The organism is Vibrio sp. 10N.247.310.17, from assembly GCF_041466605.1.
In the GTDB taxonomy this organism is placed as follows: domain Bacteria; phylum Pseudomonadota; class Gammaproteobacteria; order Enterobacterales; family Vibrionaceae; genus Vibrio; species Vibrio tasmaniensis_A.
This window is the reverse complement of the sequence record NZ_JBFSTC010000003.1, coordinates 1-57,671: the sequence shown is the minus strand read 5'-3', so window position 1 is coordinate 57,671 and position 57,671 is coordinate 1. Positions and strand designations below refer to the sequence as shown.

Genomic DNA, 57,671 nt, shown 5'->3' with positions numbered 1-57,671 from the left:
TGCCCAATAACTTGGCCTTCTGGTGTCTCGATGTTTCCCGGTTGAGCGGGTAGGTATTTGCCTAAGAACTCAGTGAACTTGCGCTCACCAATAAAGCAGATGCCTGTTGAATCTTTCTTTTTCGCAGTGATCAAGTCTTGCTCTTCAGCAATACGTCGTACTTCTGGCTTCTCTAATTCACCCACAGGGAATAGGCTGCGTGCCACTTGATCTGAGCTTAGCGTATAAAGGAAATAACTTTGGTCTTTATTGCCGTCTAGGCCGCGTAGCATTTCTGGCTTCGCACCAGCGTTTAGCTCTTCTTGTGTTGGGAAAGTACGACGAACATAGTGACCCATCGCGATGTAGTCTGCGTCTAATACTTCATCCGCAAACTCTAAGAATGCTTTGAATTTGATTTCTTTGTTACATAGGATATCTGGGTTCGGTGTACGACCCGCTTTGTATTCTTCCAGAAAGTACTCGAATACATTATCCCAGTACTCTGCTGCAAAGTTGATAGTGTGAAGGTGGATACCTAACTTGTCACATACCGCTTGAGCATCAGCAAGGTCTTCAGCTGCCGTGCAGTATTCTTCGTTATCGTCTTCTTCCCAGTTTTTCATGAAAAGGCCTTCTACCTGATAGCCTTGTTGCTGAAGAAGATACGCCGATACTGACGAATCTACACCGCCGGACATACCGACAATTACTTTCTTTTCGCTGTTTCCAGAGCTGATATCTGACATGTCTAAACACCGTTACTATTACTTGGTCGCAGATTCTAACAGAAAGAGAAACACCGTGACAGATCCGAGACCGGAATCACAGTTTCATTTGCACAAATAATGCGCTGACTTCGTTAGAGAATCGCATGAACGCGAGGAGACTCGCTAGGATGTCAGATCTATATGTGGCATAGTCGCTCAAAATCCAAGAGCTGAGATAAAAAATGTCTGAACAAAATGAGTTTATGCAAGAAGAACAGTTGATCGAGATTATCGAGAACCAACTTGAAGATGGGCAACCAGTAAAAGTTAAAGAGACGCTAATGCGTTTAATGATGACAGGTACACCTCGTGAAGAGGCAATTGCAGCGATGGCATGTGCACTGGCAATTGAAGTATTTGATGTAATGAAAAACGGCGCAGAGTTTAATCAAAAACGTTACGCCGAGCATTTGGGCATGCTGCCTGATCTTAGCTTTATGGAAGGCGAATAAAAAAATAGCCTAGCAAACGTTTGCTATAGTTTGAAAGATTGCCGCGTTAAATATAGCGCGGTAGAATCCGCCACCTATTTCCCCTTGACTTAGACTAGCCCTATGAAATTCCCTGGACAACGTAAATCAAAGCACTATTTTCCGGTTCACGCTCGTGACCCTTTAGTAAGCCAAGCTCAAACGAGCAAAAGAATGTCACGTACCCATATTATCGGTATTGACCAAACTTTGGTGGATATTGAAGCAAAGGTGAGTTCTGAGCTAATCGAAAAATATGGCTTAAGTAAGGGACACTCTTTGGTTATTGGTGATGAAGCTGCTGAATCTTTGTATCAAGAATTAAAAGAACAGTGCCTGATCACTAATGAATACGCAGGTGGCACAATTGGTAATACATTACACAACTACTCAGTATTGGCGGATGACCGTTCAACACTATTGGGTGTAATGAGCCAAGATATTAAAATTGGTAGCTACGGTTACCGCTATTTATGTAATACATCAAGCAGAATGGATCTGAACCATTTACAAGGGGTAGATGGCGCAATTGGTCGCTGCTTTGCATTAATTACAGAAGATGGTGAACGTACTTTCGCAATTAGCGAAGGACAAATGAACCAATTAAAACCAGAAAGCATTCCTGAGAAAATTTTCAAAAGTGCTTCTGCTTTAGTATTAACGGCGTATTTAGTTCGTTGTAAACCAGGTGACCCTATGCCTGAAGCAACAATGAAAGCTATTGAGTACGCGAAGAAATACGATGTACCTGTTGTTTTAACGCTTGGTACTAAATTCGTTATTCAAGATGATCCAGAGTTTTGGAAAGATTTCCTTGAACAACATGTAACCGTTGTTGCAATGAACGAAGATGAAGCTGAAGCATTAACGGGTGAAAGCGATCCTCTAGCTGCTTCAGACAAAGCACTAGATTGGGTAGACTTAGTTCTATGTACAGCAGGCCCTGTGGGCTTGTTTATGGCGGGTTACACAGAAGATGCAGTGAAGCGTGAAACATCATTACCGTTGTTACCAGGCTCGATTGCTGAATTTAACCGTTATGAGTTTAGTCGTCCCGCACATAAAGATTTATGCGAAAATCCAACGAAAATCTATTCGCATATCGCACCTTACATGGGCGGCCCAGAAAAGATTAAGAATACTAATGGTGCCGGTGATGCTGCGTTGTCTGCTCTATTACATGATATGGCCGCTAATAAGTACCATAAAGAAAATGTGCCTAACTCAAGTAAGCATCAGCATTCATTCTTGACGTATTCTTCTTTCTCACAAGTTTGTAAATATTCAAACCGCGCAAGTTATGAAGTATTAGTTCAGCACTCGCCACGATTATCTCGAGGCCTTCCTGAAAGAGAAGATAGTCTAGAAGAAGCGTACTGGGAAAGATAAGGCATTTTTTTGATTTATATTTCACTATTAGAAATATAAAAAAGGCTCCGAAAGGAGCCTTTTTTGTTTCTGAATATATTGAAGCCGTAAATAATACTTTAGTCGACTTAAATATTAATTCTATTGCTTAGTGGGTTATTGATTATTCACTTAGCAAACTCGATGCCTTAAAGAGCAAACTCTTCTAGAGATTTACCAGCATCTAGTTGTTCTTGGATAGCTGAAGGCGTACGGCCTTGACCTGTCCAAGTTTTCTCGTCGCCATTCGCGTCTACGTATTTGTATTTCGCAGGGCGAGGAGCACGTTTAGATTTTGTTGTTTTAGATTTTGCTTCACCAGAAAGTGCAGCAATAAGATCGGCAACATCGATTCCGTCTTTTGCAATTTGTTCTGCGATAGCAGAAAGCTTAGCTTCTTGCTCTGCTTTTGCTGCGCGTTCTTCAGCTTCAGACTCTTGACGTTCTTGTACAACAATAGTCAGCTTGTCTAGCGCTTCTTCAAGTTGCTCAAGAGTTAATTCACGTGAGAACGCACGAAGGCTACGGATATTTAATAGAGTTTTTGTTAATTCAGACATGATATTTCCCATCAAGGTAAACTAAATAATCCTCCTAATAATAAACAGAGGCTAAGAATAAAACAAATAGTATTTCTTCTATTAGTTATTTAAATAAAAGAATGAGACGAGTGCTTTAAGATGAAAAGATAGACCTCTAATGAACTTATAATAACTATTAAGAATATCTTAAAAAAAACAGGTGATATCTGATATGTGTTAAGTGGAGTAATCCGTAAAAGTTGACTATTCTTCTATTGATTACTTCATTAACAAAAAGATATTTTTCTCGGAATGATATGTTGCATTGTTGCTCTTGATGGGTACAATTGCGGCTACCTGATGCGGTGCTTTGGTTAATCTGTTGTTAAACTCTGGTTTACACGGTTAATAATGTTACCGCACGTAGAGGTGCAATTATAAAGAGTAGTTTTCGTTGGGGTGATGCCAATGAACGGGAATGAAAGGTGTAATTGCCGAAGTAAATTGTATATCTAAGCAATTTGCTGGGGTTGTGCTCAATAGGTACAACACTGCCATAGTCTTAATTTTAAACTATGGAGCGCTACTGTAGGGTTGGGTGAAGTGTTCACTTCCCTTTCGCTTAGTTCAACATGAGCTTGATAAGCCGTATCAAGTTTATCTGCAGTAGATCTCTAGCCAAATAAAAAACTGGTTTTTGAAGATCATGAATTTAATAGATTTTGCAACATCGCCTTTATCGCTGCTTCCTCCCTTGGTTGCCTTGACTCTTGCTATTGTTACCCGCCGTGTATTAGTTTCCTTGGGTGTCGGTATCGTCATGGGTGCGATTCTACTTGCTGACTACTCAGTAGGTAACGCAGCTAGCTACGTCTTTACTAAAGTATCTGGTGTTTTCATCGAAGATGGTGGTATTAACACTTGGAACATGAGCATCGTTGCTTTCCTAATTATCCTTGGAATGACAACGGCATTATTAACACTGTCTGGCGGTACTCGCGCATTCGCTGAGTGGGCACAGTCTCGTGTTAAGAGCAAACGTGGTTCAAAACTACTTGCTGCCTTTTTAGGTGTATTCATCTTTGTTGATGATTACTTCAACAGCTTAGCGGTAGGTGCCATCTCTCGCCCTGTAACTGACCGCTTCTACGTATCTCGCGCTAAGCTAGCTTATATTCTAGATTCAACTGCTGCTCCTATGTGTGTGATCATGCCGGCTTCTAGCTGGGGTGCTTACATCATCACTATCATTGGTGGCATCTTAGTGACACACGGTGTGACAGAGTATTCTGCACTGGGTGCTTACGTTCGCCTTATCCCAATGAACTTCTACGCAGTGTTCGCATTATTAATGGTGTTTGCTGTTGCGTGGTTTGGTTTAGATGTTGGCAAAATGCGCGAGCATGAGATTGAAGCCTCTCAAGGTCGCGGTTTTGAAGGCGATAATGATCAAAAGCAAGCGCACGATCTAAACGAAGAGCTAGATATTCAAGAGAGCGAAAACGGTTCTGTTTCTGATCTCGTTATGCCAATCGTAGCGTTAATCGTCGCGACGGTTGCAGCAATGCTTTACACCGGTGGCCAAGCGCTTACTGCTGATGGTCAAGCATTCAACTTACTTGGTGCATTTGAAAATACAGATGTAGGTAAGTCTCTGGTTTACGGTGGTGTGATTGGTTTACTCGTTGCGCTAGCAACGGTATTCAAACAGAAACTACCTATGGCTGATATCACAAGAACAATGTGGATTGGTGCAAGCTCAATGTTTGGCGCTATCCTTATCCTTGTATTTGCATGGACGATTGGTTCTGTTATTGGCGACATGAAAACAGGTTCGTACCTATCCTCTCTAGCAACAGGTAACATCGATTACCACTGGCTACCGGTTATCTTGTTCCTTCTTGCTGGCCTAATGGCGTTCTCGACAGGTACATCTTGGGGTACGTTCGGTATCATGTTACCGATTGCGGGTGACATGGCTGCAGCCTCTGACATCGCGCTAATTCTTCCTATGCTAAGTGCGGTTCTTGCGGGTTCTGTATTTGGTGACCACTGTTCTCCAATCTCAGATACAACGATTCTGTCTTCTACAGGTGCGCGTTGTAACCACATTGACCACGTATCGACTCAGCTCCCTTACGCGCTGTCTGTGGCGTTCGTATCGTGTATTGGTTTTATCACCCTAGGAATGACATCATCAACTGGCATTGCATTTGGCGCAGCGTCTCTAACGTTTGTTGCGGTATGTTTTGCATTGGCTTATTTCTCTCGTTGCAAGATAGCAACGTGTAAAAGCTAATCATCATTTGATTGAATAATGAGAAGGGAGGCGTTTGCCTCCCTTTTTTTGTGTTCGTTAATTTAATTTTAAATTTCGTGAAAAAAGTTCGAATAAATGGTTGAAAAAGGGTGTCAGCTTAGTTAGTGTGGAGACAAGACAGCAAACAACCTAAGAGCTGATAAGTATGCGTAAATTAGTAATGAACATTCATCACCATCATCACCCTATCTAGTCTTTCGGGGAGATTTACGTATACCCGGGAGCAAGAATTCTCCCGGAGGTTAAGTCAAAGAATTTAGATTTAAACCCTCGGGACGACAAAGTCTTCCGAGGGTTTTTTAGTTTTAGCACTTTTAAATAATCAATAAATTCAAATATTTGCACAGGGATACAGCAATGCAGACACAACGCCTAAGAATCGCAATTCAAAAGAAAGGTCGCTTAAGTAAAGAGTGCCAAGATCTACTTAAAAAATGTGGTGTGAAATTTAACATCATGGGTGAGCGCTTAGTTGTTCATTCACTAAATATGCCAATCGACTTGTTACTCGTTCGTGATGACGACATCCCAGGCCTTATCATGGATGGTGTGGTTGACCTTGGTTTTATCGGTGAGAATGAACTAGAAGAAGTTCGCCTAGACCGTGTCGCTCTAAAGGAGCCTTCAGAGTTTCGTACACTACGTCGTTTAGACTTCGGTGGTTGCCGCCTTTCTATCGCAATCAACAAAGATGAAGAATACAACGGCCCACAAGACCTAGCGGGTAAACGTATTGCGACAACTTACCCACAATTACTAAAAGCCTACATGGACGAGCAGGGTGTTGAATTCAGCGCTTGTATGCTAACTGGCTCAGTTGAAGTTGCCCCTCGCGCAGGTCTAGCAGACGCTATCGCAGATTTAGTTTCTACAGGTGCAACGCTAGAAGCAAACGGTCTAAAGGAAGCAGAGGCTATCTTCCAATCTAAAGCAACACTGATTCAACGTGTTGGTGATTTCGATGCAGACAAAACGGCATTGATTGAAAAACTACTGACTCGTATGCAGGGTGTTCAACAAGCGAAAGAGTCGAAGTACATCATGCTTCACGCACCAACGTCTCAGCTGGAGCAAATCAAAGCTCTACTACCTGGGGCTGAAGATCCTACGGTTCTTCCTCTATCTACAGACAAAGACAAAGTTGCCGTTCACCTCGTAAGTACAGAGAACTTGTTCTGGGAAACTATGGAACAGCTGAAAGAGTTGGGTGCAAGCTCGATTCTAGTATTACCAATCGAAAAAATGATGGGGTAGTGACGATGAGAACCGTTGTTTGGCAATCTTTAAGTGAATCACAGCAAGACTCGGTATTAGAGCGTCCAGCTATTACTGAAGGTGCAAACATCACAGCGACTGTTTCTGATGTTATTGCAAAAGTACGAAATGAAGGCGATGCCGCACTTAAGGAACTGACTGAAAAGTTCGATGGTGTGACTCCAGAATCTATCCGAGTTAGTTCGGGTGAGATCGAAGAGGCATGTGCTCGTCTAACACCAGAGATGAAGCAAGCGTTGGAGCAAGCTTACAGCAACATTGCTAAGTTTCATGAAGCTCAAAAGCCACAGCCAATTAAGGTTGAAACACAGCCTGGTGTTGTGTGTGAGCAGGTGACGCGCGCGATTAATACTGTTGGACTTTATATTCCGGGGGGCAGCGCGCCACTTCCGTCAACGGTTCTTATGTTAGGTGTACCTGCTCAAATTGCGGGTTGTCGTAAGGTTGTGCTTTGCTCACCTCCGCCCATCGCGGATGAAATCTTGTATGTCGCTAATCTTTGTAAAATCGATGAGGTTTACAATGTTGGTGGTGGTCAAGCCGTTGCTGCCATGGCTTACGGGACCGAGAGCGTGGCTAAGGTTGATAAGATCTTCGGCCCAGGTAACGCTTACGTAACGGAAGCTAAACGCCAAGTAAGTAACGACTTCCGTGGCGCTGCGATTGATATGCCTGCTGGCCCGTCTGAAGTGTTAGTGATTGCAGACGAAACTGCGGATGCTGACTTCATTGCTGCTGATCTACTGAGCCAAGCTGAACACGGGCCAGATTCACAGGTTGTATTAGTAACACCATCACCAGTTATTGCCGACCAAGTAACCGATGCAGTTCAGAAGCAACTGAAAGAGCTGTCTCGTGCGAACATCGCTCAGCAAGCATTGGCTTCAAGTCTAATCATCATTGCTGAATCGATCACTCAAGCGATTGCGATTTCGAATTTCTATGGCCCGGAACACTTGATTGTTCAGACCAAGAGTCCACGTGAACTGCTGCCATTACTAGATAATGCAGGTTCAATCTTCTTGGGTGACTGGTCTCCAGAATCTGCAGGTGACTACGCATCAGGCACAAACCACGTTCTTCCGACTTACGGCTATACCAAGACTTATTCAAGCCTAGGTTTGGCGGATTTCTCTAAGCGTATGACGGTACAAGAGTTAACAGCTGATGGCTTACAAGGCCTAGCGCCAACGGTAGTCACAATGGCGGAAGCCGAAGGTTTGGACGCACACAAACGTGCGGTGACCATCCGAGTTGAAAAATTAAATCGATTTGAACAGCTAAATAAAGCGAAATAAGGGTAGGGCATGGAAAAGTTAGCAAGAAAACAAGTTCAGGCTCTAACACCTTACTTGTCTGCAAGACGCATTGGTGGCAGCGGAGATGTATGGTTGAACGCCAACGAATCTCCGTTTGATAACGAGTACACCTTAAATCTGACTCGACTTAATCGCTACAGCGAGTGTCAGCCTAAAGAGCTAATCGATGCTTACGCTCAATATGCGAGTGTTGCACCAGAGCAAACGTTGACTACTCGTGGTGCTGACGAAGGCATTGAACTACTGATTCGTGCTTTCTGTGAGCCGAACGAAGACGCTATTCTTTACTGCCCACCCACTTACGGTATGTACGCAATCAGTGCAGAGACGATTGGTGTTGAGCGTAAAGTGGTGCCTCTGACTTCTGAATGGCAATTGGATCTTCCTGCTATTGAAGCTCAACTTGACAACGTAAAAGTGGTCTTTGTTTGTAGTCCAAATAACCCAACCGGTAATTTGGTTGATCGCAAAGACATCATCAAGCTGCTTGAAATGACACAAGACAAAGCGATTGTTGTGATGGATGAAGCGTATATCGATTTCTGCCCTGAAGCATCAACGGTGGATTTGCTTGCTCAGTATCCGAATCTAGCGATTCTTCGAACTCTCTCGAAAGCATTTGCTTTAGCGGGTTTACGTTGTGGCTTTACGCTAGCGAACAAAGAGCTTATCGATGTATTGTTAAAAGTGATTGCTCCTTATCCTGTGCCAATCCCTGTTGCTGACATTGCCGTTCAAGCACTTTCAGAGCAAGGACTAGCGCGTGCTAAGTTCCAAGTTCTGGATTTAAGTGCTAACCGAGCGTATTTACAAGCAGGTCTATTAGGCATGCCTCAAGTGACGGTATTTGATGGTTGGGGTAACTACCTACTGGTTAAATTCCCGAACGGCGATGAGTTATTTAAAGCGGCTTGGGATACGGGCATCATTTTGCGTAATTCACCAATTGAAGACTGTGTTCGTATTAGTATTGGTAATCGCGAAGAGTGCGAAAAGACACTTGGATTCATTCGTAACTTTTATCAGTAACGAAAGGCTTACCAGTAATAACATTTGCCAGTTTGAGTGGATTAATTGCAGGCTGGCAAGTGAAACCAATATTTTGGGTTAGCGTTGATTTTAGCTAGGCCAGCAGATTTAAAATTAAAAGGAAGTTCAAGTGAGTAAACAACAGAAAATACTTTTTATAGACCGTGACGGCACCTTAATTGTTGAGCCGCCAGTTGACTTTCAAGTAGACCGTTTAGACAAACTAAAATTCGAACCGTTAGTGATTCCTAGCCTACTTGCACTGCAAGATGCGGGTTATCGCTTAGTGATGGTGACTAACCAAGATGGTCTAGGTACAGATAGCTACCCGCAAGAAGAGTTCGATGCTCCACACAATATGATGATGGAGTTCTTTGAGTCTCAGGGCGTTAAGTTTGATGATGTTCTAATCTGCCCTCATTTTGATGAAGACAATTGCTCTTGCCGCAAGCCTAAGCTGGGTATGGTTAAAGAATACCTACAGGGCGGTAAAGTTGACTTCCAAAAGTCAGTCGTGATTGGCGATCGAATGACGGATCTTCAACTTGCTGAGAACATGGCAATTCGTGGTATCCAATACGGACCAGATGCGCAAACTGAAGGCACGCTTAACTGGCCACAGATCGTTAAAGATCTGACGGTTAATGCTCGTGTTGCTGAAGTGGTTCGTACCACTAAAGAAACGGACATCAAGGTGGCCGTAAACCTTGATGAAACCGGTGGCAACAAGATCGATACTGGCATGGGTTTCTTCGATCACATGCTTGATCAAATCGCGACACACGGCGGTTTCCAAATGAACCTGACTGTGAAAGGCGATCTACACATTGATGATCACCACACAGTAGAAGATACCGCACTTGCTTTAGGCCAAGCATTGAAAGATGCATTAGGCGACAAACGTGGTATTGGCCGCTTTGGTTTCAGCCTACCAATGGATGAGTGTTTGGCTCAGTGTGCGCTAGACCTTTCTGGCCGTCCATACTTGAAGTTCGATGCTAAATTCAGCCGCGAGCAAGTGGGTGACCTTTCAACAGAGATGGTGGTTCACTTCTTCCGTTCTCTAACCGATACATTGGCTTGTACGCTACACCTTTCTTCTGACGGTAATAATGATCACCACATCATTGAGAGCCTATTCAAAGCGTTTGGCCGTACTCTTCGCCAAGCAATCAAAGTTGAAGGTAACGAGTTACCAAGCAGCAAAGGCGTTCTGTAAGGCTAACGTTAGCAAGGAAAAACAATGAAAGATCAAAAAGTCGTTATTATTGATACTGGTTGTGCCAATGTTTCCTCGGTGAAGTTTGCGATTGAACGTCTAGGCTACGCAGTTGAAATTTCAAAAGAACCAGAAGTTGTTCTTGCTGCCGATAAGCTATTCCTACCCGGTGTAGGCACAGCAAGTGAGGCAATGAAGAACTTGCAAGAGCGCGACCTTGTTTCTCTTGTGAAGCAAGTAGAGAAGCCTCTGCTAGGTATTTGTTTAGGTATGCAGTTGTTAGGCAAATTGTCTCAAGAGAAAGGCCAAAAAGCTGACGAGTTAGTTGAATGCCTAGGATTGTGTGATGGCGAAGTTCGTTTACTTGAAACGGGTGATTTGCCATTACCACACATGGGTTGGAACACAGTAACCGCGACACCTAACCACCCTCTATTCAAAGACATTGAAGAGGGCGAGTACTTCTACTTTGTACACAGCTTCGCAATGCCAGTGGGTGACTACACAATCGCACAATGTGATTACGGCAATCCGTTTACTGCCGCAGTGCAAAGTGGCAACTATTATGGTGTTCAGTTCCACCCAGAACGTTCGTCAAAAGCTGGCTCTAAGCTGATTCAGAACTTCTTGGAATTGTAATAAGGATTTGGCAGCGGCTAACGTTGCCCTATAAGGAATGTAAATGATTATTCCCGCGTTAGATTTAATTGAAGGCCAAGTAGTTCGCTTATTCCAAGGGGACTACGGGCAAGTAACAGAATACAAAGTAGACCCAGCAGAGCAGTTTAATCTGTATCACCAAGCTGGCGCTGGCTGGCTGCACCTTGTTGACTTAACGGGCGCAAAAGACACAACGGCTCGTCAGTTAGACTTGATTGCTAAGCTCCTTGCTAGCACGCCTGCGAACATCCAGATTGGTGGTGGCGTGCGTAACGAGCAAGATGTTGTTGATCTACTAGAAGCTGGCGCGCAGCGCGTTGTAGTTGGTTCTACAGCAGTTAAGCAACCTGAGTTGGTGAAAGGTTGGATGGAGAAGTACGGCGCTGAAAAAATAGTGCTGGCTCTGGATATTAACATCGACGAAAGCGGCACACGTAAAGTGGCGATTTCAGGTTGGCAAGAAGATTCAGGCGTGACCATTGAAGCCCTGATTGAAGACTACCTCACGGTTGGTCTTAAACACGTTCTGTGTACCGATATTTCACGTGATGGCACGCTAGAAGGATCAAACGTAGAGCTCTACGTTGATCTTTGTAAGCAGTACCCACAAGTGCAATTCCAATCATCGGGCGGCATTGGTAGCCTAGCTGATATCGAAGCACTTAAAGGCAGCGGTGTTGCTGGTGTGATTGTGGGTCGTGCGCTACTTGATGGTAAGTTTACCGCAGAGGAGGCATTTGCATGTTGGCAAAGCGAATAATCCCTTGTTTGGATGTCCGTGACGGACAGGTGGTTAAGGGCGTTCAGTTCCGTAACCACGAAATTATTGGTGACATCGTTCCGTTAGCGCAACGTTATGCGGAAGAGGGCGCTGATGAATTAGTATTTTACGATATCACGGCATCAAGCGATGGGCGTGTAGTCGACAAGAGCTGGGTGAAACGTGTAGCAGAAGTGATTGATATTCCTTTCTGTGTCGCTGGTGGTATTAAATCAGCGGAAGATGCAGCGCGTATTCTTGAGTTTGGTGCGGATAAAGTATCAATCAACTCACCGGCATTGGCTAATCCGCAACTGATCACTGACCTTGCTGATAAGTTCGGCGTGCAGTGTATCGTTGTTGGTATCGATTCATACTTCGATAAAGAAACCGGTAAATATCAGGTTTACCAATTCACAGGCGATGAAGCGCGTACCAAAGCAACCAAGTGGGAAACCAAAGATTGGGTGCAGGAAGTACAGAAGCGTGGCGCCGGTGAGATCGTGTTAAACATGATGAACCAAGATGGCGTTCGCAACGGCTATGATATCGACCAGTTAAATATGGTACGTTCAGTGTGTAATGTACCCCTGATTGCATCAGGTGGCGCAGGTGCGATGGAGCACTTTGCTGAAGCCTATAAAAAAACCAACGTGGACGGAGCACTTGCGGCTTCGGTATTCCACAAGCAAGTCATCAATATTGGTGAACTTAAACAGTATTTGAAACAACAAGATGTAGAGGTGCGACTATGAGTTTTGAACCCGTAAGCTTATCAAAAACAGAAGTAGGCGCATTGTCAGAGCGTATTGATTGGGAAAAAGTCGATGGCTTAGTGCCAGCGATTGTTCAAGATTACCAATCGAGCCAAGTGCTGATGATGGGATACATGAACCCAGCAGCGCTCGAGAAAACAGGTGAAACTGGCCAAGTGACGTTTTTCTCTCGCACCAAAGAGCGCCTTTGGACCAAAGGTGAAACGTCGGGTAACGTATTGCAACTGCAAAACATGTCATTGGATTGTGACAACGACACCTTGCTGGTTAAGGTTAATCCCATTGGCCCAACGTGCCACACAGGAACAACAACGTGTTGGGATGGAGACAAGCAAGAAGAGTCTCAGATGGTGTGGCTTCATCAGCTTGAGCAGCTATTGGCTGCCCGCAAGGACGCCGATCCTGAATCTTCTTATACTGCCAGTCTATATGCCCGTGGCACCAAGCGTATTTCGCAAAAAGTGGGCGAAGAAGGCGTTGAAGTCGCGCTTGCGGCGACGTCGGGCGATAAGGCGGAGTTAGTGTGTGAATCAGCAGATTTGATTTACCACCTAATGGTTCTTCTTCAAGATCAAGGCTTATCGATGGATGATGTGGTAAACAAGCTGAAAGAGCGTCATAAGTAAGCTCTCTTTAGATTAATAGAACCGCGTAAAAGACAGGCAAAAGCCCCGCAAACAAACATGTTTACGGGGCTTTTTAGTTTTTTAATTTTCAAGATTTCAAGATTTCAAGATTTCAAGATTTCAAGATTTCAAGATTTCTAAGCCCTACGTCACTTTTCTAACCTCTGACTTTGCGTCATTCCGAGGAGCCTAAGCGACATCAGGAATCTCTTCTCTTAATCTGACTTCTTAGTCGAACGAGTTACCCGCAGCACTTCTTGTATTTCTTACCACTGCCACAAATACACGGATCATTACGGCCGATTTTAAAGCTCTCAACGGTTTGATTTAAGCGTGGGTCAATTTCTAGTTGTGTAGTTTGTTCCTGCTCTGGGAAGGTACCATCAATGTAGTACCAAAGGCCGTCTTCACGTATAAAGCGAGAGCGTTCTTGCATGCAGTATTGTGCGCCTTCTTCATTGAAGTAAGCTTTAAACTCAACAAAGCCTTCGTCTTGGTGCGAGCCTACCGTAGTATCGATGACTTCTAGTCCTGCCCAATCACTGTTGATAGATTCGGCAATACCTTCTCTTTGCGCTTCTGCGTTGCAGCTAGGGTGGTAAGTCGCAACAACATAGTCAACCAAACCCAACTCGTGCGCTGAATAACGAGAGCGCATCAACTGTTCAGGCGTTTCAACAGCACTGTGGTGAAGGTGCGCTGATTCACAGCACTGTTGGTAAGAATTTTTGCTACCGCATGGGCATAAAGACATGGTCAAATCCTGTAAAAATGGCCTCTGTAAGAGGCCATAAATGAATGTGTTGGAGTTTATCAAGAAACGACTGCTCACCAAAGCTGAGTTTCGATTGAAGTTGCTGTGTGACGTGAACTATTTCAAAGTAGGAGACAGCAGGTCTTGGGCCCAAGAAGTTGCTTCGTCATAAGCTTGACCTAGCTCTGCTTCGTTGAGTTTGAGCAGTTTACGAATGCGCGTTGCTTCATCCCAGCGAGCTTGTTCATAAGCTATGACCATCGCCAAAATGGCACCTAATACGCCTTTACGTTGAATCAAGGCTTGTTTAATCTCATCATCGATCGGCACCGAGTCCAGTACTTTTACTAACGGCAGATCGAATAGGGAGTCGAGCAGCGAGAACATGCCAGTTAAAAAGGCTTGCCCGGGCTCAACCTTAACGTTCATTTTCTCGACCAACAGTTCACATTGGCGCGCGCGTATCACGGCTAAACCATAGAGTGAGTCTGGTTTATCTTCTTTCGCGGATGCGATAGCAACCAGTGACACTAGCTTACGTAGTTTTTGTTCACCAAGATAAACAAGCGCTTGGTGGAATGAACGAATCGGTGTTGATGAGCCACCAGCGGAGTTTACGTAAGAGAGCAGCTTATACGACATAGTCATATCAAGGGTAATCAAACGCTCTACTTCGGCAAAGTTGATAGGATCGTTGGCAATCTCTTTCAACAGTTGAACAATGGTTAAAAAAGCAGGGTTTAATGCGCGAGTTTGGATCATCTCCGGCTTACTGAAAAAGTAGCCTTGAAAATAGTTAAACCCGGCTTGGATTGCTTCTTGGTATTCTTCGTGAGTTTCTACTTTCTCCGCTAGAAACTCGATATTCAAGTCTTTCAGAGTGTTCATGAACATCGCAGCTTTAGCGATTGAGATCAAACGTATGTCGAATTTGATAATTGATACGTAAGGTAAGAAGCGTTTCCATGCTTTGCTAGGCACAAAGTCATCTAACGCGATCGTGTAACCCGCATCATAAATTGTGATGATGGCTTCTAGCAGTTCGTCTGTTGGCTCACAGTCTTCCAGTACCTCGACAACTAAGCTCTCTTTCGGAAATAGAGTCGGGACTAGGTTAACCAAGCTTGCATATGGAAAATTAACGAATCCAAGCTTATCGCCCAATGTATTATAGTGGGTAGATAAGAAGTGGTCGGAAAGCAAACGGCTAGTAGCGAGCTCCGGCTCTACTTCAGGGAAAGTGTTCTTAGGACCATCCCTAAATAGCAACTCGTAACCTATGGTCTTCTTGTCTGCATCGAGTATTGGTTGACGCGCTACGTATGAATATTTCAACTTGGTACTGTGTTCGGTTTATTTTTGATAGACAAATAATAGCTAATTCAGGAGAAATTACCATATACAAGTGAAGAAAATCTGACCGATGATAATAATAAAAGTGAAAGTTTAAGCGTGATGCTAAAAGCGATTGCTAAACTCGCGATTCTGTAGTTCAAAACTTTGCGGAGTGAACACCAGAACTGATCCTTGGGTATACCAATCACCCAGTACGATACGGGTTTTAGTGCAATTGTTAGCACTGAAGGAGTGTATGTCTGGACGGTGAGTATGACCGTGGATCATCAAATCGACGTTGTGTTGTTTCATCACATTGTCGACTTCTTGCTGTGTTACATCCATGATGTCGAGTGACTTTGTCTGCTTATCATCTTTGATATCAGACTGAACCTTGGAGACAATTTTCTTTTTGATAAAAAATGGAATTCTATTAAAGACCCATTGTAACCAGGGCTGATGAACTTTTTCACGAAAGGCGAGGTACTTTATATCTTCGGTACACAGAGTATCACCATGCAATACCACTGCTTTTTGTCCGTAGATATCGATAGTAGAAACTTCATCTAGAAGCTGTACGCCTGTTTGTTTCGCAAATTTTTTGCCAACTAAAAAGTCCCGATTGCCTTGTGTGAAATAACAAGGTACGCCAGTGTTAACTAAGTCTATAAACGTTTGGCGAATTGAATTCGCGAACTCGCTTGTATCGTCGTCACCAATCCAGAATTCGAAAAGATCACCCAACACGTAGAGTGCATCCGCTTCTACGGCCTCGTTCTTCATGAAGGTTAAGAAGCAGTCTGTGATGTCTTGTCGCGACGGAGCAAGGTGTAGATCTGATATAAAATATGTTTTCATAGGTCTAAAAAAAGGGAGCGATTCGCTCCCTATATCCTGATTTTATCGGCTCATCAATTATTAATACTAGGGCGTGTTGACCTTTGGCGGTTAAATTTTGTTCGAGATAAAAGCGTTTTAATCGAGGCGAGGGATAGGAAGCCTAGTCATTCTAAGCAAATTTCCCTCAACAAAGAGTAAAACGCTTTTAGCCGAACCCTTTGGGCAGCGTTTGCTGGTTATTTCTACTGCGTTATAGGCTTCTTATGTAGGCTAGCTACACATCAAAGCCTCTGCCTTGTATAAATCCCCAGCAACTCGCTGCAAAAATCAGCTCAAAAGGTCAATACGCCCTAATCGAAAGCAAGTGATTAAGCTTCGATTGTAGTACCAGTGATGATCACTTCTTCTAGAGGTACGTCTTGGTGCATACCCATAGAACCAGTGCTAACACCTTTGATCTTGTTTACGATGTCCATGCCTTCAACAACTTCTGCGAATACACAGTAGCCCCAACCGTCTAGGCTTTCGCTACGGAAGTTTAGGAAAGAGTTGTCGTTAACGTTGATGAAGAACTGAGAGCTCGCTGAATGCGGTTCCATAGTACGAGCCATTGCTAGCGTACCCACTTTGTTCGCTAGGCCGTTGTTTGCTTCGTTCTTGATAGTCGCGCGAGTTGTTTTTTCTTTAAGGCCAGAAGTCATGCCGCCGCCTTGAACCATGAAACCATCGATAACACGGTGGAATAGCGTGTTGTCGTAAAAACCGTCACGGCAATACTGTAGGAAGTTTGCGCTTGTTTCTGGTGCTTTTTCTTCGTTAAGTTGGACTTTGATGTCACCAAAATTTGTGTGAAGGATGATCATGATTGTTACCTTACTGTCTTTTTAATATGAAGTTCGAATTCTAGCGCATGTTGGCGGACTTTCAAATCACCAAATCATTAACTTAACTCGGATGTTTGAGGTAATTCCTGCTTTGGGGGATTACCTATTAAGGTATGACTTGTTATACTGCGATCTTATTTTTGATTAATCCATAAAATAGATAGAGATCATGCTGAAGATATATAACACGCTCACAAGACAGAAAGAGGAATTCAAACCAATTACAGCTGGCAAAGTCGGTATGTATGTCTGTGGGGTAACCATATACGATCTCTGTCATATTGGTCATGGCCGTACGTTCGTTTCATTTGACGTGGTAACTCGTTACCTGCGTTACCTTGGTTACGATTTGAATTTCGTTCGTAATATCACTGATATCGATGACAAAATCATCAAGCGCGCTAATGAAAACGGCGAGTCTTGTGACTCTCTGACTGAGCGTCTGATCGGTGAAATGCACGCGGACTTCGATACATTGAACATGAAACGCCCAGATGTCGAGCCTCGTGCGACTGAATTCATCACAGAGATCATTGAGTTAGTAGAAAAGCTAATTCAACGTGGCTTTGCTTACGTTGCAAGCAACGGTGACGTGATGTTCGAAGTTAAGAAGTTTGACGAATACGGTAAGCTTTCTAAGCAAGATCTTGAGCAGCTTCAAGCTGGCGCCCGTGTTGACATCGATTCTGCAAAACGTAGCCCGTTAGACTTTGTTCTTTGGAAGATGTCTAAGCCTGGTGAGCCGACGTGGGAATCGCCATGGGGGCCAGGTCGTCCAGGTTGGCACATCGAATGTTCAGCAATGAACTCGTCTATTCTTGGCAATCACTTCGATATTCATGGTGGTGGTTCGGATCTACAGTTCCCGCACCACGAGAACGAAATCGCACAATCTTGCTGCGCACATGGCACCCAGTATGTGAATACTTGGATGCACAGTGGCATGGTGATGGTAGACAGAGAAAAAATGTCTAAGTCACTGGGTAACTTTTTCACTATCCGTGACGTACTTCAGCATTACGATGCAGAGACAGTTCGTTACTTCCTAATGTCTGGTCACTACCGTAGCCAACTAAACTACAGCGAAGATAACCTAAATCAGGCTCGTGCATCACTTGAACGTCTCTATACATCACTTCGTGGTCTAGACGTTACCGCAGCCCCTGCTGGTGGTGAAGAGTATGTGACTCGTTTCTCTACAGCGATGAACGATGATTTCAACACACCTGAAGCTTATTCAGTGCTGTTTGAAATGGCTCGTGAAATCAACCGTATCAAGACTGAAAGCATAGAAAAAGCAAGTGCACTAGGTGCGTTGATGCGTGAACTGGCAGACATCATCGGTATTCTTCACCAAGATCCAGAAGCTTTCTTGCAAGGCGATGCAGCCGGTAACGATGACGAAGTCGCTGAAATCGAAGGCCTAATTAAGCTACGTAATGACTCTCGCGCTTCGAAGGATTGGGCAAATGCCGATCTTGCACGTGATAAGCTGAACGAGCTAGGTATTGTTCTGGAAGATGGTCCAGAAGGTACGACTTGGCGTCGTAAGTAAATCTTATAAAAAGGGCTGATTTTCAGCCCTTTTTTCTAGCAAAAATTCTCTAATTTCACCTTTTTATCTTCACCTTTTAATTAACAGGAATATTTCTGTGGCTCAGATGTATTTTTATTACTCGGCAATGAACGCGGGTAAATCAACAACGCTTCTTCAATCTTCATTCAACTACCAAGAACGTGGTATGACACCAGTGATCTTTACGGCTGCATTAGATGATCGCTATGGTATCGGTAAAGTGAGTTCACGAATTGGTCTTCAATCTGAAGCTCAATTGTTTAAAAACGACACCAATATGTTTGAGGCAATTCAAAAACTCAACGAAGAAGAAAAGCGTCATTGTGTATTGATCGATGAGTGTCAGTTCTTATCGAAAGAGCAGGTTTACCAACTAACAGAAGTGGTTGATAAGCTGCACATCCCTGTACTTTGTTACGGTTTGCGCACTGACTTCTTGGGTGAACTGTTTGAAGGTAGCCGCTACTTGTTGTCTTGGGCTGACAAATTAGTAGAACTTAAAACAATTTGCCACTGTGGCCGTAAGGCCAATATGGTAATTCGTACAGATGAGCACGGTGTGGCAATTGCTGAAGGTGACCAAGTCGCTATTGGTGGCAATGACCAATATGTTTCGGCTTGCCGTTTACATTATAAAGAAGCGTTAGGTAAATAAGCAGCCTACAAGTCGGCATTGCTAAAACCAATAGCGTTCAAATTAGAAAACGGTGACCTAGTGTCACCGTTTTTGTTTATTGAGCCGAGCTTTTGTTTTATTCCAAGCCGAGCTTCTATTTTATTCTTAGTCGATCTTTTGCTTTATTCGAAACCGAGCCTCTTTAATGCTTGATAGGCATGGTCAACGTCGTCAGGGATGGGCATCTCTATTTGAAAGCCCTGAGCGGGGTAGGATTTGATTCGCTCATAATCAGCAATCAATGCACCTAACACCATGTCTAATGGTAACTCTTCGTTAAAGTAATCAATCCAGTCTTGCCATTGTGAAGTGACTTGAATCTCGGTAACTTCGTCAGGCCACTGTTTAGCAAACGTGGCGTAAGTGCGTTTCTCCATAAAGGGTTTCTGTACTAAGGTCAGGCGTTTCGGGGATAGTCCACGCTCAGTCAACAATTTGTGGGTGAATCGTACGTTCTCCCCAGTATTAGTTGCGTGCTTCTCAATGATAATGTCAGAGTCAGGCACGCCAGCGTCTCGTGCGATAGCCGCGAATGTTTCAGCCTCTGAACGCTCAAAGCTTCCTTCTGTAAAACGTCCCACACCACCAGAAAAAACGATGTAAGGCGCTATCTTTTGGTGATAAAGCTCGGCTGCATATTCAGCGACGCGAGTATCGTTGCTACACAATACAAAAATACAGTCTGAAGGCGTAACCTTGTGACCCATAGACATAAAGTTCCAAAGGGTGTCGATCGAGTGATATAGCTTACCCTTTGAGTTCTTTGTTACAGGTTGCTTAGCTATGGATTGCTTAGTCATAAAGAGCGTCCAATGTGGAATCGAATTTAAACGAGTAACCTAAACCGAGGATCTTTTTAGAAGAGATCAGCTTGTCTGGGGTATCGACAATAGGAGGGAGTGGCTCGCTGCTATTGGCACTTTTTAGTGCTGCGGCATAGAACTCTGCTTTGCTCACAGTATTCGGAGTGGTGACGTTGACCACTTCGTTGTGCAGTTGACTGATAGCGAAATCGACTGCGCCAATCGCGTCGTTAAGGTGAAGCATGTTGGCAGGAGCTTGAGTGCTCACTTGCTTCAATTTACTTGCAAACCTCGATGGGTGACGGTTCGGACCAATCAATCCACTAAAGCGAAGAATGGTGTAGTCGATGCCAGAATCAATCACTGACTGTTCCGCTTGCAGCATGACACGCGCGTTATCGGAAAATGAAGACGCGAGCTCGTTGCCTGAGGTTGAAAGGGGGAGTGAAGCATCCAGTTCGTTCAAAACGCCAGGTTTATTTGGGTATACGGTTGTTGAACTGACCATGATAAGCTTCTTAACGTTGGCCTTTTGACATGCATTGGTGAGTTGCTGCCAGTGGTTGGCGTACTCTTGTCCTGCTCCCTTTCTAAAGCCTGGAGGGAAGCTACCAATCACTATCTCAGTGTTGTTTTCGAGTAACAACGAATAGAGTTCACCGATAGTCTCATCTGACTTTGATGAGTCAAAACTAAACACTTCACATGGAACTCGTTTGTTCCCAACAGCGTCTGCACCTGCTTGGGTCGTTTTCGTGACCACAACTTGGTTACCATGTTTTTCTAAATGTTCAGATAAAGGTGCACCGACCCATCCTGCACCAACAATAAATATAGAAGCCATGTGTTCCTCACAACTGAAAGCTATGGATTTATAGTAAGCCTAACAAACCTTTGCCCAAAAATGAAAAAACTCCACGGCCGAAGCGAGTGGAGTTTTTACTAGAACCGTGGAGTTTTAGTTCAGTACGCGAAGTAACTTGTCTGCGCGCTCTGCCATCTGGATACCTTCGTCTGTTAGGTAACCACCGTCTGGCTGAGTGCAAAGATTCTTTTCGAATAGGCGCTTAACAGCGTCTTGAGTTTCTTGAGCAGCCTCTTGATGAACTTTAATTCCAGTAGCGGCGCTACTTACATCAAATTGAAGAAGGAGGTTTAAATCAGCAATATGTTCAGCGTTGTACTTCATAATTAACCTATATATTCATAACGTTCTCTACCTTCACCTTAGTGCGCATTCACGGCTCAAGCAATAGCAAATAAATAGAATTGATAAGTGATACCAAATTGAATGATTAATCGTCGTATGGTGGGTTTATTTTAGTTAGATTGCGTGATTTGCAGCCACTTAAATTCTGAACGATGTTTATTGGGAAGTGGTTGTAATATATTGTGTTACTAGAAATATATTGCATCCAGCTAATATTGTATAAAAAGGAAACGCATCAGTGAGAGTGAACAAAGTAGCATTAACGATCAGTATGCTATTTGCTATCTCAGGTTGTCAAAGTACACCCTCAGAGCAGACAGGCGCGAACCAAACCACAAATGACAATGAATCAACAGTAGAGGTCCGTTCATTTCAGTCTGTCCAAAGTGTTTACTCCGAGTGGGAGACTAAGCTTGAAGAACACGCTCAATTGTCTCTCTATGCTCCAGAGAATTACAATGAACTATTAGACGCTTGGAATGATGCTGAAAGCATTTATGCGGACTTACTGAAAGATCAAACACGGTTAACCAAGAGTTACTCGATTTTTTCGACATTAACTTACGCCGAAGCCTTTGATGAAAAAATTGCGTTGATTCGATCAAATTATGACTCGATCTTAGTGCTAAAGGAAAAGGCTGACAGAGTATTAGCCGACTCGATAGTGCAAATGGATTACTTAAAGTTTCTTGGTGCCGACACTATGTTTGCATCGAGCTACAAGCGCTTGTATTCAGAATACAGCGAACTGTTTGAGTATGTGCTGGTCGACGAACTTGAAGATGCTCAGGAAGCACAGGTAGAGTTTCTTAATAACGCGAGTTTGTTAGAAGTTAAAGTGGCCCACAAGAAGTACATCGAACCTTTGAAGGATGAGTTGGAGTTCTTGGAAGATGAAGATTTCGATGACGTTGTTCCACTGACGTTTGCTAAAGCGGCATCTCAAATTGCTTTGGCAGAAAGCCAAGTGAAAGCCAGTCCCCGTGAAAAGTCGATCATTGAAGACGCAGTTCACGCTGCGGAGTTCGAATTAAACCACGTACGCAGTGTTGCTCATGAAGTCAAAGTGCTGGCGAGCGTAAAAGGTGACCAGTTCGAACAGTCGGTTTTGAATGCAGAGAACCAGTTATTGAGCATTTCACGAGTGGTTAATGATGAAGATCACCGTGATGTTGTATTGCGTCTTCAGTCTCAAAAAATTGTAGCGAGTGTTAAAGCGTTAAAAAGCTCTGATATGACAGGGCTTTTAAAGTCAGAGATTGAAATTTTGACTGAGCAATTGGCTAAGCTGGAGTCTGAAAACCAGAAGCAAGCGCAGCAATTGTCTGAAGCAACCAAGCACAGTGAGTTGCTCGGTGAGCAGATTACCAAGAGTGATGCTCACATAAAGAGCCTAGAAGAGTTAGTGGATAGTTTGAAAAGTTTAGGTGGTAAAGTTGCCACCGAAAGTGACTCTGATGTGATTCTTCCTAGTATTGAATCTAGCCTAGAGGATGCATCTCTCGAACAATCATTAGAAGAAGTGATTGAACCTTCGGTTTAGCATCACTAATTTCTTTATTTGTGATTGAGTTAAAAGCGCCTAAGGGCGCTTTTTTACGTTCTGTTGATCTATGTCAAAATCTGAAAACAAAAGTGTCCATTGAGTCATTATAGTGTACGCTATTCTTTGAACTTTAACGTAACTTGTTGATATTTATAGATGTGTTGTTTTCTATGCTGATAACTAATCATTCAGCAGAGTTTTATTTTTACTACTAAAGTCGTATGAATTTGGAATAACTTGGACTAATTTCTTTCAACAGGATTGTGAGAGGCATTTCGAGCTTAAAATAGCTCTTGAATTCAGAAATGAAAGAGAGGATTATCGCGCTCCCGACGACATGTTTCAAAATGTAAATCATCATGAATCTAAACCAATTCGACTCATTATTACCGCCACAAATGGCTGAGCGCGCTGCAGATATTGGCGTAGGTAAAGCAACCAAAGATCCAATCAAATCTTTTCTCCTAGCGATTTCTGCTGGCATACATATTGGTATCGCGTTTGTGTTCTACACAATCGTGACTACCGGTGCTGGTGATTTACCGTGGGGTATTACTCGCTTATTGGGTGGTCTAGCTTTTAGCTTAGGATTAATCCTTGTTGTTGTTACTGGTGGTGAACTGTTTACCAGCTCGGTGTTGACGCTTGTTGCTCGCGCAAGTGGCAAGATTACCTGGCGTACATTAGTTAAGAACTGGACCACGGTTTATGTCGGTAACTTAATTGGTGCATTGCTGCTGGTGGCCTGTATGCTTCTGACTAAACAGTACATGTTCGATCATGGACAAGTGGGTTTGAATGCCATGGCGATTTCCCAACACAAAATGCACCATGATTTTATCCAAGCTATCGCGCTTGGCATCATGTGTAATGTGTTGGTTTGTATCGCGGTATGGATGACGTTTAGTGGACGTACACTGACTGACAAAATCGCAGTTATGATTTTACCTGTTGCGATGTTCGTATCAGCCGGTTTTGAGCACTGTATTGCCAACATGTTCCAAGTCCCTTTAGCTATCGGTATCAAAACATTTGCTCCCGCAGAATTTTGGACAATGACAGGCGCTAACCCTGCGGACTATGTTGATCTGAACATGATGGACTTTTTGATGAACAACTTGCTGCCCGTTACCATTGGTAACATCATTGGCGGTGGTATCTTTGTTGGTATGTGGTACTGGTTGATCTACCTACGTGACTAATAAGGGTGGCGTGATCCACCAAGCAAAGGTTTCGTGATTAATTCCGATTACGCGGTTAATCCAGTTTACGAGTTAACTGGGTAACTTGGACTCAGTGAAAACACTGAACTGACTTATGACATTTACAAGACGGCCTGCATTGCAGGCCGTTTTTATTTGTGGAAAACCTACTTATTCATTTCTTAAATTATCATGTGAACGCTCAATAGCGATGATCACCATGTGTGTATATGTCTTTGAAAACACCCAAAGATCAAAGGTAATGATCTTTCCCTAGGTGGGAATGGACAAAAAAGGATCTATATTGATTTGGTTATCCACAATTTCTGTGGATAACCTGTCTCAAATTCAGTGAGTAACCAGATCTAAGTGGAGTAGGGAGGCTATTTCGAAGGCTGTATTTGCGCGAGAACTCGGCCTTCTTTAGTAAGAGATGTCTTCAATGAGAGCTGAAGTGCAAGTGCTAAAGAGCAGCTCATCATCACGAAGATAGCTAACATGATCATCAACTGATACTTAATCGCGATCATTGGTGATGCACCACCTAAGATCTGTCCTGTCATCATTCCCGGTAGCGTGACTAAGCCTGTAGTTGCCATAGAGGCCATAATTGGTGACATCGCTTTCTGTATCGCATTACGAACAAAAGGCGCGGCTGCATAGGAAGGAGACGCGCCCAAAGCGATAGCCGCTTCGTACTCTGATTTCTGCGTTTCAAAAGCCCCAAACAAATTCTGCAATGCCACGATATTACTGCTTAAGCTATTACCTAACAGCATCCCTGCAATAGGGATAAGGTACTGTGCGTTAAAAACCGGTGTCGGTTTAATGATGAAAAAGCAGATAAACAAGACAATAGGTACACAAGTTACAGCAAGGCTAACGGCTATAGGAACTAAAAGTAGATTTTTTGGGAGCCTAGATTTTTCAACAATTGAGCTTGCCCCAACGATGATCATTGCAAATAGCCACAGCAAATTGACCCATAAGCTATTCAAGGTGAACAAGTATTCTAGGTAAAGTCCCACTAGAAATAGCTGAATAACCATACGAATGATGCTGACAGAAGCCTCTTTTCCAAGGCCGAGTTTTAACTTGTGGTTGATGGTAATAGGTAGCAAGAGAAGTGAGCTGAAGAACAATAACTGCCACCAAGATATATCAATAACGTCTTGCATAATGATTCCTTTTAAGTGGTCTCCATCATATCTGAAAGTGCCAAATGATGCATTTCAACTGTAAAGTCACCAATTCTAAAAATGATCAATCATTTAACAAACAAAACACAAAATAGTGGTTGTTTGAGGCTTTTTTAGCTACTACTTAGTAGGTAAAAAGTTAAAATTGGTTGTCATATGGTTGCGTATATGTTGGTTTTTAACATTTGTGAAATATGCTTAATTCTTCACATTTGTTAATACTTTTTAATAACTTTGTTTAACTGAAAACAAGTTTGGATGACCTCAAAAAAGTATTGATTAGCAAGGGTTATAACGGGGGATTTGATTGAACCCTACTTTGTGTATGGTCTAAAATTTGTTGTTAGATACTCAAGAACTTTAGCCCCATAGAATGGGTTACTCGAAATTACTAAATACAAAATAGGCAAAATGTATGAGTGATGTTAATAAAATTGAAACTGGCGAAAAACGCTCGTTGGAGTGGAAGTCTTTCCTCTTCATCGCGGTGGTTCTCTTTCCAATATTAAGTGTGGCTTTTGTAGGCGGTTACGGCTTCCTAGTTTGGGCACTGCAAGTGTTTGTATTCGGACCTCCTGGTGCTCACGGCGGCATGTAATGCCCTCTAGTAACAACATTTTTTAAAATCAATATTTAAGAGAGCTAAACATGAAATCATTTTTAGTTAAATTATGGCGCACAATGACTCGCCCTGCAGTACACATCAGTCTTGGTGTACTAACTATGGGTGGCTTTATCGCCGGTGTTATTTTCTGGGGCGGTTTTAACACAGCTCTAGAGCACACAAATACAGAAGAGTTCTGTGTAAGTTGTCACACCATGCGTGACAACGTGTACGTAGAACTACAAGAAACGGTTCACTGGAAAAACACTTCTGGTGTACGTGCTACTTGTCCTGACTGTCACGTTCCACATGAATGGACAGCAAAAATCGCTCGTAAGATGCAAGCATCTAAAGAAGTATTCGCTCAAGTATTTGGTGACTTAGATACATCTGAGAAATTCGAAGCTCGTCGTATCGAACTGGCTAAACACGAATGGGATCGTTTCTCTTCGAACAAATCTCTAGAGTGTAAAAACTGTCACAACTACGATTCAATGGACTTCGAGAACATGCGCCCAACAGCGCGTATCCAGATGAAGAATGCAGCAGAACGTGATCAAAGCTGTGTTGACTGTCATAAAGGTATTGCTCACAACCTTCCAATGGATATGGCATCAGCAAGCGGTATTGTTGGCGAGCTAGAAAATGTAGCAAGCAGCACATCTTACGCAAATGGTTCTGACGTGATCTCTATTCGTCACCTACCAATGTACACAGATGAAACAGCAACGGTTGAAGCGGGTCTACTAAGTCCTGCAAGTAAAGTTGCGGTTATCGACGAAAAAGGCGACATGATCAAGATTCAAATCGATGGTTGGCGTAAAGCGAAAGGCTTCGGACGTGTAATCCAAGAAGACTTCGGTATGAACATCTCAACTGCAATCTTGACCAAAGAAGTATCTCAAAGTGACGTTATCACTGTTGGTGAGAAGAAAGAAGATGAGCTTACTGGCCTTCCATGGGAAGAAGTTAACCTAGCACTTTGGATGAAGAAAGAGTCTATGGTTGATAACTTCGATCCTATCTGGAACGCAGCGGGTCAAGCGTACCAATCTAACTGTTCAACGTGTCACTCACAGCCAGATGAAGCTCACTTCAGCGCTAACGGTTGGGTAGGCATGTTAGATGGTATGATTGCATTCGTTAACTTCGATACAGATACAGAAGCACTTGTTCTTAAGTATCTACAGAAGCACTCATCAGATTTTTCTGAAGGCCATCACTAATAAGACGTCAATTGGAGTAACACAATGGCAATTACAAGAAGAAGTTTTCTGAAAGGTGTCGCTACTACAAGTGCGGCATCGGTTATCGGTCCAAGCTTATTGGCGTCGGCATCAGCGTCTGCAGCAGAAACAGACGGCGCGTGGAAAGTCTCTGGTTCTCACTGGGGTGCATTCCGAGCTCGCGTTTATGCGGGTAAAGTACAAGAGATTAAACCTCTAGAAATCGATCAACACCCAACTGAGATGTTGAAAGGTATTAAAGGTATTATCTACAGCTCATCACGTGTGCGTTACCCAATGGTTCGCCTAGATTGGTTGAAGAAGCATAAATACAGCGCAGACACGCGTGGTAACAACCGTTTTATTCGTGTGACTTGGGATGAGGCACTAGACCTTGTTTACCGCGAACTAGAGCGCGTGCAGAAAGATTACGGTCCATGGGCGCTTCACACAGGTCAAACTGGTTGGAGACAAACGGGTCAGTTCCACAGCTGTACTAACCATATGCAACGTGCAATGGCACTTCACGGTTACTCTGTGAAGAAAATCGGTGACTACTCAACAGGTGCTGGTCAAACGATCATGCCTTACGTGCTAGGTTCTACTGAAGTTTACGCACAAGGTACATCTTGGGAACTTATCCTAGAAAACAGTGACAACATTGTTCTTTGGGGTAACGATCCAGTTAAAAACCTGCAAGTAGGTTGGACATGTGAGACTCACGAGTCATTCGCATACTTAGAACAGCTGAAAGAAAAAGTTGCTAAGAAAGAGATCAACGTTGTTTCTGTTGACCCTGTTAAAAACAAAACAGGCCGTTACCTAGAAAACGAGCAAATGTACATCAACCCACAAACTGATGTGGCGTTCATGCTTGGTGTTGCTCACGTTCTTTACAACGAAGATCTATACGACAAGAAGTTCATCGAAACTTACTGTCTAGGTTTTGAAGACTTTATCAAGTACGTTCAAGGTGAAACGAAAGATAAAGTTGAGAAGACACCTGAGTGGGCTTCGGCTATCTGTGGTGCAAGCGCGGACTCTATCCGTGAATTCGCTAAGATGCTGGTTAACGGTCGTACGCAGATTCTTGTCGGTTGGAGTATCCAACGTCAACAACACGGTGAGCAGCCTTACTGGATGTGTGCCGTTATCGCAGCAATGGTTGGCCAAATCGGTCTACCTGGCGGTGGTATCTCTTACGGTCACCATTACTCTGGTATCGGTGTTTCTTCAACTGGCTTCGCAGCTCCGGGTTCATTCCCGTTGAACATCGACCAAGGTCAATCGCCTAAGCACACTAACACTGATTACAACGGTTACAGCCGTGTAATCCCTGTTGCTCGTTGGGTAGATAGCTTGCTAGAGCCAGGTAAGAAGATCAAAGCGAACGGTTCAACGGTTACACTACCGGATATCAAGATGATGGTATTCAGTGGTAATAACCCGTGGCACCACCACCAAGATCGCAACAAGATGCGTAAAGCATTCAAGAGCCTACAAACTGTAGTGGCTGTTGATTTCGCTTGGACTGCAACTTGTCGTCACTCTGATATCGTGCTTCCTGCATGTACTCAGTGGGAACGTAACGATATTGATGGTTACGGCGCGTACTCTGGTCGTGGTTTGATCGCGATGCACAAACTAGTCGATCCTCTGTTCCAGTCTAAAACTGACTTCGAGATTATGTCTAGCCTAACTAAGCGTTGGGGTCGTTACGACGATTATACGCGTGGTATGGACGAAATGCAGTGGGTTAAATCTCTGTATGACGAATGTCGTGCATCAAACGAAGGCAGCTTCGAAATGCCTGAGTTTGCTGAGTTCTGGGAGAAAGGTTTCCTAGACTTCGGTAAAGGTAAGCCATGGACTCGTCACGCTTCATTCCGTGAAGATCCAGAGATCAACGCACTAGGTACGCCTTCTGGTTTCATCGAAATCACAAGCCGTACTGTTGGCAACATGGGTTACGAGCACTGTCAAGAACACCCAATGTGGTTTGAGAAATCTGAACGTTCACACGGTGGTCCAGGCTCTGACAAACATCCGTACTGGCTACAATCTTGTCACCCAGACAAGCGTCTTCACTCTCAGATGTGTGAATCTGAAGAGTGGCGTGCGACTTACGCGGTACAAGGCCGTGAGCCAATCTACATCAACCCAATCGATGCTAAGAAGAAAGGCATCAAAGATGGCGACGTAGTACGTGTGTTCAATGACCGTGGTCAACTACTAGCAGGTGCTGTTCTAATGGATAGCTACGCACCTGGTGTTGTTCGTATCGAAGAAGGCGCTTGGTACGGCCCGATCAACGAGAAAGTGGGGGCGCTAGATACATACGGCGATCCAAACACACTAACTCAAGACATCGGTACGTCTGAACTTGCTCAAGCAACGTCAGCAAACACATGTTTGGTTAACTTCGAGAAGTTCCAAGGCAAACTGCCTCCAGTAACTTCATTCGGTGGTCCAATCGAAGTTTCTTAAGTCTTGTACTTAAGAACCAAGATTAAAGCTTGAATTAAAGCCCCTGTAAGCACTCTTACAGGGGCTTTTTGTTTTTCTAACCTGTGTGTGGGATTTGTAATTAAGTATTGTCATAGCGCCAACAGGGGGCGTTTTTGAGACGGGCTATAACGACGTGCCGTTTGAGATAGGCTGTAGAACAATGAACAATGAACAATGAACAATGAACAATGAACAATGAACAATGAAGGGAGTGTAAAAAGAATCTGTTGTAAGGACTTAGGCAGACGGAAACAAAAAGGCCGATACAAAGTATCGACCTAATAGAGACCTATGGAATTGAATCAGCTTGAGTTAAATTTCGAACATAAACCAATAACCGTATGCACAGATTAATGCGGGTATGCCTGAATATAATGTGGCTACAAGAGCCGCTTTCGGTGCCATTGCGATAGCAGGGAATAAAGCATCACCATCATTTGAAATTGCGTTACCGACCTGAGCTGAAAGTGGCAGTGCACCTGAAAGGTAAAGGCTAGTGACCAACAATTGCGGACCACACCCCGGCAGTAAACCCATCAACACACCCGCCAGGGGGAGCATCATACCCCAGCTTGAGAATAGCGTCGCAAAATCGACATTTGCAAGCACAGAGCCAAACTCGAAGAAAAGAAAAGCGACCACCACCCATGCAGTGACAAAGTTTGTATCTTGAGCTGTTTTTTGTAGTGGGTGAGAACCTATACATTTTTCATCTTCACTTACGGCCGATTTGTAATCCTCAATTTCACGAGTAAGCCCCCACAAAAACATCGAGCTGATCAGTAAAATCGTTCCCGTCCATTCCATAGACATGTCAGGCAGTGTGAGCAACTGGTTTACATCGATTTGAAAAGAGCCAAGCAGGGCAACAGCGGCTCCCGGAATAATAAGCACAGACCATAGGTAACCCTGAAGGTTTATCGCTTTTTTAGAGACAGGGCTTTGATCTTGAGGTTGTGAGGCACAGCTGTTTTCCGCTTCATTTCTCTCTGCCTGTTTCGGGCGTAAAAAGTCGTCTGCGTGAAACAAGTTTATGATTCGTCCTGAGGCGGTGCCCACGATTACACCCATCGCCATCATGGCTAAACCTGTTTTGGGTTCGCTAGCAATTAACAGGAAGGCCGCGTCACCCATGGTTGAGACGAGTACAGCCACAACCGCACCAAATCCGAGTTTGCCTGAAATAAATTGTGTGGTGACCACAATTGCTCCCCCACAGCCTGGCAATGCCCCCATTAGCGCGGCGAATACAACTTGGTTTGAACGAGATTGATGGACGAGCTTATTGAAGACGTTATCTTTGTTGATGTATAGACTTAAACAGTGGTAAATCGCTAGGGTTAGCGCAACGTAACATGACACTGCCCAGAAGGCGTCAGACAAGGTAGTGACCGTTAATTCTCGCGTAGCAGGAGCTGCAACTAACGCCGCAAGTGAAATAGGTAAAAGCAGGCGCTTAAAAGACAGTGAAAACTGAGTTGTTTTCGCAGCGCTGCTGCTTGGCAAAAAAGAGATTAGTCGATCCATAAGTGTCACTCAAAATTTGTATATTAAGATAATCATATACGAATGATAATAATTATCAATTGCATTCGTTGTTTTTTTATCTTTTGTTACCATTGGCCAAACCCACGAAACATGACCAATCTAAAAAAATGAGGTAAAGTATGCCTAATAAAGAGAGACTCTAAAGGTAGAGTCATAATTGTTAGTGTAATAGGAAGAAACATGATTTTAGTTGTTGGTCACAAAAACCCTGATAGTGACAGTATTTGTAGTGCGTTAGTTGCAACTGAGCTTCTTAAAGCTCGTGGCGAGGAAGCGACACCAATTCGCCAAGGCGAGATCAACCGCGAAACTCAACACATTCTAGAAGTCGCTGGTGCTGAAAAGCCAGAACTTCGTACTTCTGTTGCTGGTGAGAAAATCTGGCTAGTAGACTACTCAGATCTTGCACAAGCACCAGACGATGTAGCTGATGCTGAGATCGTAGGTATTGTCGATCACCACCGTCTAGGTGACGTGATGACAGTTAACCCTATGGAAGCTTGGATCTGGCCTGTTGGCTGTACAAATACAGTACTTTTCAACATGTTTAAGATTGAAGGTCACGCTATCTCTCAACAAATCGCTAAACTGATGATGTCTGCAATTCTTTCAGACACAGTTGGTTTTGCTTCTCCAACATGTACTCAAAAAGACAAAGACGCGGTTGCTGAGCTTGCTGAAATCGCTGGCGTAACAGACGTTGATGCATTTATCAAAGCGCTTCTAATTGCTAAGACAAACATCGAAGGCCTATCTGCTGCACAGTTAGTAGAAAAAGACCTTAAAGGCTACCCATTCAACGGTCGTGATGTTGTCGTTGGTCAAGTTGAGCTTGCGACTCTTGAGCAAGTAGACGGCATGATCGAAGCTCTAGAAGCTGATCTTGAAGCGCGTTGTGAGAAAGATGGTCTAGCGTTCGCGGCAGTAATGCTGACAGATATCACTACAGCTCAAACTCGTCTTCTATACAAAGGTGAGTGGGCTGATAAGCTGGTTAAATTCGAGAAAGACGGTGTATTGATGATGGAAAATACATTGAGCCGTAAGAAGCAAGGTTGGCCTTGGCTTCAAGGCGAGCTTGTTTAACCAAGTCGCTTAATTATAAACGCCTGCTAATTTAGCAGGCGTTTTTCTTTGAAGTAGGCTTTCTTCTTCATCGATAGTGTTTGAAGTTAAAAACACTCGGCATAAAATAGCTTTAAGAACATAGTTACTGACTAAAGTAGGAAATTGAGATGACTACACAGCTAGACGATAAAAAAATCGCTGAAATCAATAAGTATACGGGTGAGCAACGCCTGAAGTACTGTGTGAAAGAAATCGTAGCGAACCGTGAAGTATGGATCTTAACCGATGAACACGGTTGTGTAATGCTGAACACAGAAGATGAAGACTGTGTTCCTGTATGGCCAAATCAAGAGTTTGCGGAGTCTTGGGCGACGGGTGATTGGTCTGAGTGTAAAGCTGAGTCTATTTCACTAAACAAATGGCATAGCCGTTGGACTAACGGTCTAGAAGACGACGAGCTTGCAGTTGTTGTGTTCCCGAACGAACAGGAAGAAGGTGTTATCTTGTTCCCGGATGAGTTCGACTTCGAGCTGAAGAAGCAGGCTGCTAAGCGCTAATTCTCTCGTCAAATTGTAAGCCAGCGTTGTCTTACCTCGGGCAACGCTGTTGTTCTATTCTTCCCTTCTAAGCTACTTTCCAACGTATTTTCGTCAATACCCAATAAGTTGATACAAAGGCGCTTGCTGTGCTGCTTTAGAAGCTTGCTGAAGTACACCTGTTTTGCTGTATCTTTTCAGTATTTTTCGCACAACTGGTTTTGCCTGTTCTTTTGTCATTCCCACTTTCAATTGAGGCTCATACAGTAGCTTTAGCAGCACTACATCTAAGGGGGATAACAAGTCTTCTGGCGTGTGATCATTGAAAATAGAAGGGTAGGCTTTATCTGAGTCATTGGGTAACCCAAGTACCTGTGTGATCTCTTCAACAATACATGCGACCAGCTTTCCTCTTGCTCTCGCTTGATCTACTGGGATCACAATTCCTGCATATACAATCTCCCCTTTGGAATTAGTTCGATAACCTGCAGTGCAGATAGCGCTGTTTAGATGCTGTGTCGATTTCAGTTTGAGTACAGTTTTGGCTTCAGCTATCCACTGACTCTGCCTTGTGTATATCCATTTAACGTTTGCATCCGATTCTCGTGTGACGATTTTAATCGGATGTTGGGTGACTTGCGATAGGTGCTGGACGTGTAATTCGGTGAGTTCTTGATGAAGCTCTTCGTCGCCGACTCGGTGATCGATCCATATCTTAATAGGTTGTTTCCATTTAGCGAGGAGCTTGTCGCCTTGTGAATATTCGTGTTGAAGTGCGACGTGATAAAAGGCAGTTTCGACGAAGGTTCTATCTAGCCATGTGAGTGGTGTGCTTGCTGCATTAAAGGACAGCAGCGCCAACAAGAGGGAAAGCATTGAAGCTCTTGGTAACATATCTTTCCCCTTTGCGGAATATAGCGCGATCACCGATTAATGGCTTGGTGCTTTATAGAAGTGGCTCTCAACTAACCTTTGTGTGATTTGGTGAGTTGGGTTAGTCAGTACTTCATGTGTTTCGCCACTTTCAACCACATTGCCTTCGTGCATGACGATGATCTTATCTGTGATGTGTTTAACAATGCCGATGTGTTGAGAAACATAAACGAACGATACGCCCATCTCTTCTTGAAGTTCTAGGAACAGATTGATGATTTGCGAACGCATCGCCATATCCAAACCATTCAACGCTTCATCAGCAACAATGATGGAAGGCTGAAGTATCAAAGCGCGAGCCAAACAAACCCTCTGCTTCTGGCCTGCAGCAAGCATCTGAGGATAGAAGTAAGCATGTTCTGGTAGAAGCCCAACACGTAATAATGTGTCCTTTACGCGGCGCATGCGGGCTTCTGGTGGCATGTTGGTATTTCGCTTCAATGGTCCTTCAAGGATTCGACCAATCTGGATGCGTGGGTTTAGCGAGGTGTTCGGATCTTGGAAGATCATTCGAATCAGTTTGCAGCGAGTTGAGTAGTCTTTGTGCTCTAGCTTTTCACCGTTCACTCGGATCTCACCTGCTGTTGGTTCCACCATACCCGCTAGCATTCTTGCTAATGTCGATTTCCCCGACCCATTCTGACCGATAAAACCAATAGTCTGTCCCGCTTCAAGGGAAAAGCTGACTGGCTTCACTGCCTGATGAATCTTTTTGCGGAAAAGACCAGAGCGAGTCGTAAAGTCTTTAGATAAATCACTGACCTCTAATAATGCACTCATGATTTCTTTTTCTTCTCCATATTCAGAGGGAAATGACAGTTAAATTTGTGGGTCTTTATACGTTTAGTATGCGGGATCTCGACACACTGTCTTTGCGCGTATGGACAACGTGGTCCAAGTCGACAACCAATCGGGAGGTGCTGCAGCGGCGGAATTGACCCTGGTAAAGATTGCAGTTTTTCTTTATGGGGAATCCAGTCGTTAAAATCGGGCATCGCTTTTAGCAGTGCAACGGTGTAAGGATGCTTTGGTACATCCAACAGTTTTGTCGTATCTGCAGACTCAACGGACTGACCGCAGTACATCACGGTTATTCGTGTCGCCCATTGAGTGATAGTCGTTAAATCGTGCCCAATGAGGAGAATTGTCGTGTTATGAAGTTGATTCATTCGGCTCAATAAGCGCAATATTTGAGACTGAGTAATCGGGTCTAAATCGTTGGTTGGCTCATCGGCAATTAGCACTTTTGGCTTGGCAGCGATCGCCATGGCGATCATGACTTTTTGACACTCACCATCGGTCAACTCATAAGAATAACTGTCCATTAGGTGAGAGTGATTTTTGATCCCCACTTTATGCAGTAATGCTATTGCTTGCTTTTTTCGCCACTTAAACCGTTGCCACCATCGACCTTCAAATGAACGCGAAGGAATCGCCTCTATTAGCTGGCGTCCCACTTTTTCGGAAGGGTCAAGACATGTCGATGGTTCTTGGAAGATCATCGCGATATCGCGAGCGATCACACGGCGTCGTTCTTTGGGCGTTAGTTGTAGCAGGTCGATATTGCCAAGGCGCATTCGGTCGGCAGACACTTTCCAGTTTTCTTTGCAAACACCAACGATCGCTTTTGCAACCAAGCTCTTACCAGAACCTGATTCACCTACTAAGCCACGAATTTCTCCCTCATTGAGGGTAATACTCATTCGATCTACTGCTTTAACCATCCCTTGAGGGGTCTCAATCTCGATGGTTAGATGTCGAATATCAAGTAACGGCATTATTCGATTCCTGCATTTAGCGCTTGGCGAACACCTTCACCGACAAGGTTAATCACGATCACTGTAAACATAATGGCTAAGCCGGGTAGAGTTACTGTCCATGGCGCAAGGTAAATCAGCTCTACAGAATCACCCAAAATTGAGCCCCATTCGGTACTTGGTGCTTGAGCGCCAAGCCCTAAGAAACCCAAGGCCGTGATATCAAGAATGGCGACTGACAATGCCAGTGTAATTTCAAGTGCCACTACAGTAAGAATATTAGGAAGGATTGAATTCCATAACAGGTAGAAGTCATTCGCACCATCAAGGCGAGAAGCCAAAATATAGTCTTTTTCTACTTCTGCATGCACGGCAATGTATACCGAACGAATAAAGCGTGGAATCAATGCCAAACATAAGGCTAGCAAGATATTAAACTCGCCAAAGCCAAGAAATGCCACGAAGATAATCGCAAGTAGCAACGACGGAATAGACATTACCGTGTCAAGCAAGTGGTTTAGCGTACTTGATAGCAACCCACGAGTCATACCTGCAAGTACGCCAATCAGACAACCGATGACTGCTGCGATAAAGGTAATCACTACTGCGGCACCAAATGTCAGCTGAGAGCCAATAATCAGACGGGATAGAATATCTCGGCCTAAATCATCAGTGCCTAGAAAATACTCAACTGTTCCAGCCGGATCCCAAGAAGGAGGTGTTAGTAGGTGCCCCGTCTGCTCTTGAGCATCATGCGGTGCTAGCCATGGTGAAGTGATGGTGATCAGAATGATCAAGACCAAACACCATAGTCCAAACATTGCGAGATTATTGCCACGGAAGCTGCGCCAGAAACGCTCGAATTGGGTTGGAATCTGTTCTTCTTGGTAGACGTTATTTGTTAGCATACCATTCCTTCCTTACCAGAGGATTGACCATCGCGCCCAGTAGATCGGACAGTATATTCGCGGTCAAAACCAAGGTTGCTACCACAATTACACCAGCTTGAATTGACACGTAATCTTGATTGGATAATGCATCCAGTAACCAGCGGCCAATGCCTGGCCAGTTAAAGATAGACTCGGTGATGATAGCGAGCGTTAACATACTGGAGAGTTGAACGCCGACCTTAGGAATAATCGGTGGTATTGCATTTCTTAATACGTGTTGAGTGACGATCTCTCTTGTTGAAAGACCTTTGATTCGTGCGGCACGGATGTAGTTTTGAGCCATCACTTCAGCCACTGACGCTCTCATTAGTCGGATAACCTGGGTTGTTGGAGCGAGCGCCAAAACAAGACAAGGTAACGCCATATGGTCTATTACGCTCTGTAGGGCGTGTGCTCGATAGTTACCTTCGGCAAAGAAGGCATCAATCATTGCAAAGCCAGTCACGTGTTCAATTTCGTAAAGTAGATCGTATCGCCCCCCAACAGGGAACATCTCGAAGTGCAGTGAAAACACCATGATCATTAGCAATGCGACCCAAAAAATAGGTGCTGAGTAGCCTGCCATTGAAGTAAACGATATGGTGGTATCAACAAATTTTCCTTGTCTCATACCGGCAATTGTGCCGAAAGGGATGCCGATAAACAGTGCGAGTAAAAAAGCAAAGAAGCACAATTCTAACGTCGCAGGGAATACCACGACAAGCTCTTCGATGATAGGAACACCGTGTTTGCTCAGGCCGAAATTCAGCGTCGATAATTCGGTGACGTAGCTAAGCCAGCCGGGCCAAAAATCTTGAATTGCCCAAGGTGAGGTTTGGTCTAATCGAAGTAGAGCAAAGCCCACTAAAGTCAGAATTCCAAGTGTAATAATGAATAAGTTTACACGTCTTAATGTATACCAAAACATCAGTTCACCTCCCTTCTGACTTGATCAAAAGGTTGAGCATTAAAAGGACTGCGTTTAAAACCTGTTAGCGAACGATCGTGCACACGGAATTGCACGCCGTGAGCGAGAGGTATCACAGGAACTTCTTCATTAAGAATGTTTTGGGCTTGTCGATACAAGTTCACGCGATGCCTTTGTTGATTAATCTCTAATGCCAAGTCGAGAAGGAAATCAAAGTCTGAGTTGCACCACATAGAGACGTTTAATCCCGCGCGTTCCGAACTACATGATAGAAGTGGACGTAAGAAGTTGTCTGGGTCGCCCGTACTGCCAATCCAACCTGTGAGTAACAAATCTGTTGAGGAAATTGAAGACAGCTGTGTTCGGTCAAATCGGTCGTCGGTATAGAGTTTCAATTCAATACCAATATCAGCCAAGTTTGCTTGGATCAGTTCTGCCGTTTTTCTTGGACTTGGATTGTATGCGCGTGGCTCTAGTGGCACCCACATTGAAAGCTCTAACCCTGGTTCTACACCGGCCTCTCTAAGAAGTGCGATCGCATAGTTTCGATCATAGCGAACTTGAACGCTGTCTTTTTGATAAGCCCAAGAAGTAGGGGGAAGTAACGTGTAGGCTTTTGTACCTGTACCGTAGTACACAGAATCAAGAATGTTCTGACGGTTAATAGCCAAGTTCAATGCTTTACGTACTCGTGAGTCACGCAATGCAGGGTGTTCTGTGTTTAGCGCGATGAAAGAGACATTTACGGCAGGTGTGGCAGAAATCTTCAACTCTTCATGAGCTTGAATAATAGGGATCTGGCTGGAAATTGGTGAGTTCAACACGTCACACTCACTGCGGAGAAGCTTGGCAAGTGTGCCTGTCCCGCGTTGTGAAGTATCAAATACAACTTGGTCCATTTGTACTTCACCCTTCCAGTAATGCTTGTTCTTTTTCAAGCGTACAAGATCATTAATTTGATATTCATCCAAGTAGAAAGGGCCTGTGCCTACGGGCTTGGAGTCTATTTCATTTTTTTCATCTGTGGTAATCAGCTTGTTGGCATACTCTTTGGAGTGAATGACCGCATAGCTGGTGGCGATATTGTTAAGAAATGAATTATCTGGGCGACTTAACTGGAACTTCACCGTTAGGTCATCCACCGCTGTGATTTCAACAATCAGGTTTTGAAAGTCGATGCCAGCGAACCATGGATATAAACCGCCACCCACATAATGAAATGGGTTTGAACTATCAATGATACGTTCAAAACTAAAGACCACATCCTGTGCATTCATGCTGCGGGTTGGGGTAAACCAATCTGTGGTTTGAAACGCAACATTTGGGCGCAGCTTGAAAGTGTACTCTGTACCTGATTTATCGACAGACCAGCTTGTTGCCAAGTTCTGTTTTGGTCGGTAAGTTATAGGATCAAGAGTGAGCAGGGTATCGAAAATTTGAGGGCTCAGCGATTCTGAGGTAATGCCACTATCAACCAATTGTGGATTGAAGGTACTAGGATTACCTTGGCCGCAATAAATGAAGCCTTTTTCACGGATTTGCTCGTGAGTGACACTTTCACCACATCCAGCTAAAAAGCCAAGCGTGCAGATGCTCAGTGATAGTCTTATTAGTGCTTTCATAAAAAGAAATACTTTTCGAAACGAGGCGTTAGAGGAGCCTCAAGATCCCGACAATTTAACATTTTATTTATTCGGCTCCAAATAATAATCAAGTGTGGACAGCTATTTATCGTTAGCTTGCCCTACAATCGCGTACTTCCTCACCATTCCACGTAATTGGTTATAGGTTAACCCAAGTAATTCTGCTGCTTGCTTCTGGTTATACTTGCTCTGTTTTAGTGCTTGATTGAGTAATTTAATGTCTTGCTGTTCTTGCCATGCTTTGTAATCAAGCGGCAAAGAAAATGAGTGCTCTAATGGAGTATGGCTGTTGGACAGATCATTGCCAGTTTCGTGCGTGGAATCTTGATCTATTTGCCATGTTGGTTTAAATGGGTTAAACACCAAAGATTCAATAGGATATGGATCTTTACCGTGCTGGTAGATAGCTCGTTCAACGACGTTTTTGAGTTCTCTCACATTTCCCGGCCAAGAATAATCCAATAGTGCCTCAACAGCAGATGGAGCAAAACCGACAAACAGCTCCAATTCTAACTCTCGACACATCTTAATGGCGTAGTATTCTGCTAGCAGCGTGATGTCTTCTTTTCGTTCGCGAAGAGGTGGGATAGTAATGACATCAAACGCCAGTCTATCTAATAAATCGGGTCTGAATTCGCCTTTTAACGCCATGTCTGGTAAGTCAGCATTGGTCGCACACACCAGTCTTACATTGGCACTCAGCGCCTTTTGTCCGCCGACACGCTCATATTGCCCGTATTCAATAACACGCAATAGCTTCTCTTGAACGGCAAGGGGGGTGGTCGCTAGTTCATCTAAGAACAGAGTTCCACCTTCAGCCCTTTCAAAACGACCTTGATGACGACCTTTTGAACCGGTAAAAGAACCTGATTCATGACCAAATAACTCTGAATCAATCAACCCTTCGCTAAGGGTTGAGCAGTTCAGTGAGATCAATGGCTGGTCCCAGCGCCTTGAAAGGTAATGCAGCCTTTGAGCGATTAACTCTTTACCTGTACCACGCTCCCCGATGATCAGAATCGGTCTTTCGATTGGTGCGAGTTGAGACACTTTATCCAAAACAGATAGAAAACTAGGGGATTCACCAATGAGATTCTGCTGCATAATGGGTCCTTGTATGGTCTGATTTCCAATGGGCATGATATAGAGAGCTTTATTTACATCACTTGATGTAAAACAAAGCTGTAGTGGTGAAAAATACCAATACTTGGCTAAATTCATCATAGCATGGTTCGGGTTAATCACCATTTTATTGTAAGTGTTTGATAAACAATGGCTTAAAAGTTGGCACGCTACTTGGATTACTTATGGTAGGTTTAACAACATACGTAGATTTTTGAGCAAGTGGATTGAGAAATCGAAAACGATTTAAAACCTATTTGCCATTATTGCAATTAAGGAGTTTCTTATGGGTATTTTTTCTCGCTTTGCAGACATTGTAAATTCAAACATCAGTGCACTATTAGATAAGGCTGAAGATCCTGAAAAGATGATTCGCCTCATTATTCAAGAAATGGAAGACACGCTGGTTGAGGTTCGTACTAACTCAGCAAAAGCCATTGCAGACAAGAAAGAGCTAGCACGTAAAGTTGAAGCTATCGAAACTCAGATTCTAGATTGGCAGAATAAAGCGACATTAGCCCTGACTAAACAACGTGAAGATCTGGCTAGAGCGGCACTAATCGAAAAGCAAAAACTTGAAGATATCATCAAGAGTCTTCATACCGAGCAAACCTTGGTTCATGAAACCATCGAAAAACTAACCAGTGAGATCGGTAAGCTTGAAACCAAAATCGCCGAGACTCGTGCAAAACAGCAAGCACTAATGATTCGTAATAATGCAGCAAGCAATCGTCGCGATGTTCAAAAACATCTGCATTCAAGCAAAACCAACGAAGCAATGGCGAAGTTTGAGCAATTCTCACGTAAAGTGGATGAATTAGAAGCTGAAGCTGACGTTTACGCAAAAACCGGTAACGCAAAATCTTTAGACCAAGAGTTTGCAGAGCTACAAGCTCAAGACGAGATTGAAAAAGAGCTGGCGAAACTGAAGCAACAAGTTGAAAACCGCGATAAATAATTTTAGGAGTTGTCTATGTCAACATTTCTAATTGCAGGTCCACTGATTGTCTTTTTGATCTTCGTGGCACCGCTATGGTTATTCTTACACTACCGCAGCAAGAAGAAATCCAGCAATGGTCTTTCAGAAACGGATCTTCAGCGTCTGCATAAGCTTTCTGAGCAAGCTGAGTCGATGCAAGACCGAGTGAAAACGTTAGAAAAAATACTGGATGCGGAGTCACCTAACTGGAGACGAAACTATGAGTAGAGAACTGTATCGCGATCCGATTAACGGTAAATTATCTGGCGTGTGTGCCGGATTAGCGAACTATTTTGGCCTTGAAGTTTGGTTGGTTCGTATCTTAGTGATCTCAGCCGCACTGCTAGGTGGTAGCTTTTTGGTGTTATTAGCGTATTTAGCTTTGACATTTATGCTTGAAAAACAACCACCTCAATATGTCGATCAGATGAAAGCCAAACAAGAGCACACACTCAAGCAAAAACCCTGGGAAAAAGGGCAAACAGCAGAGTCTTTGTTGGGCACTTTAGAGGGTGATTTCCAGACGTTAGAGACCAGTGTACGCAATATGGAAGCTTATGTGACTTCGGACACTTTTAAAGTCGACCGTGCATTTAAGAACATGTAGTGGTTAAGCCTTAAAAAGATTAGATAACGGTTTAGGAAAATTTATCCCAAGCCGTTATTTTTTATTAATAATTTTGTCTAAATAAATCTTACGATAACTGGTAAGTTACATGTGATTAATCTATGTTAATAAAATATTTATAGATATGGATGATCGCAATGTACAAAGCCTCCCTAGTCCTATTGGTGACCTTATCCGGGTTATCTGGGTGTGGTAAGGAGCTCCCTCCGGTTCCAGAACCCGAATCACGACCAGCCAAACTCTTCACCGTCTCGGTCGGTAACAATGCCTTCGAACGAAATTTTCCTGCGACTACTGAAGCGGGCGATAAAGCCGTATTGGCATTTCGAGTACCCGGTTTACTAAAAACGATCGATGTCACTGCGGGGCAACAGGTCTCCAAAGGTGATGCATTGGCAACGCTTAATCCTGATGAGTATCAGTTGCTAGAAAAGCAGGCAAGAGCTAACTTCAAACTTGCCGATGTGCAATACCAACGTTCCATCAAGCTACGTAAGGATAGAGTGGTTTCTGAGCAAGATTTTGACCAAGCGAAAGCAAATCATAACTCTGCAAGAGCGGTTTTAAATCAAGCAAAAGCTAATCTTCGCTACACCACACTCGTTGCGCCATATGATGGTACTATTTCTATTATTCCTGCTGAAAACCACGAATACATCGCGGCTAAGCAAGGTGTAATGAATATCCAAACGAATCAGATCCTCAAAGTTGTCTTCTTATTGCCTGATCAATTAATTGCACGCTTTTCTGCAGGGTTTGAGACAGACGCAACTATGGTATTCGATGCTTTCCCTGAACATTCTTATGTCCTCACCTTTCAAGAAGTCGATACCGAAGCCGATCCTAAAACCGGTTCATACAAGGTCACCATGGTAATGGAGAGACCGACTGATATAGGCATCCTGCCGGGTATGTCTGGCACGGTTAACCTTGTTTCTTCACAAGCAGCGGCGACAAAAATTCCAACCTCAGCAATGATGACCAATGGAGATGATGTCTCAGTATGGCGCGTTAACAACGATGGTATCGTCGAAGAAGTCGCGATAGTCATTGATGAAAAACGTCATATTATTTCGGGTCTTAACGACGGAGATCGCGTTGTGACCTCAGGCGTTAATGGATTAGAAACCGGCGTCAAGGTTCGTGAGTGGATCAAGGAAAGGGGGCTCTAACATGAAGACAGTATCAAAAGCCATCGGCCTATCATGTTTGGCGATGTTGACAGCCTGCAAAGACAAAGGTGTCACTGAAGTCGAAAAGCTTCCTCTTGTTAAAGCCATTGAAATCTCCGTCTTAGACTTTAACGATAAGCTCTATTTTCCAGCAGTGGCTAATGCTGCTGAGAAAGCGCACCTAAGTTTCCGTGTCGCTGGTGAGATTTTTAAACTTGATGTCAAAGAAGGTGAACAAGTTAAAAAGGGTGATGTTCTTGCCGAGTTAGATCTAACAGATTATCAGTTGGACGTTGATAACGCTCAAGCTCGATACACAGTGATTAACAGCCAATACAGACGTTCAAGTCCGTTGGTCAAAAAGGGGTTATTGGCTAAGTCTCAATTCGATGAGATTGCCGCTCAGCGTCAAATCGCTTATGCCGAGTTAGAATTGGCAAAACTGCGTTTGTCATTTACTAAGCTTCGCGCACCGGTTGATGGAATTATCTCTCGTGTCAGTGTTGACCAATACGAAAATATTCAGGTTGGCCAACAGATTGTGAATATTCACAGTGTTGAGGATGTTGAAGTTGTTATCCAATTGCCTGACCAAATCTATGTAAATCAACCAAATGAAGCGACTATCTCGAATATTGAGGCAGTAGTTAGAGTTCCAAGTGGGAATGAATACAGTGCGGGGATAAAAGAGTTTACGACTGAACCCGATCCAAACACAGGTACATTTACCGTCACGCTTGCTTTACCTATGCCAGAAGATGATTTGATTCTTGACGGTATGGCCGTTGAGGTCACGTCAAATGGGCGTGATATCGGGTTGAAATTAAAAGCCGGCGTACTTATTCCTATTGAGGCTGTGTTCAATGCCGATGGGGATGAGTTAACTCGTCAAAACTCTTACGTGTGGATTCTTAATGACGACAATACAGTATCTAAACAGCAAGTCGTATTAGGCAAAGCGAGTCAGAAAACATTGCAGATAATCAAAGGATTAGAAATGGGGCAGCATGTCGTTGTTGCAGGCGTATCGCGATTGCGAGATGGGATGACAGTGGAAGTATTGTCTCAGGAGACGAACAATGAGTGAAGTCAATAACAAGCCCCAAAGTGATGATCAACAGGGTGATGACCAAATCACTGGAGTGGCGGCTTATTTTATACGAAATAAGGTCATTAGCTGGATGCTATCACTGATCTTTCTTATTGGTGGTGTGTCTGCATTCTTTGGTTTGGGCCGTTTAGAAGATCCTGCCTTTACCATCAAAGATGCCATGGTAGTGACCTCTTATCCGGGAGCGACGCCTCAGCAAGTGGAAGAGGAAGTGACTTACCCATTAGAGAAAGCGATTCAACAGCTTACCTATGTTGATGAAGTTAACTCTATCTCTAGTCGTGGCCTGTCTCAGGTTACGGTAACGATGAAGAATAATTACGGCCCTGATGATCTTCCACAAATTTGGGATGAACTTCGACGTAAAGTGAATGATTTGAAAGGTCAACTTCCACCCGGGGTAAATGACCCTCAAGTCATAGACGATTTTGGTGATGTTTACGGTATTTTGCTTGCCGTAACGGGGGACGGTTACAGTTACAAAGAGTTACTTGATTACATTGATTACCTAAGGCGAGAGCTAGAACTTGTTGATGGGGTCAGTAAAGTCTCGGTATCCGGCCAACAGCAAGAGCAAGTGTTCATTGAGATATCGATGAAACGGATCAGCTCTCTGGGTTTGTCTCCAAATACTGTATTTAACCTTTTATCCACTCAAAATATTGTTTCAAGTGCAGGTGCTGTAAGGATTGGTGACGAGTACATTCGAATCCATCCAACAGGAGAGTTCCAGAATGTTGAACAGCTCGGTGATTTGATTCTTACGGAAGGTGGCGCTCAAGGGCTTATCTATCTAAAAGATGTGGCGAATGTAACTCGTGGTTATGTTGAAGTGCCTACTAACATCATTGGCTATAACGGGAAGCTCGCACTTAACCTTGGTGTTTCTTTTGCACAAGGCGTGAACGTGGTCGCAGTGGGTGAAGCCTTTGACCGAAGGCTCGCCGAGCTGAAATACCAACAGCCCGTAGGTATTGACATATCTGAGGTTTATAACCAACCCAAAGAAGTCGATAAGTCAGTTAGTGGATTTGTAGTGAGTTTAGGACAAGCGGTTGCGATCGTAATCGTAGTGTTGCTGTTCTTCATGGGATTACGATCGGGTTTGTTGATTGGTTTGATACTGCTATTGACCGTTTTCGGTACCTTCATTTTCATGCAGTACTTCAAAATCGATCTTCAACGTATTTCATTGGGCGCGTTGGTTATCGCGCTGGGGATGCTGGTGGATAATGCCATTGTGGTGGTGGAAGGGATATTGATCGGCACGCAGAAGGGGCGAACCCGAATGCAGGCCGCTACAGATATTGTGACCCAAACCAAATGGCCACTGCTTGGTGCAACGGTTATTGCGGTCACCGCTTTTGCCCCAATCGGTTTGTCTGAAGACTCAACGGGCGAATATTGTGGCACCTTGTTCACGGTTCTACTTATCTCCTTGATGCTGAGTTGGTTTACGGCCATCTCACTCACGCCATTCTTTGCCGATATGTTCTTCAAAGGCCAGAAAGTCGATCCAGATAGTGAAGGTAAAGACCCATACAACGGGATGGTTTTTGTTATCTATAAAAACTTCCTTGAGTTTTGTATGAAGCGTGCGTGGTTAACCATGTTTGTGTTGGTCATTGGTTTAGGCGCGAGCGTTTATGGTTTTGGCTTCGTAAAACAAGCCTTCTTCCCATCTTCGACTACGCCAATGTTCCAAGTGGATGTTTGGATGCCGGAAGGTACCGATATTCGTGCGACCAACACTAAGCTTAAAGTGCTTGAAGGTTGGTTAGCAGAGCAGGACGAAGTTGAGCACATCACGACAACGGCGGGTAAAGGCTTACAACGTTTCATGCTGACTTATGCGCCAGAGAAAAGTTATAGCGCATACGGTGAGATAACGGTTCGTGTGAAGAGTTATGAAGTACTTGAAGGTTTGATGTTACGCTTTCGTGAGCATGTAAACGGCCAGTTCCCTGAAATTAATTACAAACTTAAGCAGATCGAATTAGGTCCTGGTGGCGGTGCTAAAATTGAAGCGCGAATTGTGGGTTCTGATCCAACGGTTTTACGTTCAATCGCAGCTCAAGTTATGGACATCATGCGTGCTGACAATGGGTCGTTTAACGTTCGTCACGATTGGCGTGAAAGAACTAAGGTACTCGAGCCTCAGTTCAACGAAAGCCAAGCGCGTCGTTATGGTATTACCAAATCTGACGTTGATGATTTCCTAGCGATGTCTTTCTCTGGTAAGTCGATTGGTGTGTATCGTGATGGTACTACGCTGATGCCTATTGTGGCTCGTTTACCTGAAGATGAGCGAATTGATATTCGCAACATCGAAGGTATGAAGATTTGGAGCCCGGCATTAAGTGAATACATCCCACTACAACAAGTAACACTAGGCTACGAATTGGAATGGGAAGATCCACTGATCATCCGTAAGAACCGTAAGCGTATGCTGACGGTAATGGCGGATCCTGACCTACTGGGTGAAGAGACAGCATCAACTTTACAAAAACGCTTACAGCCACAAATAGAAGCGATTGAGATGCCACCGGGTTATTCATTGGAATGGGGTGGTGAATACGAGTCGTCAGCTGACGCTCAAGCGTCACTGTTCACAACTATGCCGTTAGGCTACTTGTTCATGTTCTTAATCACGGTGTTCTTGTTTAATTCGGTGAAAGAGCCTCTGATTGTTTGGTTAACGGTACCACTCGCCTTGATAGGGGTAACGACAGGCTTGCTAGCCTTGAATACACCGTTCGGTTTTATGGCGCTTCTGGGCTTCTTGAGTTTGTCTGGAATGCTTCTGAAGAACGGTATCGTACTGCTTGATCAAATTGAGATTGAGATGAAGTCAGGTAAAGACCCATATATAGCGGTTGTTGATGCGGCATTGAGTCGTGTACGTCCTGTATGTATGGCGGCTATCACAACGATTCTCGGTATGATTCCATTGTTACCGGATATCTTCTTCAAGCCAATGGCGGTAACCATCATGTTTGGTTTGGGCTTCGCCACCGTACTGACGCTAATCGTGGTACCTGTGCTGTATCGTCTATTCCATAAAATTGAAGTCTCGTAAGACGAGTGAGTCTTTGAATTAATGCCCCTGTTTAGGGGCATTATCATTTCTGAGTGATTTAAAATAGGTAGCAATAACATGGAAACAAACACTGAAGGTAGAACGTGTGCATGGGCACTGATGCACGAACTGGAAAGGGAGTACCACGACGCAGAGTGGGGCGTACCGGTTTATGATGACCAAGTTTTGTTTGAGTTCATTACCTTAGAAGGGGCACAAGCAGGCCTTAGCTGGATTACGATCCTTAAAAAGCGCGAAGGCTATCGTGCTGCCTTTGATAATTACGATCTAAACAAGTTAGCCGAATTGAATGAAGACAATGTGCCACACGTCATAGAGAACTTTGATGTGGTTAAGCATAAAGGCAAGATTGCCTCTGTGTATAACAACGCTCGAGCAACGCTTGAACTGCAGAAAGAGTTTGGTTCTCTTTCAAACGCCTTATGGCAATTTGTCGATAACAAGGTGATCGAAAACCACTGGATTGAGATGACTCAAGTTCCAGGTTCTACCGAGCAATCCAAAGCGATGAGTAAGTTTTTGAAGAAGAGAGGCTTTAAGTTTGTTGGGGAAACAATCTGTTACGCGTTAATGCAAGCGACAGGTATGGTTAATGACCATTTAGAAGGTTGCCCACATAAATAAAGGTGTTATTTCTCGACGCGAAATAATTGTGTGTAAATTGAAAAATTCACTGGTCATTTATAAACTTTTCAATATTATATGCGACCAAATTCAAATGTAGACAACGATAGTGAATCAACAAAACTACCAAATATGTGATGCTAACTATGATCCCTTGCTTAGGCAGTTTATGCGTGAGGATGGCCACGTAGAAACTATCGCGCCGCTAGAAGGTAAAGTGTTCCTATTCTTGCTTGAAAATACAGGCGAATGCATTGAGCGAGGCCTGATCTTTGATAGATGTTGGGGGGATGTGATTGTCTCTGAGCAAGCGTTGACCAACGTGATATCTAAGCTTAGAAAAACACTGAACAGAGTGACTTGTGGTTGCGCCACGATTCGTACCGTCAGTAAAATGGGGTATTCTCTGGAGATAGAGGAATCATCTCAACCTCAAAATACAGAGCCTAAAGCGACAGTCCCTGAGGCGGATTTAATATCAGAGTCTCCTCAAACGATAGGATTATCGCAAGCCGAACTTAACCCATCATCAATAACGACAAATCAAACACAAACCTCAGGCGAGTCACCTGAGAAAAAGCCGCAAGATGAGCAGGCTCATGTTATGCCTGCATCAGTAACACAAAGCGTTGAAGGCGACATGGAAATGCCATTGTCCACAGTTAGCCCGAGAGGTTCAGTCAACGCGGTACCACCTAGCTTTAAGCTTTTTGTTCATCGTCATTTAGCCTGCGTGGGCTACTTTTTGGCCTTTACCTGTGTGTTAATCTCTTTGTTTAATATATTTCAGGCTTACTATCAGCCATTGCCATACTTTGTTGATAAAAGTGAGTATCACGACAGCTTCGTAGATGAAACTAATCACTACTTTTTCCATATTGTTCGCAATGAAGCCTACTCGTTGCCTGCGATCACTGAGAGACTGATACAAGTTATACCTAGCCACTGTAATGTTGATGTTTTTGTTCGCATTTATCCATCTGTCAACCAACCTGAAAATGATGCTTTGTATATGCTAATTGAGAGAAAGGATGGCGAAGCTCTTAATTACTTGTCATCTATTTTTGAAGTTGAGTCATCTTTTGATTCGTTTGTGAATTACATGGCTCAAAGGAGTTACTTTTGCGAATAATTGGTTTGCTATTGGTATTAGCACTCACAGCTGCAAGTTTCATGATTGATAGAAACGTATTAGCGGGCACTCGTTGGCACTGTAAAACTATCAAAACGGGCTTTATGACGCAGGCATTTCAACCTTATCAATCGTTGTATGAACGTATGACTTTTACCTTCCAATCAGACAATACGTTTATGATTGCAGAGGCGGTAAAGATTGAAAGGAAGGATGGTCAGGTGAGTAAATTGGAGCACCACTCCTCAGGTCGTTATTCGTTAGAAGATGGCGAGTTGTCTATCTCTATCATTGATTATTCGCCGACAACTGAAACTGATGATCCTGTTATTAATCGAGAGTATAGCTCGTATAAGGGGCTGAATATTGATTACTCAGTTGTTGTCACCGATGACTCACTCTATTTATTTAATAAAAATCGTTTCGAAATTTTTAATTGGGTATGTTTTAAGGTTCAGAAGTAGTCATATAACTTCTACACCAAGAGCTTACCGAACTAAAAAAGGCAGGTTGTCCCTGCCTTTTTGTGGAAACTTGTTTATTGTTTTACTTAAACCAGAGCGTTGTAACGATCTAGTCCAGCTTCTAGATCCGCAATCAGATCATCGACGTCTTCTAAGCCGATATGAACGCGTATCAAGGTTCCTTCGAAGTTAGGGTTCGCTACCGTTCTCAAGCTATTAAAGCTGCTCGGTTCGTTCGCTAGAATCAAACTTTCAAATCCACCCCATGAGTAACCCATACTAAAGTGCGTCATACCATCAAGCAGAGCAGTCGTTGCTTTTGTGTTTGAGTTCTTAAGAACGAAAGAGAACAAACCATTACCGCCAGTGAAGTCTCGTTTGAAGAATTCATGACCGGGACAAGACTCAAGGGCAGGGTGACGAACATGGTCAACCTCAGGGCGTGTTTCTAACCACTTTGCTACTTTTAGGCTGCTTTCAGCATGTTGGCGAAGTCGAACGTCAAGAGTGCGAATACCGCGAAGAGCAAGATAAGCGTCATCTGGAGATACGCACTGTCCCATCAAGTAACTCTGCTCTCTCAGTTGATCCCAACATTTTTCGTTGGCTACTGCCGTTCCTAGCATCACATCAGAGTGACCAACAATGTATTTAGTCGCCGCTTGAATTGAGATGTCGACGCCAAAATCGAACGGTGAGAAGTTAACACCAGCCGCCCACGTGTTATCGAGCATTACAATGATGTCATGTTCATGGGCAATACGTGCGAGTGTTGGGATGTCTTGAACTTCCATGGTGACTGAACCCGGAGATTCAGTAAATAGAACCTTAGTATTTGGCTTAATAAGGTCTTGGATACCTTCACCGATCGTTGGCTCGTAGTAAGTGGTCTCTACACCCATCTTTTTCATTATGGTGTCACAGAAATCACGAGTGGGTTCATAACAGGTATCGACCATCAGAATATGGTCACCTGTTTCAACAAAAGAGAGGATGGCATTAGAGATGGCTGCCGTACCACAAGGGTAAAGTGCGCAACCTGCACCACCTTCAACTTCAACCATTGCATCTTGAAATGCGAAATGAGTCGTGGTGCCACGGCGTCCGTAGAAAAGTGTCTTGTTAGCGCGGTTAATGGTCGCTTTGCGTTTCTCTTCTACTGTGTTGAACACGACAGTTGAAGCGCGTTGTACTGGTGGGTTAACGACACCATTAGTCCACTTCTTATCACGACCTGCAGTGATCAGTTTAGTGGTTTTGTTCTCGGACATGCTGTGAATTCCTTATCAATCGGTTATGTCCTATTTAAAACATGCCAATAGCCTTCAAAGCAAGAGCAGAGCGGGAGTTTTTGCGCTTTTCTTTCGCTTTTTAACCTTCCACGTCGTTTATCGTGAAAGGTTTAAAATCCGATAGTCGGCGAGTGATGAGCCGCGGTGGACGCATTGATGGAATTAAAGCAGCGGGTTGAATAAGTAAAACAACCTTTCGAAGAAGCGGTTGCGTAAATTTCTCTGCTCCCATTGCTCCAATTCCACTGGATGAGATGATTCAATATAGGATTGCTGCAAATCAAACAGTTGCTTGGTGAAGTGCACATCATCAACGGCTAGCGTTACTTCGAAGTTAAGCCATAGGCTGCGCATGTCGATATTGACCGTTCCGATTAAGCAAAACTCTTCATCAATCACTACCGATTTGGTGTGAAGAAGCCCGCCGTAAAACTCATATATCTTCACACCGGCTTCAAGCAGTTCGGTATAGAAGGCGCGAGAAGCCCATTTAACCATCAATGAATCGTTGTTATGTGGAATGATTAATTCTACGCTGACACCACGTTGTGCCGTCATTTTGAGCGTTTCTAATAAGTCGGCACTCGGTACAAAGTAGGGTGTTGTAATACGAACAGAATGGTTTGCTTGATTAATCGCAATAGTAAGAACTTGTAGAATCAAATACTCCGGCATGCCCGGTCCAGATGGCACTACTTGAACTGGATGGTGCGTCATTATTTCTTCAACCGGACACTCTGGTAAATCAGGAAGAATGCGTTCACCTGTTTCCACTTCCCAATCCCAACCATGAATTGCTGACAACACGTTAACGGTTGGTCCAGTGACGCGAACCATGACATCAATCCATTGGCCGACCCCTGAGCTCTGTTTGAAATGAGCTGGATCTACCATATTCATTGACCCGGTATAGGCGATGGACTCATCAATCACGATGATCTTCCGGTGCTGCCTTAGATCTAAACGGCGTAAGAAAATACGCCAAGGACTAACCTCTAATGCTTGGACAACGTGAACGCCAGCGTCTTTCATCATTGAACGCCAGTGACTTTTGAAAAAACGCGGGCTACCTGCAGAATCGAGTAAAACTTTAACATCGACACCACGTTTTGCAGCTCGAATAAGTGCGGAAGCAACGGAATCAGTTAAGCCGCCGGGGTGCCAAATATAGAAAACCATTTTGATACTAGTCTGGGCGTTTTCTATATCTTCGATAATTGCGTGTAGGATTTCATTAGGAGAAGCTTGCAGTGAAAGTGTGTTTCCGCTGAGAGCTGGAATGCCCATCCGATTGTTACAAAGCTCATCAATTTTGTGGATAGGAGAGCCGACTTTACCTGGAAGGTGGACTTGGCAATCATTTAATTGGCGGAACCAATCACCAAAAGGCGTAAACATGCGATGTGCACGCTCAGCCCTCTTTCTACCGAGATTTAGCTCTCCGAAAAGGAAGTAACAAGCGACGCCAACAATAGGGATTATGTAGATAACCATCAACCATGCGAGAGAAACGCTGACAGAGCGTCGTTTTAGTACGACACGAAAAGTCACACCGGCGACAAGGACCCAGTATAAAGCGACAGAAGCTAAAGTTAAAAAATGGTAGAGCTTTTCCACATTGAATACTCGAAAAAAGAGACACTTAGATAGTAATGCTATTTTACGGATATGGGAATTTAAGGAATCAACTATTTACAAAATAGAGCAAAAGCTGTAAACAGGTTAAAGTTGTTAAGTTTTAGTTAACTTAAGACGAATGCAATTGTTTTGTATGAAAAACCGGCATTTAACCATAAAGATTTACATTGATAACGAAATATATACGGTTCGGGCTTCCAATTGTATTCTTAAACTGGTTTACTTGCTAGATAACGAGCGTCAATCAAATCTTTTAATGGTGTAAATTATTATATACACCTTATCTTTTAATGACGCCACACAAAGCAAAATACAACATCACATAACACAAAAGTTTGGAGTAAACGTGGCTACTAGTAATACAACCACTACACCCCGCGATACCTGGGGTTCGAAATTAGGATTCGTAATGGCTGCAGCAGGTTCTGCTGTTGGCTTAGGTAACATCTGGAAATTCCCATACACAGCAGGTGAAAGTGGCGGCGGTGCATTCGTTGCAATTTATCTGTTTTTTGTAATCTTCATCGGTTTTAGTGTGATGCTAACTGAATTTGCGATTGGCCGTCATACGCAAAAATCAGCAGTAGGTGCATTTAAATCAACTGACCGTCGCTGGACGTTCGCTGGTGTTATTGGCGTAGTCAGTGGTTTACTTATCATGGGTTTCTACCCTGTAGTAGGTGGCTGGTCTATCGCATACATCGGTAAAATTGCTGGTGGTCTACTAGACGCACCTGAAGCAATTGGCGACAGCTTCGGTGGCTTTATCTCAAACCCAGTTCAGCCACTAATGTGGATGGGCCTATACCTACTACTTAACGTTGTCATCGTTATGAAGGGTATTTCTGGCGGTATTGAGAAAGCGGGTAAGATTCTGATGCCACTTCTTTTCATCATCCTTATCGTGGTATCAATCAAAGGCCTAATGCTTCCGGGCGCGATGGCTGGTCTTGAATTCCTATTCAGCCCTGACTTCTCTAAAGTAGACAGCGGTGTAATCCTAGCTGCACTAGGTCAAGCATTCTTCTCACTATCTCTTGGTATGGGTTGTATGTTGACTTACGGTTCTTACCTTAAGAAGAAAGAGAACCTAGTTCAAACTACAGCTATGGTTACGGCGATGGATACAGGCGTTGCTATCCTAGCTGGTGTTGCAATGTTCCCTGCAATGTTCGCATTCGGTATGGAGCCTGCAGCAGGTCCTGGTCTAGTATTCGTTGTTGTTCCTCAGCTATTCGCTGAAATGGGCGGCGTAGTTGGTCTTCTATTTGCTCTTATGTTCTTCGTTGGTCTAAGTGTTGCGGCACTGACTTCTTCAGTATCTCTACTTGAAGTTGTTGTTTCGTACCTAATCGATGAGAAAGGCATGAAGCGTGTAACAGCTGTACTGTCTGCAAGTGTCGTAATGGCGATTCTATGTATCTTCGCTTCTCTATCTCTTGGTGGCTTTGGTCCAACGCTGTTTGGTACTGGTGCATTCGATATCTTCGACCTACTAACGGATAAGATCTTCCTAGCAGTTGGCGGTATGTTGGTATGTATCTTCGCTGGTTGGAGACTGAACCGTGCTGACCTAGAGAAAGAAATCACTAACGACGGTGAAGTATCTTTCCCTCTATTCGGTCTATGGTACACACTCGTTAAGTACATCATCCCAGTAGCTATCGCTATCGTAGCATTCATGGGTATCTCTTCTGGCTTCGACAGCGGTAAAGGTGCAATCATGCTACTAGGTATTGGTATCATTGCCGGTTCTGCGCTTATCTCTAAGAAGCTATAATTCTTAGAAAATCTAATCGCAAACTAAAGTTAATTGATAAGCGGGAGCCATTGGCTCCCGTTTTTTTATGCGATGCACTTATTGTTTTTCGAGAAATAAAAACATCGTCCCCTAAAGTTATCCGTGTGGTGGCCGATATATTTTTCGGTAAGGCTATATCGGCCTGTATTTATTTTAGGTAGGTGTTCTGTGAAATTGTCAGTGAGAAAAAAACTATATTTGGGTTTTGGATCTATATTGGCGGTGCTTGTCACGTTAGTAGGGATTGTATCGATAGAAGTGATTGGGGCTCACGAGAGCTCTGATGAAATTAGACTGGATGATGTTCCAGGAACTGTTACCTACCTTATATTGATCGATGAAGCTGGTGATGTTTACCGTGATGCTTTGGGTGCGGTTGTTCAGGGCGGTAATGCGCTCAATGATTATCGAGCTAACAAGACTCAATTTTCTCAAGCAATTGAAGAAGCAAAGCGTTTAGAGAGTAAAGGCTCAGAGGACCATCGTCGTGTTCAGCGAATTGAAGAGCTAATGGGGCGCTTTACTCAAGAGTTTGAATCGAAGCTCGTACCTATGCTTAATGACGAAACTGCATTGTTATCAAATATCCAGCAGCTTCGCTCTTTGTATGAGAGTAATCTTATCCCGATTGAAAATTTGCTTGATCAAGCATCTGAAAGTGAGATTGCTGATACGGAGCGAGCTCTGCTAACACTAACGGATTCGTTTATTACAATCGAACGCACGATTATGGTGTTGACTGCGGTTGCGATTGTGTTTGGCTGTGTAATTGCGGTTGTATTGTCTAGCTCTATTACCAACCGTTTGACTCGTGTTGAACAAGTTGCACGTCGCGTAGCAAATGGTGACCTGACGGCTGGAGATATTGTTGATGATTCTGGTGATGAATTGGCTGACCTTGCTCAATCGATCAACCAGATGCAAAAGTCATTGGTCGATCTCCTCGGTTCTATCTCATCAGTGACTACCCAAGTTCAATCCGTTACTGGTGAGCTATCATCAATTAGCCACGACATCGTATCTGGCGCCTCTGCTCAAGCAGATAAAGCGACATTGATTGCGACTGCAGCAGAAGAACTAAGCTTAACCATTTCTGAAGTAGCGCAACAAGGTACTTCTACTTATGAAGAAGCACGCCGCTCAGAAACGTCTGCAGAAGACGGTCGTAAAGTGATCGTGGAGATGGTTGCGAGCATCCAACAAGTGTCTACTCAAATGAGCGATATGTCGTTACAAATGAACACGCTGGGTTCACATGGCGAGCAGATTGGCAGTGTTATCAAGGTAATCGAAGATATCGCAGAACAAACCAACCTCTTGGCTCTGAACGCAGCTATTGAAGCTGCGCGTGCTGGTGAGTTCGGTCGTGGTTTTGCCGTGGTAGCTGATGAAGTACGAGCGCTAGCGGAGAGAACGACTAAAGCAACACAAGAAGTGTCTGGTATCATCCAATCTATTCAATCTGGTACTCAAGAAGCGGTGACTTACACTCAAGACAACTGTCGTTTAGTTGAAATTGGTGTAGAGCAAAGTACAGGGGCGGTATCGGCTCTAGAAGCAATTGTTAGCGGTGCGGGCAACGTACAAAGCATGGTTAACTCAATTGCGACTGCGGCAGAAGAACAGACAGCGGTGACAAAAGAAATCGCAGCGGATATTACGGCAATCAGTGATATCTCTGAACAGTCATTACAGTTAGCGACTCGCAGCTCTGAGAACACATCAGGTTTGAATGCTAAAGTTGCCGAGCTTGAAGGCTTAGTAGGTAAGTTCAAACTTGCTTAGAGCTTAGAGCTTAGAGCTTAGAGCTTAGAGCTTAGAGCTGGATCATAAGTCTAGAACATAAGCTTAGAGCGAATTGATTAAAGACTTCCCAGTAAAAGTTGCCTATTGAAACATAAGCCCAACGATTCAATGTTTATTGAACTCGTTGGGCTTTTTCGTAGCTGGAATCTGGATTCAGACACGGTATACTCCACGTTCTACAATGGAGCTAGCCTTTACATGTTCGACATTCTTCTGAATCACTCTGATTTTTTACTTATAAACAAACATCCAGGCGTCAGCGTCCATAAAGACGATGGTGATACGATGTTATTGCAAGAAGTTGCTAAGGCAATCAATGAGCCGAAGCTATATTTAGTCCATCGTCTCGATAAAATGACGTCAGGAATTCTACTGTTGGCAAAAAATGCCCCGGCAGCGAGTGAGCTTTCACAGTTGTTTGCAAAGCGTGAAGTAGAGAAGTACTACCTTGCGATAGGCTCCAAGAAGCCGAAGAAAAAGCAGGGGCTGATCTCAGGAGATATGGAGCGTTCACGACGCTCAAGCTGGAAGCTGCTGACAACCAAAGAAAACCCAGCGATTACCCAATTTTTATCTGCAACGGCTGAACCCGGTGAGCGTCTACTTTTATGTAAACCCTATACGGGGCGAACTCATCAGATCCGTGTCGCGATGAAGTCCATTGGCTCGGCTATTGTTGGTGATCCTATTTACAATCCATCGAACGAGGCTGACAGAGGCTATCTGCATGCCTTCGCGATTCGATTTACCTATCAATCACAAGCCTACGAATATGTCTGCGATCCAAGAAACCTCGACTCTTTGGGTGAGAAATGGCATCAAGAGATCGTGTCTAATGGTTTAGACAGTTGGCTTGAACCTTGGTCATTAACGTGGCCAAAGCTAAACACTAAGTGAGTGAAATAATGGAAGCATCAGCTTTACCTCTGTTTTTTAGTCATATTGAACAGCAATTGAATGAAGTGCCGAATGAACTACGTCGTATTTTTCACGGGCGTGGCAAGTTTTGGCCCGGCCTAGATCAACTCACTTGTGATTGGGTTGATGGACAGTTATTGGTTAACGTGTTTAAAGAAGTGGACCAAGCGTTCTTATCATCTCTAAAGACTGGATTGGTCGACCTCACTAACAAAGATATCTGGCAAGTAAAACAGGGCACAAGCATTGTGCTGCAACACCGTTATGCTGATGGCGCGCCCTCTGAAGTGTTGTGGGGTCAATTGAACGACTCACCAGTCGTGGTTGAACATGGGCTTAAGTACCAACTAGACATTGGCCGCAATCAGAACTTCGGTCTGTTCCTAGACATGCGTAATGGCCGTCAGTGGGTACAAGATAATGCTAAGGATAAGAACGTTCTTAACCTGTTCGCATACACTTGTGGTTTCTCTGTGGCGGCGATTGCGGGTGGCGCTCGACAATGTATGAACGTAGACATGTCTCGCGGATCACTGAACAAAGGCCGTGATAACCACCGCTTGAATGAGCATGATATGCGCTCGGTGAACTTCCTTGGCTACGATATCTTTAAGTCGTGGGGAAAAATCAAGAAGGGTGGCCCATATGAGCTGGTTATTATCGATCCGCCTTCGTTCCAAAAAGGCAGCTTTGCACTTACTAAAGACTACAAAAAGATCTTACGTCGTTTGCCTGAGCTTCTAACCGAAGGTGGTGAAGTGATTGCTTGTGTTAACTCACCAGCAGTGTCACCAAACTTCTTGATTGAGACGATGGTAGAAGAAGCGCCAAGTGTTGAGTTTATCGAGCGTCTAGATAACCCACCTGAGTTTGTCGATGTTGACCCCGATTCAAGTTTGAAAGTCCTGAGATTTAAAATTAACGTTTCTTAAGACGCTTAATTTAGAGTTAACAAATATCAACGTTTGAAAGTAAAAAAGCCACTCAATGAGTTAATGCCGTTCGGATAAGCATTATTGCTTGAACCTGAACGGATATTTGGCTGGGA

The 57,671-nt window shown here is 43.8% G+C and carries 53 protein-coding genes, 1 riboswitch and 1 other annotated feature (1 of these 55 running past the window's edge); of the genes, 33 read left to right on the top strand and 20 right to left on the bottom strand.

Annotation, left to right across the window (positions count from 1 at the left end; translation table 11 throughout):
• Positions 1-728: the 5' portion of a tRNA 2-thiouridine(34) synthase MnmA gene (gene mnmA, locus AB6D80_RS01705; RefSeq protein WP_372187625.1), read on the bottom strand. It extends 409 nt beyond the left edge of the window; the window shows 728 of its 1,137 coding nt (coding positions 1-728); the start codon lies at positions 726-728; the stop codon falls past the left edge of the window.
• A gap of 203 nt (positions 729-931) precedes the next feature.
• Between mnmA and AB6D80_RS01700 the strand changes: the two genes are divergently transcribed.
• Together AB6D80_RS01700 and AB6D80_RS01695 are read left to right on the top strand one after the other, a co-directional pair.
• The gene (locus tag AB6D80_RS01700) at positions 932-1,201 is read left to right on the top strand and encodes a hypothetical protein (protein WP_004734567.1); all 270 of its coding nucleotides are present in this window, start codon (positions 932-934) and stop codon (positions 1,199-1,201) included.
• A gap of 102 nt (positions 1,202-1,303) precedes the next feature.
• Positions 1,304-2,608, top strand: coding sequence for an inosine/guanosine kinase (locus tag AB6D80_RS01695; RefSeq protein WP_009848810.1), 1,305 nt, complete (start codon positions 1,304-1,306; stop codon positions 2,606-2,608).
• A 167-nt stretch (positions 2,609-2,775) separates the two neighbouring features.
• Here the strand turns inward: AB6D80_RS01695 and AB6D80_RS01690 are convergent, their stop codons facing one another.
• Entirely contained in the window at positions 2,776-3,186 is a 411-nt protein-coding gene (locus AB6D80_RS01690; protein WP_012604381.1) for an H-NS family nucleoid-associated regulatory protein, read from the bottom strand.
• A 377-nt stretch (positions 3,187-3,563) separates the two neighbouring features.
• Positions 3,564-3,741, top strand: a riboswitch (Lysine riboswitch).
• Positions 3,742-3,853: 112 nt separating this feature from the next.
• Between AB6D80_RS01690 and AB6D80_RS01685 the strand changes: the two genes are divergently transcribed.
• The 9 genes from AB6D80_RS01685 to hisIE all read left to right on the top strand — a co-directional run bounded on the left by AB6D80_RS01685 (position 3,854) and on the right by hisIE (position 13,131).
• Complete coding sequence (locus AB6D80_RS01685; protein WP_029223134.1) at positions 3,854-5,446, top strand: Na+/H+ antiporter NhaC family protein; 1,593 nt, start codon at positions 3,854-3,856, stop codon at positions 5,444-5,446.
• A 189-nt stretch (positions 5,447-5,635) separates the two neighbouring features.
• Positions 5,636-5,771, top strand: a sequence feature (His leader region).
• Positions 5,772-5,824: 53 nt separating this feature from the next.
• Positions 5,825-6,721: an ATP phosphoribosyltransferase gene (gene hisG, locus AB6D80_RS01680; protein WP_029223133.1), complete on the top strand. Its 897-nt coding sequence runs from the start codon at positions 5,825-5,827 to the stop codon at positions 6,719-6,721.
• A complete protein-coding gene (hisD, locus tag AB6D80_RS01675) occupies positions 6,721-8,040 on the top strand; it encodes a histidinol dehydrogenase (RefSeq protein WP_017098157.1) in 1,320 nt (439 codons plus the stop codon). Before hisG ends, hisD begins: the two co-directional genes overlap by 1 nt.
• Before the next feature lie 9 nt (positions 8,041-8,049).
• On the top strand, positions 8,050-9,090 hold the full coding sequence (hisC, locus tag AB6D80_RS01670; RefSeq protein WP_017101630.1) for a histidinol-phosphate transaminase: 1,041 nt from the start codon (positions 8,050-8,052) through the stop codon (positions 9,088-9,090).
• Positions 9,091-9,220: 130 nt separating this feature from the next.
• Positions 9,221-10,309, top strand: a complete 1,089-nt coding sequence (hisB, locus tag AB6D80_RS01665; RefSeq protein WP_372187623.1) for a bifunctional histidinol-phosphatase/imidazoleglycerol-phosphate dehydratase HisB — start codon at positions 9,221-9,223, stop codon at positions 10,307-10,309.
• A 24-nt stretch (positions 10,310-10,333) separates the two neighbouring features.
• Entirely contained in the window at positions 10,334-10,948 is a 615-nt protein-coding gene (gene hisH, locus AB6D80_RS01660; protein ID WP_008223538.1) for an imidazole glycerol phosphate synthase subunit HisH, read from the top strand.
• A gap of 43 nt (positions 10,949-10,991) precedes the next feature.
• On the top strand, positions 10,992-11,729 hold the full coding sequence (gene hisA / locus AB6D80_RS01655) for a 1-(5-phosphoribosyl)-5-[(5-phosphoribosylamino)methylideneamino]imidazole-4-carboxamide isomerase (protein WP_012604374.1): 738 nt from the start codon (positions 10,992-10,994) through the stop codon (positions 11,727-11,729).
• Positions 11,711-12,484, top strand: a complete 774-nt coding sequence (hisF, locus tag AB6D80_RS01650) for an imidazole glycerol phosphate synthase subunit HisF (RefSeq protein WP_004734577.1) — start codon at positions 11,711-11,713, stop codon at positions 12,482-12,484. Before hisA ends, hisF begins: the two co-directional genes overlap by 19 nt.
• Positions 12,481-13,131 (top strand): bifunctional phosphoribosyl-AMP cyclohydrolase/phosphoribosyl-ATP diphosphatase HisIE, encoded by a 651-nt coding sequence (hisIE, locus tag AB6D80_RS01645; protein WP_017101633.1) that lies wholly within the window; start codon positions 12,481-12,483, stop codon positions 13,129-13,131. Before hisF ends, hisIE begins: the two co-directional genes overlap by 4 nt.
• 241 nt (positions 13,132-13,372) lie before the next feature.
• On the opposite strand, the gene AB6D80_RS01640 is transcribed toward hisIE, so the two are convergent.
• The 4 genes from AB6D80_RS01640 to AB6D80_RS01625 all read right to left on the bottom strand — a co-directional run bounded on the left by AB6D80_RS01640 (position 13,373) and on the right by AB6D80_RS01625 (position 16,923).
• A complete protein-coding gene (locus tag AB6D80_RS01640; RefSeq protein WP_372187621.1) occupies positions 13,373-13,885 on the bottom strand; it encodes a YchJ family protein in 513 nt (170 codons plus the stop codon).
• 117 nt (positions 13,886-14,002) lie between these two features.
• Positions 14,003-15,220 carry an EAL and HDOD domain-containing protein gene (locus AB6D80_RS01635; RefSeq protein WP_017098162.1) on the bottom strand — a complete coding sequence of 406 codons (1,218 nt, stop codon included), beginning with the start codon at positions 15,218-15,220 and terminating at the stop codon, positions 14,003-14,005.
• A 123-nt stretch (positions 15,221-15,343) separates the two neighbouring features.
• Positions 15,344-16,078, bottom strand: coding sequence for a UDP-2,3-diacylglucosamine diphosphatase (lpxH, locus tag AB6D80_RS01630; RefSeq protein ID WP_017101636.1), 735 nt, complete (start codon positions 16,076-16,078; stop codon positions 15,344-15,346).
• A gap of 350 nt (positions 16,079-16,428) precedes the next feature.
• Positions 16,429-16,923, bottom strand: a complete 495-nt coding sequence (locus AB6D80_RS01625; RefSeq protein WP_004734582.1) for a peptidylprolyl isomerase — start codon at positions 16,921-16,923, stop codon at positions 16,429-16,431.
• A gap of 190 nt (positions 16,924-17,113) precedes the next feature.
• Here AB6D80_RS01625 and cysS point away from each other — a divergent pair, with 190 nt between their 5' ends.
• Both cysS and AB6D80_RS01615 read left to right on the top strand, forming a co-directional pair.
• On the top strand, positions 17,114-18,499 hold the full coding sequence (cysS, locus tag AB6D80_RS01620; protein WP_372187620.1) for a cysteine--tRNA ligase: 1,386 nt from the start codon (positions 17,114-17,116) through the stop codon (positions 18,497-18,499).
• Positions 18,500-18,596: 97 nt separating this feature from the next.
• Positions 18,597-19,175 carry a thymidine kinase gene (locus AB6D80_RS01615; protein WP_009848795.1) on the top strand — a complete coding sequence of 193 codons (579 nt, stop codon included), beginning with the start codon at positions 18,597-18,599 and terminating at the stop codon, positions 19,173-19,175.
• A gap of 143 nt (positions 19,176-19,318) precedes the next feature.
• Here AB6D80_RS01615 and AB6D80_RS01610 read toward each other — a convergent pair whose 3' ends face one another.
• The 3 genes from AB6D80_RS01610 to AB6D80_RS01600 form a co-directional block, all read right to left on the bottom strand.
• A complete protein-coding gene (locus tag AB6D80_RS01610; protein WP_372091933.1) occupies positions 19,319-19,996 on the bottom strand; it encodes a YdcF family protein in 678 nt (225 codons plus the stop codon).
• Positions 19,989-20,843: an NAD(P)H-binding protein gene (locus tag AB6D80_RS01605; protein WP_372187618.1), complete on the bottom strand. Its 855-nt coding sequence runs from the start codon at positions 20,841-20,843 to the stop codon at positions 19,989-19,991. The genes AB6D80_RS01610 and AB6D80_RS01605 overlap by 8 nt, the downstream gene beginning before the upstream one ends.
• A 114-nt stretch (positions 20,844-20,957) precedes the next feature.
• On the bottom strand, positions 20,958-21,188 hold the full coding sequence (locus AB6D80_RS01600; protein ID WP_009848792.1) for a TIGR02647 family protein: 231 nt from the start codon (positions 21,186-21,188) through the stop codon (positions 20,958-20,960).
• 259 nt (positions 21,189-21,447) lie between these two features.
• Between AB6D80_RS01600 and AB6D80_RS01595 the strand changes: the two genes are divergently transcribed.
• A complete protein-coding gene (locus AB6D80_RS01595) occupies positions 21,448-22,752 on the top strand; it encodes an ATPase (RefSeq protein WP_372187617.1) in 1,305 nt (434 codons plus the stop codon).
• 362 nt (positions 22,753-23,114) lie between these two features.
• A complete protein-coding gene (focA, locus tag AB6D80_RS01590; RefSeq protein WP_009848790.1) occupies positions 23,115-23,957 on the top strand; it encodes a formate transporter FocA in 843 nt (280 codons plus the stop codon).
• 383 nt (positions 23,958-24,340) lie between these two features.
• Here the strand turns inward: focA and AB6D80_RS01585 are convergent, their stop codons facing one another.
• Complete coding sequence (locus AB6D80_RS01585; protein WP_371695053.1) at positions 24,341-25,135, bottom strand: ABC transporter permease; 795 nt, start codon at positions 25,133-25,135, stop codon at positions 24,341-24,343.
• A 436-nt stretch (positions 25,136-25,571) separates the two neighbouring features.
• Here AB6D80_RS01585 and torE point away from each other — a divergent pair, with 436 nt between their 5' ends.
• From torE to torA, 3 genes are read left to right on the top strand one after another with little or no spacing between them, the layout of a single operon-like run.
• Complete coding sequence (gene torE / locus AB6D80_RS01580) at positions 25,572-25,754, top strand: trimethylamine N-oxide reductase system protein TorE (protein ID WP_008222628.1); 183 nt, start codon at positions 25,572-25,574, stop codon at positions 25,752-25,754.
• A gap of 50 nt (positions 25,755-25,804) precedes the next feature.
• On the top strand, positions 25,805-26,986 hold the full coding sequence (gene torC / locus AB6D80_RS01575) for a pentaheme c-type cytochrome TorC (RefSeq protein ID WP_372187616.1): 1,182 nt from the start codon (positions 25,805-25,807) through the stop codon (positions 26,984-26,986).
• Between the two features lie 24 nt (positions 26,987-27,010).
• Positions 27,011-29,473: a trimethylamine-N-oxide reductase TorA gene (gene torA / locus AB6D80_RS01570; protein ID WP_372187614.1), complete on the top strand. Its 2,463-nt coding sequence runs from the start codon at positions 27,011-27,013 to the stop codon at positions 29,471-29,473.
• Between the two features lie 333 nt (positions 29,474-29,806).
• Here torA and AB6D80_RS01565 read toward each other — a convergent pair whose 3' ends face one another.
• A complete protein-coding gene (locus AB6D80_RS01565; RefSeq protein WP_372087056.1) occupies positions 29,807-31,021 on the bottom strand; it encodes a putative manganese transporter in 1,215 nt (404 codons plus the stop codon).
• Between the two features lie 201 nt (positions 31,022-31,222).
• Here AB6D80_RS01565 and AB6D80_RS01560 point away from each other — a divergent pair, with 201 nt between their 5' ends.
• The gene (locus AB6D80_RS01560; protein ID WP_009848785.1) at positions 31,223-32,128 is read left to right on the top strand and encodes a manganese-dependent inorganic pyrophosphatase; all 906 of its coding nucleotides are present in this window, start codon (positions 31,223-31,225) and stop codon (positions 32,126-32,128) included.
• 149 nt (positions 32,129-32,277) lie between these two features.
• Positions 32,278-32,667, top strand: coding sequence for a DUF2750 domain-containing protein (locus AB6D80_RS01555; protein ID WP_004734596.1), 390 nt, complete (start codon positions 32,278-32,280; stop codon positions 32,665-32,667).
• Positions 32,668-32,760: 93 nt separating this feature from the next.
• Here AB6D80_RS01555 and AB6D80_RS01550 read toward each other — a convergent pair whose 3' ends face one another.
• From AB6D80_RS01550 to pspF, 7 genes are all read right to left on the bottom strand, one after another.
• A complete protein-coding gene (locus tag AB6D80_RS01550) occupies positions 32,761-33,540 on the bottom strand; it encodes a DUF2927 domain-containing protein (protein WP_017098171.1) in 780 nt (259 codons plus the stop codon).
• Between the two features lie 36 nt (positions 33,541-33,576).
• A complete protein-coding gene (locus AB6D80_RS01545) occupies positions 33,577-34,359 on the bottom strand; it encodes an ATP-binding cassette domain-containing protein (protein WP_009848782.1) in 783 nt (260 codons plus the stop codon).
• Entirely contained in the window at positions 34,356-35,357 is a 1,002-nt protein-coding gene (locus AB6D80_RS01540; protein WP_009848781.1) for an oligopeptide/dipeptide ABC transporter ATP-binding protein, read from the bottom strand. The genes AB6D80_RS01545 and AB6D80_RS01540 overlap by 4 nt, the downstream gene beginning before the upstream one ends.
• Complete coding sequence (gene sapC, locus AB6D80_RS01535) at positions 35,357-36,244, bottom strand: putrescine export ABC transporter permease SapC (protein WP_009848780.1); 888 nt, start codon at positions 36,242-36,244, stop codon at positions 35,357-35,359. Before sapC ends, AB6D80_RS01540 begins: the two co-directional genes overlap by 1 nt.
• Positions 36,231-37,193, bottom strand: coding sequence for an ABC transporter permease subunit (locus AB6D80_RS01530; RefSeq protein WP_009848779.1), 963 nt, complete (start codon positions 37,191-37,193; stop codon positions 36,231-36,233). Before AB6D80_RS01530 ends, sapC begins: the two co-directional genes overlap by 14 nt.
• Positions 37,193-38,815 (bottom strand): ABC transporter substrate-binding protein SapA, encoded by a 1,623-nt coding sequence (gene sapA, locus AB6D80_RS01525; RefSeq protein WP_372187612.1) that lies wholly within the window; start codon positions 38,813-38,815, stop codon positions 37,193-37,195. Before sapA ends, AB6D80_RS01530 begins: the two co-directional genes overlap by 1 nt.
• A 102-nt stretch (positions 38,816-38,917) precedes the next feature.
• The gene (gene pspF, locus AB6D80_RS01520; RefSeq protein ID WP_012604358.1) at positions 38,918-39,940 is read right to left on the bottom strand and encodes a phage shock protein operon transcriptional activator; all 1,023 of its coding nucleotides are present in this window, start codon (positions 39,938-39,940) and stop codon (positions 38,918-38,920) included.
• A 304-nt stretch (positions 39,941-40,244) separates the two neighbouring features.
• Here pspF and pspA point away from each other — a divergent pair, with 304 nt between their 5' ends.
• The 9 genes from pspA (at position 40,245) to AB6D80_RS01475 (ending at position 49,168) form a co-directional block, all read left to right on the top strand.
• Positions 40,245-40,916, top strand: coding sequence for a phage shock protein PspA (gene pspA / locus AB6D80_RS01515; protein ID WP_010440091.1), 672 nt, complete (start codon positions 40,245-40,247; stop codon positions 40,914-40,916).
• Between the two features lie 15 nt (positions 40,917-40,931).
• Positions 40,932-41,165 carry an envelope stress response membrane protein PspB gene (pspB, locus tag AB6D80_RS01510; protein ID WP_009848775.1) on the top strand — a complete coding sequence of 78 codons (234 nt, stop codon included), beginning with the start codon at positions 40,932-40,934 and terminating at the stop codon, positions 41,163-41,165.
• On the top strand, positions 41,158-41,544 hold the full coding sequence (gene pspC, locus AB6D80_RS01505) for an envelope stress response membrane protein PspC (RefSeq protein WP_032499058.1): 387 nt from the start codon (positions 41,158-41,160) through the stop codon (positions 41,542-41,544). The genes pspB and pspC overlap by 8 nt, the downstream gene beginning before the upstream one ends.
• A 158-nt stretch (positions 41,545-41,702) precedes the next feature.
• A complete protein-coding gene (locus AB6D80_RS01500; protein ID WP_029223131.1) occupies positions 41,703-42,737 on the top strand; it encodes an efflux RND transporter periplasmic adaptor subunit in 1,035 nt (344 codons plus the stop codon).
• Between the two features lies 1 nt (position 42,738).
• A complete protein-coding gene (locus AB6D80_RS01495) occupies positions 42,739-43,824 on the top strand; it encodes an efflux RND transporter periplasmic adaptor subunit (RefSeq protein WP_372187611.1) in 1,086 nt (361 codons plus the stop codon).
• Positions 43,817-46,927, top strand: coding sequence for an efflux RND transporter permease subunit (locus tag AB6D80_RS01490; RefSeq protein ID WP_135384869.1), 3,111 nt, complete (start codon positions 43,817-43,819; stop codon positions 46,925-46,927). Before AB6D80_RS01495 ends, AB6D80_RS01490 begins: the two co-directional genes overlap by 8 nt.
• A gap of 78 nt (positions 46,928-47,005) precedes the next feature.
• Positions 47,006-47,572: a DNA-3-methyladenine glycosylase I gene (locus AB6D80_RS01485; RefSeq protein ID WP_372187609.1), complete on the top strand. Its 567-nt coding sequence runs from the start codon at positions 47,006-47,008 to the stop codon at positions 47,570-47,572.
• A gap of 109 nt (positions 47,573-47,681) precedes the next feature.
• The gene (locus AB6D80_RS01480; RefSeq protein WP_371700879.1) at positions 47,682-48,704 is read left to right on the top strand and encodes a transcriptional regulator; all 1,023 of its coding nucleotides are present in this window, start codon (positions 47,682-47,684) and stop codon (positions 48,702-48,704) included.
• The gene (locus AB6D80_RS01475; RefSeq protein ID WP_371700877.1) at positions 48,695-49,168 is read left to right on the top strand and encodes a hypothetical protein; all 474 of its coding nucleotides are present in this window, start codon (positions 48,695-48,697) and stop codon (positions 49,166-49,168) included. The genes AB6D80_RS01480 and AB6D80_RS01475 overlap by 10 nt, the downstream gene beginning before the upstream one ends.
• A gap of 86 nt (positions 49,169-49,254) precedes the next feature.
• On the opposite strand, the gene AB6D80_RS01470 is transcribed toward AB6D80_RS01475, so the two are convergent.
• Together AB6D80_RS01470 and cls are read right to left on the bottom strand one after the other, a co-directional pair.
• On the bottom strand, positions 49,255-50,439 hold the full coding sequence (locus AB6D80_RS01470; protein ID WP_102249751.1) for a cystathionine beta-lyase: 1,185 nt from the start codon (positions 50,437-50,439) through the stop codon (positions 49,255-49,257).
• Between the two features lie 183 nt (positions 50,440-50,622).
• Positions 50,623-52,077: a cardiolipin synthase gene (gene cls / locus AB6D80_RS01465; protein ID WP_012604351.1), complete on the bottom strand. Its 1,455-nt coding sequence runs from the start codon at positions 52,075-52,077 to the stop codon at positions 50,623-50,625.
• Between the two features lie 367 nt (positions 52,078-52,444).
• On the opposite strand from cls, the gene AB6D80_RS01460 reads away from it, so the two are divergent.
• The 4 genes from AB6D80_RS01460 (at position 52,445) to AB6D80_RS01445 (ending at position 57,555) form a co-directional block, all read left to right on the top strand.
• A complete protein-coding gene (locus AB6D80_RS01460) occupies positions 52,445-53,878 on the top strand; it encodes a sodium-dependent transporter (protein ID WP_012604350.1) in 1,434 nt (477 codons plus the stop codon).
• A 189-nt stretch (positions 53,879-54,067) separates the two neighbouring features.
• Positions 54,068-55,684: a methyl-accepting chemotaxis protein gene (locus tag AB6D80_RS01455; RefSeq protein WP_371700872.1), complete on the top strand. Its 1,617-nt coding sequence runs from the start codon at positions 54,068-54,070 to the stop codon at positions 55,682-55,684.
• Between the two features lie 219 nt (positions 55,685-55,903).
• On the top strand, positions 55,904-56,602 hold the full coding sequence (locus tag AB6D80_RS01450) for a TIGR01621 family pseudouridine synthase (protein ID WP_122046352.1): 699 nt from the start codon (positions 55,904-55,906) through the stop codon (positions 56,600-56,602).
• Positions 56,603-56,610: 8 nt separating this feature from the next.
• Positions 56,611-57,555 carry a class I SAM-dependent methyltransferase gene (locus AB6D80_RS01445; protein WP_032499055.1) on the top strand — a complete coding sequence of 315 codons (945 nt, stop codon included), beginning with the start codon at positions 56,611-56,613 and terminating at the stop codon, positions 57,553-57,555.
• Positions 57,556-57,671 lie beyond the last annotated feature (116 nt).

Excerpts from the sequence above, each read along its gene's own strand:
- AB6D80_RS01700 (WP_004734567.1), top strand. The coding sequence starts at position 932 with ATGTCTGAACAAAATGAGTTTATGCAAGAAGAACAGTTGATCGAGATT.
- AB6D80_RS01695 (WP_009848810.1), top strand. The coding sequence starts at position 1,304 with ATGAAATTCCCTGGACAACGTAAATCAAAGCACTATTTTCCGGTTCAC.
- AB6D80_RS01690 (WP_012604381.1), bottom strand. The coding sequence starts at position 3,186 with ATGTCTGAATTAACAAAAACTCTATTAAATATCCGTAGCCTTCGTGCG.
- AB6D80_RS01685 (WP_029223134.1), top strand. The coding sequence starts at position 3,854 with ATGAATTTAATAGATTTTGCAACATCGCCTTTATCGCTGCTTCCTCCC.
- hisG (WP_029223133.1), top strand. The coding sequence starts at position 5,825 with ATGCAGACACAACGCCTAAGAATCGCAATTCAAAAGAAAGGTCGCTTA.
- hisC (WP_017101630.1), top strand. The coding sequence starts at position 8,050 with ATGGAAAAGTTAGCAAGAAAACAAGTTCAGGCTCTAACACCTTACTTG.
- hisH (WP_008223538.1), top strand. The coding sequence starts at position 10,334 with ATGAAAGATCAAAAAGTCGTTATTATTGATACTGGTTGTGCCAATGTT.
- hisA (WP_012604374.1), top strand. The coding sequence starts at position 10,992 with ATGATTATTCCCGCGTTAGATTTAATTGAAGGCCAAGTAGTTCGCTTA.
- hisF (WP_004734577.1), top strand. The coding sequence starts at position 11,711 with ATGTTGGCAAAGCGAATAATCCCTTGTTTGGATGTCCGTGACGGACAG.
- hisIE (WP_017101633.1), top strand. The coding sequence starts at position 12,481 with ATGAGTTTTGAACCCGTAAGCTTATCAAAAACAGAAGTAGGCGCATTG.
- AB6D80_RS01640 (WP_372187621.1), bottom strand. The coding sequence starts at position 13,885 with ATGTCTTTATGCCCATGCGGTAGCAAAAATTCTTACCAACAGTGCTGT.
- lpxH (WP_017101636.1), bottom strand. The coding sequence starts at position 16,078 with ATGAAAACATATTTTATATCAGATCTACACCTTGCTCCGTCGCGACAA.
- AB6D80_RS01625 (WP_004734582.1), bottom strand. The coding sequence starts at position 16,923 with ATGATCATCCTTCACACAAATTTTGGTGACATCAAAGTCCAACTTAAC.
- cysS (WP_372187620.1), top strand. The coding sequence starts at position 17,114 with ATGCTGAAGATATATAACACGCTCACAAGACAGAAAGAGGAATTCAAA.
- AB6D80_RS01610 (WP_372091933.1), bottom strand. The coding sequence starts at position 19,996 with ATGACTAAGCAATCCATAGCTAAGCAACCTGTAACAAAGAACTCAAAG.
- AB6D80_RS01605 (WP_372187618.1), bottom strand. The coding sequence starts at position 20,843 with ATGGCTTCTATATTTATTGTTGGTGCAGGATGGGTCGGTGCACCTTTA.
- AB6D80_RS01600 (WP_009848792.1), bottom strand. The coding sequence starts at position 21,188 with ATGAAGTACAACGCTGAACATATTGCTGATTTAAACCTCCTTCTTCAA.
- focA (WP_009848790.1), top strand. The coding sequence starts at position 23,115 with ATGAATCTAAACCAATTCGACTCATTATTACCGCCACAAATGGCTGAG.
- AB6D80_RS01585 (WP_371695053.1), bottom strand. The coding sequence starts at position 25,135 with ATGCAAGACGTTATTGATATATCTTGGTGGCAGTTATTGTTCTTCAGC.
- torE (WP_008222628.1), top strand. The coding sequence starts at position 25,572 with ATGAGTGATGTTAATAAAATTGAAACTGGCGAAAAACGCTCGTTGGAG.
- torC (WP_372187616.1), top strand. The coding sequence starts at position 25,805 with ATGAAATCATTTTTAGTTAAATTATGGCGCACAATGACTCGCCCTGCA.
- torA (WP_372187614.1), top strand. The coding sequence starts at position 27,011 with ATGGCAATTACAAGAAGAAGTTTTCTGAAAGGTGTCGCTACTACAAGT.
- AB6D80_RS01565 (WP_372087056.1), bottom strand. The coding sequence starts at position 31,021 with ATGGATCGACTAATCTCTTTTTTGCCAAGCAGCAGCGCTGCGAAAACA.
- AB6D80_RS01560 (WP_009848785.1), top strand. The coding sequence starts at position 31,223 with ATGATTTTAGTTGTTGGTCACAAAAACCCTGATAGTGACAGTATTTGT.
- AB6D80_RS01555 (WP_004734596.1), top strand. The coding sequence starts at position 32,278 with ATGACTACACAGCTAGACGATAAAAAAATCGCTGAAATCAATAAGTAT.
- AB6D80_RS01550 (WP_017098171.1), bottom strand. The coding sequence starts at position 33,540 with ATGTTACCAAGAGCTTCAATGCTTTCCCTCTTGTTGGCGCTGCTGTCC.
- AB6D80_RS01545 (WP_009848782.1), bottom strand. The coding sequence starts at position 34,359 with ATGAGTGCATTATTAGAGGTCAGTGATTTATCTAAAGACTTTACGACT.
- AB6D80_RS01540 (WP_009848781.1), bottom strand. The coding sequence starts at position 35,357 with ATGCCGTTACTTGATATTCGACATCTAACCATCGAGATTGAGACCCCT.
- sapC (WP_009848780.1), bottom strand. The coding sequence starts at position 36,244 with ATGCTAACAAATAACGTCTACCAAGAAGAACAGATTCCAACCCAATTC.
- AB6D80_RS01530 (WP_009848779.1), bottom strand. The coding sequence starts at position 37,193 with ATGTTTTGGTATACATTAAGACGTGTAAACTTATTCATTATTACACTT.
- sapA (WP_372187612.1), bottom strand. The coding sequence starts at position 38,815 with ATGAAAGCACTAATAAGACTATCACTGAGCATCTGCACGCTTGGCTTT.
- pspF (WP_012604358.1), bottom strand. The coding sequence starts at position 39,940 with ATGCAGCAGAATCTCATTGGTGAATCCCCTAGTTTTCTATCTGTTTTG.
- pspA (WP_010440091.1), top strand. The coding sequence starts at position 40,245 with ATGGGTATTTTTTCTCGCTTTGCAGACATTGTAAATTCAAACATCAGT.
- pspB (WP_009848775.1), top strand. The coding sequence starts at position 40,932 with ATGTCAACATTTCTAATTGCAGGTCCACTGATTGTCTTTTTGATCTTC.
- pspC (WP_032499058.1), top strand. The coding sequence starts at position 41,158 with ATGAGTAGAGAACTGTATCGCGATCCGATTAACGGTAAATTATCTGGC.
- AB6D80_RS01500 (WP_029223131.1), top strand. The coding sequence starts at position 41,703 with ATGTACAAAGCCTCCCTAGTCCTATTGGTGACCTTATCCGGGTTATCT.
- AB6D80_RS01495 (WP_372187611.1), top strand. The coding sequence starts at position 42,739 with ATGAAGACAGTATCAAAAGCCATCGGCCTATCATGTTTGGCGATGTTG.
- AB6D80_RS01490 (WP_135384869.1), top strand. The coding sequence starts at position 43,817 with ATGAGTGAAGTCAATAACAAGCCCCAAAGTGATGATCAACAGGGTGAT.
- AB6D80_RS01485 (WP_372187609.1), top strand. The coding sequence starts at position 47,006 with ATGGAAACAAACACTGAAGGTAGAACGTGTGCATGGGCACTGATGCAC.
- AB6D80_RS01470 (WP_102249751.1), bottom strand. The coding sequence starts at position 50,439 with ATGTCCGAGAACAAAACCACTAAACTGATCACTGCAGGTCGTGATAAG.
- AB6D80_RS01450 (WP_122046352.1), top strand. The coding sequence starts at position 55,904 with ATGTTCGACATTCTTCTGAATCACTCTGATTTTTTACTTATAAACAAA.
- AB6D80_RS01445 (WP_032499055.1), top strand. The coding sequence starts at position 56,611 with ATGGAAGCATCAGCTTTACCTCTGTTTTTTAGTCATATTGAACAGCAA.